Source organism: Bradyrhizobium sp. sGM-13 (assembly GCF_018398875.1).
GTDB lineage: Bacteria > Pseudomonadota > Alphaproteobacteria > Rhizobiales > Xanthobacteraceae > Bradyrhizobium.
Genome location: NZ_JAGWDK010000008.1, coordinates 230687 through 288357 on the forward strand (window position 1 = coordinate 230687; position 57671 = coordinate 288357).

44 protein-coding genes (2 of these 44 running past the window's edge) are annotated in these 57671 nt (G+C 60.1%); 22 read left to right on the forward strand and 22 right to left on the reverse strand.

Features of this window, described 5'->3' with window-relative positions; all coding sequences use genetic code 11:
- Both KJQ96_RS14780 and KJQ96_RS14785 read right to left on the reverse strand, forming a co-directional pair.
- On the reverse strand, positions 1-5213 hold the 5' portion of the coding sequence (locus KJQ96_RS14780; RefSeq protein WP_213287304.1) for a choice-of-anchor I family protein. Its footprint begins 4246 nt before the window's first position; the window shows 5213 of its 9459 coding nt (coding positions 1-5213); it begins with the start codon at positions 5211-5213; its stop codon lies off the left edge, out of view.
- A gap of 332 nt (positions 5214-5545) precedes the next feature.
- Positions 5546-6085 carry a CHAT domain-containing protein gene (locus tag KJQ96_RS14785; protein WP_309142418.1) on the reverse strand — a complete coding sequence of 180 codons (540 nt, stop codon included), beginning with the start codon at positions 6083-6085 and terminating at the stop codon, positions 5546-5548.
- Between the two features lie 332 nt (positions 6086-6417).
- Between KJQ96_RS14785 and KJQ96_RS14790 the strand changes: the two genes are divergently transcribed.
- Positions 6418-6915: an MATE family efflux transporter gene (locus KJQ96_RS14790; RefSeq protein WP_213287306.1), complete on the forward strand. Its 498-nt coding sequence runs from the start codon at positions 6418-6420 to the stop codon at positions 6913-6915.
- A 285-nt stretch (positions 6916-7200) separates the two neighbouring features.
- The gene (locus tag KJQ96_RS14795; RefSeq protein ID WP_213287307.1) at positions 7201-8622 is read left to right on the forward strand and encodes an integrase arm-type DNA-binding domain-containing protein; all 1422 of its coding nucleotides are present in this window, start codon (positions 7201-7203) and stop codon (positions 8620-8622) included.
- Positions 8623-9257: 635 nt separating this feature from the next.
- Here KJQ96_RS14795 and KJQ96_RS14800 read toward each other — a convergent pair.
- The 3 genes from KJQ96_RS14800 to KJQ96_RS14810 all read right to left on the reverse strand — a co-directional run bounded on the left by KJQ96_RS14800 (position 9258) and on the right by KJQ96_RS14810 (position 14038).
- Positions 9258-9704 carry a hypothetical protein gene (locus KJQ96_RS14800; RefSeq protein WP_249734064.1) on the reverse strand — a complete coding sequence of 149 codons (447 nt, stop codon included), beginning with the start codon at positions 9702-9704 and terminating at the stop codon, positions 9258-9260.
- Between the two features lie 168 nt (positions 9705-9872).
- The gene (locus KJQ96_RS14805) at positions 9873-12950 is read right to left on the reverse strand and encodes an efflux RND transporter permease subunit (protein WP_213287308.1); all 3078 of its coding nucleotides are present in this window, start codon (positions 12948-12950) and stop codon (positions 9873-9875) included.
- Positions 12947-14038, reverse strand: a complete 1092-nt coding sequence (locus KJQ96_RS14810) for an efflux RND transporter periplasmic adaptor subunit (RefSeq protein WP_213287309.1) — start codon at positions 14036-14038, stop codon at positions 12947-12949. Before KJQ96_RS14810 ends, KJQ96_RS14805 begins: the two co-directional genes overlap by 4 nt.
- 255 nt (positions 14039-14293) lie before the next feature.
- On the opposite strand from KJQ96_RS14810, the gene KJQ96_RS14815 reads away from it, so the two are divergent.
- Together KJQ96_RS14815 and KJQ96_RS14820 are read left to right on the forward strand one after the other, a co-directional pair.
- The gene (locus KJQ96_RS14815) at positions 14294-15022 is read left to right on the forward strand and encodes a response regulator (protein ID WP_213287310.1); all 729 of its coding nucleotides are present in this window, start codon (positions 14294-14296) and stop codon (positions 15020-15022) included.
- Positions 15019-16269 carry an ATP-binding protein gene (locus tag KJQ96_RS14820; protein ID WP_309142412.1) on the forward strand — a complete coding sequence of 417 codons (1251 nt, stop codon included), beginning with the start codon at positions 15019-15021 and terminating at the stop codon, positions 16267-16269. The genes KJQ96_RS14815 and KJQ96_RS14820 overlap by 4 nt, the downstream gene beginning before the upstream one ends.
- Before the next feature lie 71 nt (positions 16270-16340).
- On the opposite strand, the gene KJQ96_RS14825 is transcribed toward KJQ96_RS14820, so the two are convergent.
- Both KJQ96_RS14825 and KJQ96_RS14830 read right to left on the reverse strand, forming a co-directional pair.
- Entirely contained in the window at positions 16341-17528 is a 1188-nt protein-coding gene (locus tag KJQ96_RS14825) for a patatin-like phospholipase family protein (RefSeq protein WP_249734066.1), read from the reverse strand.
- 289 nt (positions 17529-17817) lie between these two features.
- Positions 17818-18993, reverse strand: coding sequence for a DUF3313 domain-containing protein (locus KJQ96_RS14830; protein ID WP_309142413.1), 1176 nt, complete (start codon positions 18991-18993; stop codon positions 17818-17820).
- Positions 18994-19180: 187 nt separating this feature from the next.
- Here KJQ96_RS14830 and KJQ96_RS14835 point away from each other — a divergent pair, with 187 nt between their 5' ends.
- Positions 19181-19903: a response regulator gene (locus KJQ96_RS14835; RefSeq protein ID WP_213287313.1), complete on the forward strand. Its 723-nt coding sequence runs from the start codon at positions 19181-19183 to the stop codon at positions 19901-19903.
- Between the two features lie 972 nt (positions 19904-20875).
- On the opposite strand, the gene KJQ96_RS14840 is transcribed toward KJQ96_RS14835, so the two are convergent.
- From KJQ96_RS14840 to KJQ96_RS14880, 9 genes are all read right to left on the reverse strand, one after another.
- Entirely contained in the window at positions 20876-22852 is a 1977-nt protein-coding gene (locus KJQ96_RS14840) for an ATP-binding cassette domain-containing protein (RefSeq protein ID WP_213287314.1), read from the reverse strand.
- The gene (locus KJQ96_RS14845; protein WP_249734069.1) at positions 22849-24531 is read right to left on the reverse strand and encodes a peptidoglycan-binding protein; all 1683 of its coding nucleotides are present in this window, start codon (positions 24529-24531) and stop codon (positions 22849-22851) included. Before KJQ96_RS14845 ends, KJQ96_RS14840 begins: the two co-directional genes overlap by 4 nt.
- 215 nt (positions 24532-24746) lie before the next feature.
- On the reverse strand, positions 24747-25517 hold the full coding sequence (locus KJQ96_RS14850) for a hypothetical protein (RefSeq protein ID WP_249734070.1): 771 nt from the start codon (positions 25515-25517) through the stop codon (positions 24747-24749).
- Positions 25518-25678: 161 nt separating this feature from the next.
- Positions 25679-25975 carry a PepSY domain-containing protein gene (locus tag KJQ96_RS14855; protein ID WP_249734072.1) on the reverse strand — a complete coding sequence of 99 codons (297 nt, stop codon included), beginning with the start codon at positions 25973-25975 and terminating at the stop codon, positions 25679-25681.
- 280 nt (positions 25976-26255) lie between these two features.
- Positions 26256-27389 (reverse strand): PepSY domain-containing protein, encoded by a 1134-nt coding sequence (locus KJQ96_RS14860; protein WP_249734073.1) that lies wholly within the window; start codon positions 27387-27389, stop codon positions 26256-26258.
- A 107-nt stretch (positions 27390-27496) separates the two neighbouring features.
- On the reverse strand, positions 27497-28195 hold the full coding sequence (locus KJQ96_RS14865; RefSeq protein WP_213287318.1) for a hypothetical protein: 699 nt from the start codon (positions 28193-28195) through the stop codon (positions 27497-27499).
- A 1-nt stretch (position 28196) separates the two neighbouring features.
- A complete protein-coding gene (locus KJQ96_RS14870) occupies positions 28197-31352 on the reverse strand; it encodes an efflux RND transporter permease subunit (RefSeq protein ID WP_213287319.1) in 3156 nt (1051 codons plus the stop codon).
- Positions 31353-31412: 60 nt separating this feature from the next.
- Positions 31413-31847: a hypothetical protein gene (locus KJQ96_RS14875; protein WP_213287320.1), complete on the reverse strand. Its 435-nt coding sequence runs from the start codon at positions 31845-31847 to the stop codon at positions 31413-31415.
- 47 nt (positions 31848-31894) lie between these two features.
- On the reverse strand, positions 31895-35020 hold the full coding sequence (locus KJQ96_RS14880; protein WP_213287321.1) for an efflux RND transporter permease subunit: 3126 nt from the start codon (positions 35018-35020) through the stop codon (positions 31895-31897).
- 867 nt (positions 35021-35887) lie between these two features.
- On the opposite strand from KJQ96_RS14880, the gene KJQ96_RS14885 reads away from it, so the two are divergent.
- The 3 genes from KJQ96_RS14885 (at position 35888) to KJQ96_RS14895 (ending at position 38645) form a co-directional block, all read left to right on the forward strand.
- Positions 35888-37579 carry a hypothetical protein gene (locus tag KJQ96_RS14885; RefSeq protein ID WP_213287322.1) on the forward strand — a complete coding sequence of 564 codons (1692 nt, stop codon included), beginning with the start codon at positions 35888-35890 and terminating at the stop codon, positions 37577-37579.
- A gap of 226 nt (positions 37580-37805) precedes the next feature.
- Positions 37806-38099, forward strand: a complete 294-nt coding sequence (locus KJQ96_RS14890) for a hypothetical protein (RefSeq protein ID WP_213287323.1) — start codon at positions 37806-37808, stop codon at positions 38097-38099.
- A gap of 390 nt (positions 38100-38489) precedes the next feature.
- Positions 38490-38645 (forward strand): hypothetical protein, encoded by a 156-nt coding sequence (locus KJQ96_RS14895; protein WP_213287324.1) that lies wholly within the window; start codon positions 38490-38492, stop codon positions 38643-38645.
- A 206-nt stretch (positions 38646-38851) separates the two neighbouring features.
- Here KJQ96_RS14895 and KJQ96_RS14900 read toward each other — a convergent pair whose 3' ends face one another.
- Positions 38852-39715 carry an AraC family transcriptional regulator gene (locus tag KJQ96_RS14900; protein ID WP_213287325.1) on the reverse strand — a complete coding sequence of 288 codons (864 nt, stop codon included), beginning with the start codon at positions 39713-39715 and terminating at the stop codon, positions 38852-38854.
- A 71-nt stretch (positions 39716-39786) separates the two neighbouring features.
- Between KJQ96_RS14900 and KJQ96_RS14905 the strand changes: the two genes are divergently transcribed.
- The 7 genes from KJQ96_RS14905 to KJQ96_RS14935 all read left to right on the forward strand — a co-directional run bounded on the left by KJQ96_RS14905 (position 39787) and on the right by KJQ96_RS14935 (position 45961).
- On the forward strand, positions 39787-40998 hold the full coding sequence (locus KJQ96_RS14905) for an ABC transporter substrate-binding protein (protein WP_213287326.1): 1212 nt from the start codon (positions 39787-39789) through the stop codon (positions 40996-40998).
- 134 nt (positions 40999-41132) lie between these two features.
- Positions 41133-42020, forward strand: a complete 888-nt coding sequence (locus KJQ96_RS14910) for a branched-chain amino acid ABC transporter permease (RefSeq protein ID WP_213287327.1) — start codon at positions 41133-41135, stop codon at positions 42018-42020.
- On the forward strand, positions 42020-43012 hold the full coding sequence (locus KJQ96_RS14915; protein ID WP_213287328.1) for a branched-chain amino acid ABC transporter permease: 993 nt from the start codon (positions 42020-42022) through the stop codon (positions 43010-43012). Before KJQ96_RS14910 ends, KJQ96_RS14915 begins: the two co-directional genes overlap by 1 nt.
- Positions 42999-43865 (forward strand): phosphoenolpyruvate hydrolase family protein, encoded by an 867-nt coding sequence (locus tag KJQ96_RS14920; protein ID WP_213287329.1) that lies wholly within the window; start codon positions 42999-43001, stop codon positions 43863-43865. The genes KJQ96_RS14915 and KJQ96_RS14920 overlap by 14 nt, the downstream gene beginning before the upstream one ends.
- The gene (locus KJQ96_RS14925) at positions 43847-44296 is read left to right on the forward strand and encodes an SRPBCC family protein (RefSeq protein ID WP_213287330.1); all 450 of its coding nucleotides are present in this window, start codon (positions 43847-43849) and stop codon (positions 44294-44296) included. Before KJQ96_RS14920 ends, KJQ96_RS14925 begins: the two co-directional genes overlap by 19 nt.
- Before the next feature lie 9 nt (positions 44297-44305).
- Entirely contained in the window at positions 44306-45511 is a 1206-nt protein-coding gene (locus tag KJQ96_RS14930) for a Tm-1-like ATP-binding domain-containing protein (protein WP_213287331.1), read from the forward strand.
- A 288-nt stretch (positions 45512-45799) separates the two neighbouring features.
- Positions 45800-45961, forward strand: a complete 162-nt coding sequence (locus KJQ96_RS14935) for a hypothetical protein (RefSeq protein WP_213287332.1) — start codon at positions 45800-45802, stop codon at positions 45959-45961.
- A 543-nt stretch (positions 45962-46504) separates the two neighbouring features.
- Here the strand turns inward: KJQ96_RS14935 and KJQ96_RS14940 are convergent.
- The 5 genes from KJQ96_RS14940 to KJQ96_RS14960 all read right to left on the reverse strand — a co-directional run bounded on the left by KJQ96_RS14940 (position 46505) and on the right by KJQ96_RS14960 (position 52982).
- The gene (locus KJQ96_RS14940; protein ID WP_309142414.1) at positions 46505-47296 is read right to left on the reverse strand and encodes a transporter; all 792 of its coding nucleotides are present in this window, start codon (positions 47294-47296) and stop codon (positions 46505-46507) included.
- A 530-nt stretch (positions 47297-47826) separates the two neighbouring features.
- The gene (locus KJQ96_RS14945) at positions 47827-49212 is read right to left on the reverse strand and encodes a DUF1254 domain-containing protein (RefSeq protein ID WP_213287334.1); all 1386 of its coding nucleotides are present in this window, start codon (positions 49210-49212) and stop codon (positions 47827-47829) included.
- A gap of 131 nt (positions 49213-49343) precedes the next feature.
- Positions 49344-50849 carry a DUF1254 domain-containing protein gene (locus KJQ96_RS14950; protein ID WP_213287335.1) on the reverse strand — a complete coding sequence of 502 codons (1506 nt, stop codon included), beginning with the start codon at positions 50847-50849 and terminating at the stop codon, positions 49344-49346.
- A gap of 82 nt (positions 50850-50931) precedes the next feature.
- Entirely contained in the window at positions 50932-52386 is a 1455-nt protein-coding gene (locus KJQ96_RS14955) for a DUF1254 domain-containing protein (protein ID WP_213287336.1), read from the reverse strand.
- 380 nt (positions 52387-52766) lie between these two features.
- The gene (locus KJQ96_RS14960; protein WP_213287337.1) at positions 52767-52982 is read right to left on the reverse strand and encodes a hypothetical protein; all 216 of its coding nucleotides are present in this window, start codon (positions 52980-52982) and stop codon (positions 52767-52769) included.
- Between KJQ96_RS14960 and KJQ96_RS14965 the strand changes: the two genes are divergently transcribed.
- The 7 genes from KJQ96_RS14965 to KJQ96_RS14990 all read left to right on the forward strand — a co-directional run.
- Positions 52917-54353: a sigma 54-interacting transcriptional regulator gene (locus KJQ96_RS14965; protein WP_375293171.1), complete on the forward strand. Its 1437-nt coding sequence runs from the start codon at positions 52917-52919 to the stop codon at positions 54351-54353. The genes KJQ96_RS14960 and KJQ96_RS14965 overlap by 66 nt on opposite strands.
- Positions 54354-54557: 204 nt before the next feature.
- Entirely contained in the window at positions 54558-54899 is a 342-nt protein-coding gene (locus KJQ96_RS14970) for an antibiotic biosynthesis monooxygenase family protein (RefSeq protein ID WP_213287339.1), read from the forward strand.
- Between the two features lie 251 nt (positions 54900-55150).
- Entirely contained in the window at positions 55151-55408 is a 258-nt protein-coding gene (locus tag KJQ96_RS40210; protein ID WP_249734074.1) for a hypothetical protein, read from the forward strand.
- A 64-nt stretch (positions 55409-55472) separates the two neighbouring features.
- Positions 55473-56288 carry a DUF2092 domain-containing protein gene (locus KJQ96_RS14975; protein WP_249734075.1) on the forward strand — a complete coding sequence of 272 codons (816 nt, stop codon included), beginning with the start codon at positions 55473-55475 and terminating at the stop codon, positions 56286-56288.
- Positions 56285-56593, forward strand: coding sequence for a hypothetical protein (locus KJQ96_RS14980; RefSeq protein ID WP_213287341.1), 309 nt, complete (start codon positions 56285-56287; stop codon positions 56591-56593). The genes KJQ96_RS14975 and KJQ96_RS14980 overlap by 4 nt, the downstream gene beginning before the upstream one ends.
- 171 nt (positions 56594-56764) lie before the next feature.
- Positions 56765-57376 carry an ABC transporter substrate-binding protein gene (locus tag KJQ96_RS14985; RefSeq protein ID WP_213287343.1) on the forward strand — a complete coding sequence of 204 codons (612 nt, stop codon included), beginning with the start codon at positions 56765-56767 and terminating at the stop codon, positions 57374-57376.
- Positions 57373-57671: the 5' portion of a TAXI family TRAP transporter solute-binding subunit gene (locus KJQ96_RS14990; protein WP_213287344.1), read on the forward strand. 391 nt of this gene lie beyond the right edge of the window; 299 of the gene's 690 nt are visible here — the first part of the coding sequence; the start codon lies at positions 57373-57375; its stop codon lies off the right edge, out of view. Before KJQ96_RS14985 ends, KJQ96_RS14990 begins: the two co-directional genes overlap by 4 nt.

Sequence of the window (57671 nt, forward strand, 5' to 3'; positions counted from 1 at the left end):
TCGCCGGCGACGCCGCTGGTGCCGCCATCGATGACGTCATTGCCCGCACCACCGGCAATGCGGTCATCGCCGCCGAGGCCGTTGATCGTGTCATCACCGGCGAGACTGCCTCGCGCACCAAACTTCGCGGTGTAAGCGGCCTGGTCGAATACGTCGTTGCCTGCGGTGGCGATCGCGGCCGAACGGGACATCACGAGCGACGATACCGATGGATCGTGATCGGAGAGCTGGTCAATAAACTCCGAATTCATGTGCACGATATCGAACTGCGCGCTGTCGAACAGGTTGTTCGAAACCAGGATGTGATCCAACGCCTGTGCGTTGCCGTCGAAGTTGTAGGAATAACGTTCGTTCTCGGGAAGCTTGCTGATCAGCTCCGCAAGCACCGGATTTCCGGCCGCGAAAATGCTGGCGGTCCCATCCGGGTTGGCGGTGGTGCGGGTCAAGTGGCCGGTGATGATATCAACGACCGGGAAGAACTGAAAATCGTTCAGATCGCCCAACACGACAATACGGTCGTCGGTCGCCGACCCGTTGGCCAGCAGGCCGTCGACAAACGCATTGATCGTTTCGGCCTGCCCCTCACGCTCGTTCGACGTGCCGGTTTGTTGCGAAGACCCGTTGATCGGATCGGCATAGAGCGGCAAGTCCAGCAAGGTGGTGTAAAGCGGAGCTGAACCGCCCTTTGAGGAGAGATGGTTGTTGACCGTCCAGAACGTGCCGCCCTGCTCGTCGGTATAGCCCACGGGCGACCATTCCATCGGCAGCGACTTGCGCGTGGCGGCAAAGTCGGTATTGCCCTGTCCGATCTGGTTGGCGCTCGCGAACTGCTGCACCTTCACCCCATCAGCGTCGCTGACAATGTCGGTCAGGCCATTGCGCGCGGTCGGCGAAACCGCCTCCGGGTTGTACAGATAAGCAACCCGCTGATTTCCGTTCGGGATACCGCCAATGTTGTCGATCGGCGGCGAGTCGATAGCCACGTAGCGCGGTCCACCGGCCGCAACAATCGCGTCGATGAGCTGCGACAGGGTCAGCGAAGCGCTCGTGACGCTCGAGCTGTTAGCCCCATCATTGTCCAGCACCTCCTGGAGCGCAATGATCTCGGGTGCTTTGAGATTGTTGACAACGGCGTCCGCGAGGCCGGCGAACTTGCTTACCGGCGTCGGCACGCCATCTACCGGTTGGCCAATCGGCGCCAGGTTCTCGACGTTGAAGGTCGCAACGCGAATCCGGTCCAGATTCTCCACGATGGTTGTGGTTTCCTTTTGCAGGTTCGCGGCCGTAACCGGGCCATAGGCCTCGGTCGTGTTCACCTCATACTGACCATTCGCGTAATTGACGACGCCGGTCACATCGCCCAGGCGATCTCCGGTCTGAAGATTGGTCGGTAGCGCGACGCCGGCCTCGTCATCCAACTGAATCCGCTCCGGATTGAAGTCGAACACCTTGTCAGCAGGCTGAATGGTTCCGGGCGTCGTGTCGCTGATCGTCAGGCCGCCACGGGAATTCTCCGAAGGATTAACGCCGACGTTCGGCGTCACGAACTGCTCGTCAAAATTCGAGTGGAAGGGACTGGTAACGCGCACATCTTCGAGTGTGACGCGCATGCCTTCCAGCGATTCCCAGAAATCCGATCCCTGATTTACCGGATCGTAGGTGCCGGCCGGGGGAGCGGTATCGACATCATCGTCGCCGAGCGACACCATGGCCGGCTTGCGCTCAAGACCGGTCGCGAGGTTGTCGACATCGCCGATCCGCACAGCCGTCGGCAGAGCATTGCCGGTGGACAGCACGCTCGTGGTTCCTGCCACTGGATTGAGCTGCGTGACCGACAGTTGGTTCGTGCTGGCGAACTCGTTGACGGTTGCCGTCAATTGCACTTCCGCGCCGACGACGATGCCGCTTGGGATCGTGACGTTGGCCCCAGTGCCTAAGAAAACGAAGACGGCATCCGAGGTCCGGTAGTCGCCATCGCCAACCGCGTCCTGAATGTAATAGCCGACCGGGTTGTTGCCGCCGTTCTCGGTGCCGGACGCGTCAATAGCGGTGACGATGCCGCGCACGGTCACCTGCTGGCCGACATGCTCCGAGCGATGCCCCGCGCCCTGAACTTCGTAAATATGCATCGCATCGTCGTTCTGGATCGTGCCGGTCGCAACCGCTTGCGTGGTGCTGACCGCAGCGGTGACGCCCTGCTGCGCCGTCGTCGCATTGGTGATGGTCGCCGTGAAGCTCTCGTTGGCTTCAAACGCGGAATCGCCAGCTACGTTAATCGTCACGGTAGCCGACGTCTGGCCGGCCGGAATGGTGACCGTGACGTTGCTCGGCAGGTTCATGACACCCGCGAAGTCCTGCGCGTTGGCGCCGTTGCTCGCACCCGCCGCCAATTGCAGCGTCACATCGACCGAACCGATAGTGCCATTGGTGCGCTCGATGGTAAAGGTGAACGCGGTGGTGCCGGTGTCTCCTTCCGCGTGCGACACGCTGGTCGAGGACGACGCGATCCGAATTTCCTGGGTGTAGTTCTGCGGCAAGGCCGCGTAGACGGTCAGCCCCGCGCCCGCATATCCGGCGCTTGAGTTGCCTTCGTTGGCGGTAAGCACGAGCGCCGTACCGGTCGGGCTATCCGCGGCGCTGATGAACTTCGTCAGTTCGGGCGCATTGCCCTCGCCGGCGAGCGGTGGTTGGTAGCCGACATACGAGGCGTTGGCCGGATCGGTGATGTCATAGACCATGACGCCGCCGACACGCTCGAGGCCGACGAAGGCGTAGGTACGCCCATTGATGACGCCGACATCGACGCCTTCCGGCTCGGGACCTTTGTTGTCGGAACGATTGTCGGTGGCTCCACTTCCACCACCTTCGGCCGTATCGACGTTGAAGCGTGTGGCAAAGTCGCGCGCAATGATCGCCTCGAACTCGCCGCCAGTTTCGCGGACCTTTGTGATCGTACCGTCGGCATTCTGCTTGAAGATCGAAATGCCACGGCCGCCATAAGCGTACACCTGATCGATGTCGCCATCGTCATCAGTATCGCCGAGGTCCGAACGGACCCGAAGCCGGCCAAGGCCGGTGGTGTTGTCCTGGAGTGCCGCCGCATTCGGATAGGCGACGTGATCAAGCGTCACGTTCGCAAGGTTGGACTCGTCGTCGGGTTCTGCTCGCGCATCGCCCTCGTTGGCAGTGACGAAATATGTCACGCCACCGACTTCAAAGGTCGCGATCGCATCCGGCTGAAGCAGACCGATCACATCGGCGTTCTGAAGATTGATTCCACCACGATCGGCGCCGTCAAAGGCGTTGCCGGCCAGGCTGCGATCGACGCCGCCAAGCGGCAGGATCGCAAGCGGTTTGGATGCGGCGGCATCAGTGAGATCAATCACCGCGACCGCGTTGACTTCCTGCAACGTCACATAGGCGCGGCTTCCGTCCGGCGAAACCGAGATGTATTCCGGCTCGATGTCGGCGGATGCCGGTTGGCCGTTGAAGAGCGCGACACCTGCCTGCTTGAGGACCGCCTCGAAACCGTCGAGGCCCTCGAACGATATCGTGTTGGCTACCGCTGCGTTGGCGGCGCCGCCCGAAAGGCTGATGATGGAAACGCCGCCCTCCGGGTTTACCACCTGCGAGCTGCCATCGGGGAGCGATATCGAGACCGGCTCGCCTTCGTCCGCAACCAACAGTTTCGAGCCATCCGCGGTAAACACGAGCTGGTCCGGGCCGGCGCCGACTTCGACGGTCTTGATCAGCGTGCCGTTCGGATCGAAAAGGGCGACGAATCCATTGGTGCCGGGCAGGTCACTGGCGTAAGCCACGGCGAGAACGCCGTTCTTGATCGCAACCGAGTTAGCCCCGCCGAAACCATTAAGGGCGGCCAAATCGATCGAGGAAACAAGGCTCACCGTGCCGCTTGCACTGATGGCCACGATGTCAATCGCGTTGCCTACGGTGTTGAGTACATAGGCGCGACCGGTTGACGGATCGAACGAGACAACTTCGGCATTAGTGCCCGCGGCCGGCGCGAAATTATCGAGCCGAACGAGCCGCACTTCATTGGTGGCGTTTGGGGTCGTGGCCGACCCTTCCAATGACTGCGCCTGGTCGAGGACCGTGATGCCGCCGATCACGTTGCCCGCGGGTGCGTCGTCGTTCTGGATCGTTCCAGTAGCGGTGGTCTGCGCGCCAAGCGAGATCGAAACCGCCGCGTTATTGTTGGTCGCAGCCTGCAGCGTCAGCGTGAATGTTTCGTCCGGCTCGACCGTCACGTCGCCGTTGACCTCGACAGTGACGAGCACCGAAGCCTGTCCGGCCGGTATTGTCCCGCTGAAGGCGAAGGGCACTGCAGCAGCGCCATTGAAGTCGGTGGCATCGGCCGCTGCCGAGGTCAGTTGGCCGCTAAAGTTGACGTCACCGGTGGTGCCGCCGGTGCGCTCTACCGTGAAGGTGAAGGTCGTCGTTCCGGCGTTACCTTCAGCGTGGGCGACGGAGACCGAACCGGCGGCGAAAGCCACCGTTTGCGACGGAGTGCCTGGCTGAACAGTGAAAGTCACACCCGAGATTGGAGACTGCGGAGCCGTGAGGAATGGCGCGTCAGGCGCGACGCCATCAGCGCTCTGATCGCCGCTGCCGCTTTGCGCGACAGAATTGGCAGTCGTATTGAAAGCCGCGAGGGCAGCGGCACGTGACGCGAAAGATGCTCCGCCGAGTGTCGGATCGTAAACTGCGACATCGGCGCCGTCAGTCCGGGGCAGCACCAGGGCCGTCGAGCCTGCGACGAGCCCTGTACCGCCGAGCGAGCCACTGGCAGTGGAATTAAAGCCGCCGTTTGCGTTCGTTACCGCGCTCAGGAATGTGGTCGGGGCGCTCTCGGAGGTCCCGACAAAAGCATAGATCGACTCATCGGAATTACCGAGCGCGATCGTTCCACCGGAGATTGTACCAATGTTGGCGCTGCGGGTAGCGGCGGAGGAGGTATTGAGAAGTTCGACAATCGTCCCTGCGGCCAGATCGCTATCGCCATTGGTCCAGGTCAGACCACCCTCGCCCGCATTGAAGGCGCCGCCAGATTCGATTGCCAAACCATTCCACTCGTTGTCGCTGAAACGGATGACTGATCCGGCAACGATCGGATCGATCACAATAAAGGCGAGGCCGTCATTTCCGTCCGCATTGAAACCAACGAAAGCAATCGAACCGGGACCAAGAGCCATTGACAATCTCCAAAAAGGCAAAAGCCGACCGCGGCCGCACGAGGCGGCTCGTGCAGCACTGAAAGAGGGGCTGTGTGACAGCGGCGGGAATATAGGCTGGCGTTAATTACAGCGCGGTGACGGTTTATTAACCATTCTTCATTGTCCCACTCAGAACTCTGCGGCGTGTCGGCCGGAAGCGCGTCGTTGCCGCTTTATCCTGGTAGCAGCGATGTTAAAGAATGCCGTTCCCCACGAGCACAAAGGGCGCCCAGATGGCGGGTTGCGCATTCTCGCCGCCCCTAGCGATCAAGGCCGACATCGAGCGGCGAAGCGCCTCGGCGCGGCCAACATCAGAACGCCCCTTCATGGCATCGATGGCGCCGGTGGTGATGGCAACCGAGCGTCTTTATCTTCGTCTCGGTGGCGTTATTGCCGAGATAGACCTCGCCTTTCACAGGCGCGAAACTGTCTGCCACCGCGCACAATTCGAGCGCGGTTTCCGGCAATGGCATCTGGCGCTTGAGCTGCTCGATATCGGCGGTGCCGCCGGACAGCGCGGCGACCGTGCGCAAGCCTCTTTGCGCGATCTGGCTTGTTTGCGTCGCAATGGCTCCGCAATTCTGCATTTGGCGCGCCAGCCTGGCGCACGCGACCGCAACATCGCTGCGGCCATCTCCGTCGAGCAAGGGATTGCCGAAGCCGAGGAACGGCTTCGATGCAGCACTCTTCCGCGCGATCTGGCGCAGCGCCTCGAGGCTGGAGACCGAGGGCAAGACGGTCGTCGCAAATCGCTTGACCAGCCACGGCGCTTTCGAAAGGTCCGCTTTCGCGCGGTCATTGCCCGCATCCGGTGCAGGCTTGTGTTCGTGGCGACGGCCTTGTGCATTGATATCAGCCTGCTACTGACGCCGGCCCTGATTGAAGGGTGGTCCGGGCTGCCGAAGCTTGCGGTGACGAGCGCCCCGTGGGCCAATCTCGTAGCCTGCGCGATATCGCTTCCGGCACTCATGGCCTACCTTACGGTCCGGCGACATCCTATGGCGTTCGACCGGGAGCTGTTGCGCCGAGTTCGGATCGACCCGGCGATCGCCCGGTCGTTCTTGGCCATCGGCGTTCCCGCTGGTGTCCAGATGGCGATGGCCTCGCTGTCCGAAGTGGCCGTGGCCTTTCTCGTTAACGGTTTCGGATCGAGCGCGACGGCGGCTTACGGGCCGTCAACCAGGTGGTCGGATATCTGCTTGCGCCGATGCAGGGTGTCGCGCTTGCCGCCACGGCGTTTGCGGCGCAGGCGATCGGTGCGCGACGAGGCGATCGGCGCGGAGCGATCACGCGGATTGCGACGGTGCTGAACGTTCTGATTGGAGCGCCGGTGCTCTGCGTCATCTGCCTGTTCCCGCAGATTGTCCTTTCGTGGCTCGTAACCGACCCCGATACGCTGTCGATCGCCAGCCGCGCCCTGCTGATCGCGCTCTGGAGCTACCTGTTGTTCGGAATCGGCAACGTGCTCGCGGGCGTCATGCGGTCGACCGGCGTGGTGGTGTGGCCGGCCGGCATTCCGATTGCCGCGATCTGGCTGGTCCAACTGCCCATCGCGTATCTGGCCTCTCGCTGGCTCGGGCTGGACGGCATCTGGATCGGCTACCCGGCCGGCTTCATTGCCGCGTTGCTTGCTCTAGTGATCTACTATGGCTTGATTTGGCGGCATCGGCCCCACCAATGAGCGCACATCTGCAGGGTCTTGAATGGCTGTCGCGAGAGATCCCTAGGCCTCTGAAAGGCTTGGTGGGCGCACCAGGGCTCGAACCTGGGACCCGCTGTTCAAGAGTTCCAGATTGGCCCTTCGCCAGACTTTCCAACTGGGCGCTAGGCTGCGACGCAATCAAAGAAGACCTTTGTTTATCGGCACTTGTCGCATAGCGTCGCAGTCCCGCGAACGCAAACCTGCCAACTTCCCAGTTCGCCAAAACCGTTTGAAAAACCGTTTGAGTTGCCTTGTACGCTGCTGATGCCCGATATCCGAATTCCTCTCACTGACAAAGCGATCGCCCAGTTACCGACCCCCGAGGATGGATGGTACCTAGCTCGCGACACCGATCTGAAGGGCTTCTTTGTAGTCGTGGGTAGGCGGAAGCGGACTTTTGCAGTCCAAGGCGATCTGAGAAAGGCAGGTAAGCGCGCCTCCTCTATCCGGGTATCGATCGGCGACACCCGTGACGTGTCCACACGGGTGGCCCGCGCTAGTGCCAAGGAGTATCTAGCGCAAATCAGTCGAGGGCTGCATCCGAAGGCGGCGCGGCAACACGGAGTGAATGACGCGAGCGATAGCGCCGAGGGTACGGCAGCTATCTCGGCAGACATCACACTCAGGCTGGCCTGGCAACGGTATTTGGCCGCTCATCTATTGCGAAAAGCCCGGAGCGAGAGCACTATCCGTAGCTATCGCGATCATGTGGAACGCATCTTTGCGGAATGGCTGGACACACCTTTGCATGATCTCGCGACCGACCCAGCTCGCGTGGCGAAAAAGCATGACGACATTACCAGGGAAAATGGACCCTATATCGCTAATGGAAGCATGCGAACCTTGCGTGCGGTCTACAAACATGCGCGAAAGACAAACAAGAAGCTGCCGTCCGACAATCCCGCAGATGCGGTCGATTGGAACGAGGAGAAGCGCCGCGACACCGGCATGGGTGCGGGTGACTTGAAAGGTTGGTTCCTGCAGCTAGCTGCCTTGGAAAATCCTATACGTCGTGAATTTCATCTGTTGATGTTGCTATCTGGTTCTCGACCAACCGCCTTGCAGGAGATCAAGCCCGGCCACGTAGATTTTCGGAAGCGCACATTGCACGTTCCTAAACCGAAGGGCGGCAGCAAGCGTGCATTTGACATCCCGCTATCGCGAGAGATGATTCGCTGCCTTGTACGCGCAATTCGCTTCGGTAGAGAGATGTATCCATCGCAGGCGACGGGCTGGATATTCCCGGCGGATAGCGCCTCTGGGCATCTCGCTGAAACCAAGGAAGATCGAGATGAGCTCTCAAAATGGGGCAATGATCTTCGGCAAACGTTCCGGACGATCGCGACCGTCGCCGGTGTTTCCGAGATTGATGCCAAGCTCCTAATGAACCACTCCATTCCAGGTGTAAATGCCGGCTACATCACTCGGCACAAGCTTCTGCAAGACCACCTGCGCCGGCAGCAGCAAGCAATCAGCAGCACAGTATTTGCGGCCCTGGGACGCTCGCTTATGGAAGATCAGGCTCTGCGAGGCTGGCTCGGTCCTGGTGTAACCCGGCGAGCTGCGCTAGGCTGCAAGATTGTGCGAGCCGATCACGAGACGGAAAGAGCAACAAACACAGCGCGGTTTCAGGCGCAACGTAAACAGCGTCCCGAACGCAGTGATGCTGCGGCTATGCAGCGGTGAGCTGCTTGTCAGTGTCGGGGGTTCGAGTAGTGGATGGCTACCGCCTTTCACCACACCGGCCAAACCTACGATATCTCATTCAATCGTTCGTATGACGCAATTTATCGCGCGCCGCTCCCGCTATCATTTCGTCAGTGGAGTGAACTCCTGACCTTCGCAACGGTCAACAATGACGGACAGTCGGGCCATTACATAATCATTGCCCTCATAGAAGACTGCATAGGGGCGCCTCTTTGAGAGCTCCGTGGCACTGCTCCGGAGACATATTATCCATGGGACGGAAGATATTGGATGGGCCCGGATGGGCGGCGAAATCTCATGGGGCTCCTCAAGCTTGGCTTCGGCGGCAACCTTCTTGAGTGACTCGATGATCCGCGAAGGGTCATGATCGTAGCAGAAGGCAGATGTGCCGGGTTCGTAGTACACGACATCGAGAGGACACACAGGGGCACCCACGAAAATCGTACCCAAGCCTTCTGTCGATGGCTAGTTTTGCGGGCCGGCTCAATTTGGATGCATCGGTCCAATGGCGCTACTGCTCGCTGAACGCTCAGGCCATGGGGAAGCCGGCAGACGATCGCGGCCCGCAAGACACTTCACCGCCCGAGCTAGCCATTCCCTACTCTCCGGGCGATTCATGGAGTATCTCGAAGAAGATCAATCGAGACTTGTGAAACCCACGCTCCCGGCGATTCCATGGTGAACGATTGGCGGTTTCCTTTTGTGCGAACGGCCAGCAACGCTGTGATCGTGTCGCTCTCGATCTTCGCATCGATGAGATCACCAACATTTTGACCCGAAATCTTGCCTCCCTGGCGGTACTCGCTTTCAAACCAGTTACCCGAAAGCTCCGATCCCCTTTGGTCAATGTTGGCACTCAGCTCCATCTTGTAGGCATCGCTTGCGCAGCGGACATTCATCTTCACGGACTGTCCCTCGTTCTTAACGACGTAGTCGACCTTGCAGCGGACGCGTTCGCGTGGCCCGTCCTTGGGCTTCATCGACCCCACACCCGACCATGAGCCGGCCAGATTATCGAAGCTCTGCTGCGCGCGAGACGGTGTGATGGTTACGATTGCCATCAAGAGCAGCCATCCCGGAGTCCGCAAGATGAGCATCCCTTGCCTAAACATGATCTTGATCCTTTCCTCGTTGCATCGAGATCAGAGAAGCCTTTGTCCCTTTCCGGCAGGCACTGAACGCGAATTGCGCAAGCCCGTTCTCGAAGATTGGCGGGGACGAGACTTGCATCAAGCCATTTGCGTGCTGCTCCTCCCAAGGCGTTTGGTGATCCAGCTCTGTAGATCGTCCATGACCGAAAAAAAGGCAGGGACGTACACCAGACTGAGGACTGTTGAACTGAACAGCCCTCCGATTACGGCAATTGCCATGGGTGCGCGCCTTTCGGCGTCCGCTCCCATGCCGAGTGCAATCGGCAGCATGCCCGCGCTCATCGCGATCGTCGTCATCACGATCGGCCGAGCTCGCTTGCGGGCTGCATCCAGAAGGGCGTCCACACGATTCAGCCCCCTATCGCGCCCGGCGACGATCGCGTATTCGACCAGGAGGATCGAATTCTTTGCTGCGATCCCCATCAGCATCAGAACGCCGATCAGCACCGGCATCGAAATCGACGTTCGTGTCAGAAGGAGCAGACCCAGCGCACCACCAATGGACAGAGGGAGCGCGGTCAGGATGGTGACGGGTTGAACGAATCCGTTGAACAGGAGGGCAAGAACGACGAAGAGCAGAACGATGGCCGAACCCATGGCAAGCTTGAAGCCATCGAACAACTCCTGCATGCGTTCGGAGTCGCCCGCCGGTTTGTAGACTACCCCTCTCGGCAATCGCCTGATCGACGGCTCCACCAGACGTTCGGCCTCCCCCACCGTCAGCCCGCTCAATTCCGCTTCTACGGTCTCGCTTCGGGTGCGATCCGTCCGTTCGATCTGGACGGGTCCCGAACCGAAGTTGATCTCGGCAACCGACGATAACGGCACCGACTTCTCGAAGGCCGGAACTTGAAGGATGGACAGGCGAGAAAGATCGGCGCGCGCATCTTCGTTCAACAACACACGGACCGGTATCTGTCTGGCGCCGAGGCTGAACTTGGAGAGGTTCTGCTCGATATCGCCTGTGGTGGCGATGTTCACGGTTTTCGCGAGCGTTGTTGTGGAGACGCCAAGGAGGGCCGCTTTATCCATTTTGGGAACGATCCGCAGCTCGGGTCTTGCGAAGCTGCTTGTCACTCTCGCGCGATGAAAGCCGGGCAGTCTGCGCATGTCCTGTGCCAGTTCCCGCGCGGCGTCGGCAAGCGCCACCGGGTCGTCGCTCAATAACGATACCTGTATCTTCGCGCCGGAGGATCCATCCTCCCCGAGACGTATCCGAACGCCGGGAATCGTCGTTAACTGCCGTCCGATCGAAGCCTCGAACGCTTGCTGCGAAAGATCTCGCTCGGTCCTTGGGACCAGGTTGACCGTGACCGTCGCTCTTCTGACCTCGCCGGCCGACGTCAAGAGCTCGCCCGGTCCGGACATCGTCGACGTCTCTGTTCCGAGTGCCGAATAGACGGACGCCACTTCAGGCCGCGTACCTAGCAAGAAGATAACCTTTTGTGTCGCAAGATCCGTATCTTGCAACGTCGCCCCCGACTCCAATTCGACCGTGAGTATCGTGCGGCCGCGGTCGGCCGCGGGCATGAAATCGGTGGAAAGAGTTGGAACGAGCGACAGCGAGGCTATGAAGAACACCACGCCCGCGAAGATCGTGATCCATCGATGGCGCAGGGTCCAGCCCAACGTTCCGGTATAGTACCGCACCCATGCCGGCTCGCGGTGCTCGTTGCCGGTTGCCTTCAGAAGGTATGCTGCCATCAAAGGCGTCAAAAGACGCGCGACGACGAGGGAAAAGAACACTGAACTGCAGACGGCGATCGAGAAGGCCTTGAAGAACTGGCCCGGAATGCCCGGCATCAGTCCGACGGGCGCGAAGACCACGATGATCGCGAATGTCGTCGCAACGACAGCCGGGCCGATTTCGTCCGCCGCATCGATCGCGGCATCATAGACGGTTTTTCCGGACTGCCGGATATGCCGGACGATATTCTCGATTTCCACGATAGCGTCGTCGACGAGGATGCCGACGACCAGAGCGATCGCGAGCAAAGTGATATTGTTCAGAGATTGGTTCAGCGCGTACATGACGGCAAATGTCGGGATCAGCGACAGAGGCAGCGCCGCGCTGGAAATCAATGTTGCGCGGACATCCCGCAGGAACAGCCAGACGACCAGAACGGCCAGCAGCGCACCCAACGCAAGCGCTTCGACAGCTGCGTCATATCCCTCGACGACGGCGTCAGTCGATGAGGTTACTTCGAAAATGTGCGCACCGGGGCGGGCGGCGGCAAATTCCGCGATCCGCTTCCGGACATCGCGAGTTACCGCAAACTCGCCGGTGCCGACCGCCCGATAGACACTGAAACCGACCACCTCTCGCTCGTTCAGCCGCGCCCTTTGACGCGGCTCCGCCCAGGAACGCTCGACCTTCCCGAGCTCGGAAAGTTTGACGCTTCGTCCGTCACTGAAGGCGATGCGCGTTTCCTTCAGGCGAGCAACGTCCACGACACTCCCGACAGTGCGGATGGCTTGTTCGGCTCCGCCGAGCGTCACACGGCCACCCGGCTGGTTGATGTTCTGGTTCCTGATCAGATCGGAAACCTCAACGGCCGTGAGGCCGAGCGCCATCAGCCGGTCAGGGTCGAGCTTGATCGTAATCTCGGCATCGACGCCGCCGGATCTTGAAATCCTGGATACGCCCGGCACCGCAAGCACCGCCTTGGCTATGTCGTTGTCGATGAACCAGCTCAGATCGTCGGGGGCCATCGTCGGCGCATCGACGACGAATGTGAGGATGGCCTGCCCCGTCGCCTCGACACGCCGAATCGTCGGATCGAGGGCGCCTTGAGGCAGTTTTGAACGTATCGATACGACAGCATCCCGAACGTCGTTCGTTGCTCGATCGATATCTGTTCCGAGCGCGAATTCGACCGTGGTCATGGAGAGACCCTCGTTCACGATCGAACGTGTCCGATTGACGGCCCCCAGTCCGGCGACGCTGTTCTCGATAAAGCGTGAAATCTGGGTTTCGATCTCGGTCGGCGCAGCTCCCGCCCAGGCAACACTGACAGTCACCGTCGGGAAGTCCATATCGGGCATGTTGTTGAGCCGAAGCTTCGAGAACGCGACCAAGCCAGACAGCGTCAGCAACAGGAACAGGATCGTGATCGGCACGGGGTTGCGGATTGCCCAACTGGAAATCCTGTTCATCGTACGGCGTCACTTCTCACGGACGCTGTTTTGACGTTCACTGCGTCGCCGTCGTTGAGAAGGCCGGCGCCTTGGGTCACGATGCGATCGCCTGCATCCAGGCCCCGTATGACTTCCACGTTGTCGGCTTCCCCTGAGCCGATCCCCACTTCGGTAAGTGACACCAGATTGTCGCGTCCGACCTTGAACACGTGCGCCCTCGCGTCACGCCAGACCAACGCCTTGAGCGGAACGGTCAATGCGAGCTTGTTCTCGACCGCGATCTCCACGCGCGCGAACATGCCGGGCTTCAGTTGCGTGTCGCCGGGCAGTGCGATGCGGACCGTACCCAAGCGGGTCTTGGGATCGACGATTGGCGCAACGATTCGAACAGCCCCCTGCTCAGGCATGCCGGTAGGCCCGATAATGGTTGCGGGTTGCGTGGTCCTGGCGGCGAGCAGATCCGACTCGAGCACGCGGGCATCGACCTCGACGCGATTGTCCTGAATGAGACGGAACATCTCGATTCCCGCTTGGACCACCTGGCCTATCGCCACTGATCGGGATGCGATCATGCCTGCAGCGGGAGCGACGATGACGGTCTGCCGGTCCCGCGCTTCGGAGTCCTCGAGCTGCGCCTGTGCTGCCTTCAGCTTTGCTTCCGTCGTCTTGACGAGCGTCTCGCGCTGCTCGATCACCTGCGCACTGATCACTCCTGATGAGACGGAATGCGCCCGCGTTGCGTCCGACCTGGCGATTGCAAGGCTCGCCTGCAGTTCGTCTACTGCCGCCTTGTGCTTCGATAGTGCCGCGACCGTAAGATCCCGAGTGAGGCGTGCCAATACCTGCCCCTTCACGACGAAGTCACCCTCATCGACCGCGATCTCGGTCACGGTCAGGCCGCCGACCTCCGAGCTGACCGATATCTCGCGCCAGGCGACGACGTTTCCAGTGGCGGTAATACTCCTGGTGACTTCAGATCTCTCTACCGATGCGGCGATGACCGTCATTGCCGCGGAGGTATCCTGTCCATGGGCAGCGGAATGGAGAAACAGGAAGGCTGCAACGGTAGCGATCCTCATGCGCCTGCGTTCGGTAATGGCAATCATTCTGCACCTTCCTCTGCGTTCTTCGGTCAGCCGAACGTCTTGTTTCTCGCGTCGGCGATCGGCTGACAGATATCGGGTTAGAACGAGAGCTTTGCTCGCGTAGAACAATTCGTGTCGGATTGTCTCAGCGGGCGCTGATTTGTGTCGAAATGTTGCTGGGTTGGGCGGGAGCCGTCATTTGTTACGAATCCCGGCTTCCTTCGACCGTACTTCGCGATAGAAAGTACTTCCGAGCCAATCCACGAACGACGGCCCATGATTGATCAAACGCCTCAAATTCTTGTGGTTGACGACGACCCCGAGATTCGAAAACTGCTCGCCCGCTATGTCGAGGAACAGGCATTTCGTGTTCTGCTGGCATCGAGCTGCAGCGAATTCCGCGAGCGCCTAGCAAGCGATCGGATCGATCTTGTCGTTCTGGACGTGATGCTGCCGGACGGGTCGGGTCTCGATGCATGCAGAGACCTGCGGGCGAAACGGAACACCACGCCAGTCATTCTTCTGACGGCCCTCAAGGAAGATGTCGATCGTATCCTTGGTCTGGAGATGGGAGCCGACGACTACCTTGGTAAGCCATTCAATCCGCGAGAATTGGTGGCGCGGATTCGCGCCGTATTACGGCGCCGCTCGGAGACAGCTTCCCTTCCCCAGGACGCGAGAAAGTATCGGTTCGACGGGCTCGTCGCAGATCCGCAACTGCGCAGCGTGTTTGACGCCCAAGGCAACGCGATCGAACTGACCGGCGCGGAATTCGATCTGTTGCAGGTGTTCCTGGATCGGCCGGGACGCGTGCTTTCAAGGGACCAGCTTCTGGATCTTACGCGTGGCCGTGATGGGGACGTATTCGATCGGTCGATCGACGTCTTGGTCAGCCGCTTGAGGCGCAAGCTAGACAGCTCGGGAACCACACGTCTACTGAAAACAGTTCGCAACGGCGGTTATCAGTTCGCCGTGAAAGTTGAGCTCCGGGACCTTCCATCGTGAATACATTGCGGGCCAAACTGGCCATGCTCATCGCGGTGGTGATCGTTTCCATGGTCAGCATCTTGACAGGGGTCCTGATGTACCTGTTCAACCCGCCGGACGAACGACGAGCGATCGGTCCTATGGCCGAGCAGGTAGAGTTGCTCAAGCAGGCCGTGCACGTCGCGCCAACGTTGGTTACGATTCAGCAGGAACCAGCCGGCGGAGAAATCGCGACGGACCTCACGGCCTGGCTGCGCGATGAGCTGAAGGCTCGAGGACTGTCGCGCAATGTCCTGGTGTCTCGGAAGAACGACTTGCCTCTGTTGTCGATACCCGTGGACCAAGGGTGGATCATCATACAGATACCCGACCTGCCTCCGCCAGGGGGACTCTTCAATCTACTTCTTATGTGGCATTCGCTCATCGCGCTTGGTTCGCTGGCAATCGCCCTTTTCTTTGCGAACCGCATGGTCAAGCCCCTCGTTGTGCTTGAGCGTGCGATCGAGTCGGTCGGGCCGGATGCCCTGCTGCCCGAGCTTTCCGTGACCGGCCCAGCAGAGGTCCGCGTCACCGCCAAGGCGCTCAACTCGCTGTCCTCCCGGCTCAAGGTGGCAATGGAAAGCCGGATGCGCCTCGTCGCCGCTGCCGGACACGATTTGCGCACACCAATTACGCGCATGCGTCTGAGGGCGGAGTTCGTCGAAGACGACGATGACCGCGCGATGTGGCTGAAGGACATCGACGAGCTCGATCGAATTGCGGACAGCGCAATCCTGCTCGTGAGGGAAGAATCTGGAAAATCGGCGCCCGAACCTCTCCGAATCGACATGCTGATTTCCGAACTAGTCGAGGAATTGCGGACGCTATCATACGACGTCACCCTGACCCGTTCCACGGCCGGGGTCGTGCGCGCAAACCGGACGGGCCTCAATCGCGCGTTTCGAAACTTGATAATCAATGCTGCTACCCATGGGAAGCGGGCGCGTGTCGCCGTCGACAGCGCGCCGTCTGAGGTGATCGTCGTCATAGCCGATGATGGCCCAGGAATCCCCCCAGATATGATCGGGCAGGTCTTCGAGCCATTCTTCCGCGCCAACCGCGCGCGCACGAAGCATTTCGATGGTGCAGGATTGGGGCTGACGATCGCAAACGAGATCGTGCAACGAGCCGGAGGCAGCATCACGATAGAGAATGGCCCCTTGCGAGGGCTGCTTCAGACCGTGAAGCTGCCGGCCGAGCATATTGAGCCATCGGCGCTCAACTAGCCCATGCACTCCGAGCCGAGGTGCTTGCGTCAGGCGATGTCCGAAATCTGCAATTGTGGAAGCAGAGCCCTTCATTCCGGCAATGACGCGGCCAAAGCGGACGTTTTCCCTTGCGGCTGCGCTGGATGGAGAGCTTTCCTGGCTAATCCCGGAGGGGTTTTCATCCAAAGATAGCCTCGAAAACCGGCTCGATAGCCCTCATCGTAGAGAGCCTGCATGTATCTTAATTCGAACAATTCCTCTCTTGTGACACTGAACTCCGAAGGAATCGCCGCTAGGTTGAAGTCGGTACCGTCGATCTGCGCCTTGGCATAGATACGGTAAAGATCCCCAATACCCTGGTTCTTGATGAGAGTGGAGATGGAACGTTGAGAGATCGAGAAGATTCCCGCCTCGACAGCTTCCCACTCAGCGCTGATTTTTCCATTTCGAATGATGAAGAGGCGTGTTGCAGTTCGCTTCGACCAAGGATCGTCGTCGCCGACTACCCGCGACGGACGTGACACGAAAACCTGCTGGGTCACTCCACCATCCACGTGGAGCTCTTCATAGGTCCGGCCCTCGACCCGAACCGTTATGCGCACGGGAGGAAAAGCACCTGGTATTGACGCAGAGGCCAAAAGAATCTTACGGAAAAGGTTGAGCGCCTGCGGGTGGCCACTCATCGCGATCTTTCCCATGTCCCAAAGGACCGGCCGCTGCGCGTCCAGGTTCGTCGTCCCGATGAGCAATACCCGTCCCTTTCTGCGTTCATTGGCGATGTCGCGGAGGAAGCGATCGTCGACATATTTGGCGATCAGATGCTCGAGCGGGGAGCTGTCGAACAGGCCGGATCCCAATAGCGGCGGCACGATCCCGGGATCGTAGATGTCGCTGCGCTTGTACTTGGTGAATATTTCCCTCAGCTCCGAATCCCGGCTTCGCCCCAGGTAGACGAACGGAGCAGTGAGCGCACCAGCGCTGACGCCGGTGACGAGATCGAAATCGGGTCTAGTCCCGGCATCACCCCAGCCGACCAGGAGGCCGGCCCCGAATGCACCGTTGTCTCCCCCGCCCGAGATAGCGAGGATATTGGCCTCCGGCGATTGCCGCTCCCACCGTCTTCGCGTCTGGACCAACGCGCCGATCCTTAGCTTCTCGGTCCTAGAGAGGACAGCGAGAGATTCGGCGGACGCGTCTCCCCAGACACGAATATTCGGTATGCCGGCAAGTTGGGCCTCGTCTGCAAGCCGCTCCGGTACGATATCGCGCGGAATCATGGTGGCGCATCCTGCGCCCGTCACGGCAAATACAAGCAGGGCTAGAGTACGAAGCACACTCGTCCGCGCTGTCACGATCACTGAGCGTATGTCCGCTCTTTGCAACCTGGCGGAGCCCGTGGGTTCGACGCTTCCCGTTCCCGGTCGTCGCGATCGGCCGGGCTGACCAGCGATGTACATCTAGAGTTTCCGCCTGACGCCGGCTGCAGGATCTGCTTCTACGCGTTTATCGAAACGAGCCGAGCGGAAAGGGCCGCGCGGCAATCGTCCAACCGTCGAATGCTGATCGTTACGGGCTTCGAGCTACTTTCGGACCATCATCGGTCCATTCCGGCGGCAGCCCGAGCTTGCCACCGACCAGACCAGCAATGCCCGGAGCGCGGCCGTAATTCTCACACGCTGCATACTTTGGCGCGAGGCCCATCTTCGAACCGATCTTGTCCCAAGAAGGAATGTCGATGCCGACACCTTCGAAAGGGCTTTGGCCCTTGTTGAGCAGGTTAGCGAAGTCATCGCCGAATGCCCCCGCCAAGTCGTACACGTCACTCGCTTTCGATGCCCTGGGTGTGCTGAAAAAAGCGGTGGCACCTCTACCCCAGACCATGGCCGCCTGCTGTCGGCCCGAGCGGTCGACTGCTTCAGCCTCGATGGAGAGATCTCCCAAGCCGATCGGAATGCGCGGGACTGGGATCGGAACACTGGTATCCACAAAACTTGCGCCTATCGAGGTCGCGGCCGAGATCCCTGCTGCAACCTCGTCTGTCTCTGTTGCATGGGTAACGGCGGCGCGCACGGTGAGGTCCGCTGGAACGTCCGGCGTCACAACTTTGAAGCGATCGCTGAGGCTTACACACAGGGCGCGGTTCACGGCGTTCGCCACCAGCACCCGCTGCTCGTTTGATAACGTCGGTGCGACGCTAGGAGGGAACGCCGTCGGCGCTATGTTGATGGTCTTCGCGGCCGCCAATTGCTCCTTTTTTACGTGAAGGCGCGACTTCGTGACCTTGCCATCGGATGGCTTCAGCCCATCGTAGGACGATAAACCGCCACCTTGCACAAGCGGGGCAGTCGCGCAGCCTGGCAGCAAGCTAACAAGGGCCAACATCGCGGCAAACGTCGAATAATGCGGCCGACGGGCGTCGATTCCATTCCATGGCTGGTAGCTTGATACGGAGTGGCGCCCGATCTCGCAACGCGGCCTCCGCTTCGATGGCGACCTTGAGAACCTAGCGGCGAAAAGGATCTGAATAAGCGCTGCTGCCGAACCTCCACCCGCAAAGGGTGCTAGCCGTGTTGCAGCAACAAACATCAAGGCAGCCGTCACACCCGACAACTGCTGACATGTGCGGGAAAAACTCCGTAGAAGCCGGATCAAGCGCGACATGCGATACCTGACCCGACATGGGCTGCAGAAAGGAAAAGCCTCATAGGACCTGGATCGATTGATTGTGTCGGTGGAGCGCATTCAGACCCCCTGGTGGTTGAACCTTGGGCCCTTGATAACCGGCTCACATGTCTTGGAATCTGGACGCACATGACCGAATGTTGCTGATCCACCGCCCTTTGTGTCGAAAGATGTCCAAGTGAGTTGAGGACAACCTTTGTTACAAAACCCGCCCCAACCTGCCTCGATGTGACTGGACTGAACGCCGATGCACATACCGCAAATTCTCGTTGTCGATGATGACCTTGAAATTCGAAAGCTTCTGGCGCGCTACATGAAGGAGCAAGGATTTCGCGTGCAGCTCGCTTCAAGGTGCGCCGAAGTACGCGAACGGATTGCGACCAACCAGATCGATCTCATCGTCCTCGATGTCATGCTGCCAGATGGATCCGGGCTCGATCTTTGTCGCGATCTGCGCTCGGAGCGGTCGAATGTCCCGATCATTCTGCTCACTGCGCTGAAGGAAGACATAGACCGGATCATCGGTCTCGAGATCGGCGCCGACGACTACCTCGGAAAGCCATTCAATCCGCGTGAGCTTGTGGCGCGCATCCGCGCAGTCCTTCGTCGCGGTCAGGATGACCGTTTCACGCGGAACGGGAGTGTTCGCTATCTTTTTGAAGGTTTCGTTGCCGATCCGTTTGCCCGTTCGGTGGTCGATCCGGGCGGCGGCCATATCGAACTCACAGGCGCCGAGTTCGATCTGCTTCTGACCTTTGTCACTCGTCCCGGCCGCGTGCTCTCACGGGACCAATTGCTCGATCTGACAAGGGGACGCGATGAAGACGTCCTGGACCGCTCGATTGATGTGCTGGTCAGCCGCCTGCGACGCAAACTTGCACTCAGCGGCACAGCTCAAATATTCAAGACTGTTCGTAATGGCGGCTACCAGTTTGCCGCCAAGGTTACTCATTTGGATGAAGAGAGATGAACATTCGTGCCGGCCTTGCCAGCGCATGGAGCGTCAATCATCGCTCCTCTCGCCGATCGCGCATGCGTCAGGCGCAATATCCTGCATTGCCCGTTTGCAATTACGGTCGCCCGGCCGGAGCCCGCGACCGCTGCCATCAGCAGTCCAGGATCGCAGATTGCGTGCAAAATCGTATTTTGGCGTGGAAAATGGGGATTGGTAGCGGGGGTCCGCTACATCGCGAAACCCACTATTTCGGAAGCCCAGTTTTCTTATCGAAGGGCAGCTTAACTCGGGGTCCGGCGTCCGGATAGTCTACCGAAAGCCGCCGTTTGTAGGCGATCGATCGCCGCCTAAGATGGTCTAGATGCAGAGGCTCGAACCCCGGAGGTGCGATGCCGGTAGATCGGCGCACTCCATGACCAGACGCTGCAGGGCTTTCCAAACGCGCCGTAAGGATTTGCGTCTACTGGAGCTTCGTACGCAACAGACTCAACGCTTTAGGTCTCGTTTCTCTCGCAACGAACCACACATCCGAATGGCGGAAATCAAAATCAGTTTGATTGTTCAACGATTTCAAGGCGCATTTTGAAAAAGGGCACGAAACACTGTCCAGCGTTTTCAATAGCTTGGTAGTCTTTTCCAAATAAGGAAGCAGCCCTCGCACAGAAGATCAGCCCAGAAAACCTGATGTAGCGGGGCTGCAGCCGCGTCGACTCCGAAGTAACACTCCAGTACGCAAACTGTTATGGAGCCGTTAATCAAAAGACATTCTGTTCTCCTTCCGCCGACGCGATCTATCTCGCCTCGGACGCGCTCAAAAGCAGCATGAGTCGACAACAATCTTCCAGTCTGGCTGGCGCGTCATGGAAGTCGAGATAACGTGCTAAACGGCAGGATCGCGTTGCATGGTGGACAGAGGAATGCTCGGTCTTGTCGTCCTGCAGTCTGTTTTTGGAAGATGTGATCCCGTGCTCCGCATACGGACGTAGGTCATTCGTGTCGGAACGCTTCGGCTGGCTCGAGCGCGGCGGCGCGCGAGGCGGGGTAGACTCCGGACAGCAGACCGATTACGCCGCCAACAGCTGGCGCAAGCAAGGGAGCGAGCGGGTCTAGCACCGGAGTCCAGACCTGATACGCCGAGACACCCACCACGATCAGCACGCCGACACTGGATCCGAGCAGTCCCCCCACGACACCCATGGACGCACTCTCAATCAGGAACTGTGAAGCGATGTGGCGACGAGTAGCGCCAATGGCACGACGCAGTCCGATCTCCGCCGTTCGCTCCATCACGCCCACCAGGGTGATATTTGCGATCCCAAGCGCGCCGACCACGAGCGATAGGCCGCCCAGCAGCAGGAACATCATGTTGAGATCGGTCTGCACGTCGTCGCGCACGCGCCGCGGCTCCTGCGGCAGTTGCACGCGAAGCGCGCGCGGGTCGTCGGGCCGCAGCGCCGCCCGCGCCTGCATCGCTATCAGGTTGGCCGCGCCGATCTTGGTCTCCACAACCACCATGCCAGGACCGAAGAGACTGAAATGCCGTCGCGCCGTGCCCTCCGGAATGATCACCGAACCAAGCAGTTCAGGCTTTCGTACCACATCGCGGAGGATACCGATCACGAGGTAGAGGTGATCGCCGACATAAATCGCGGGCAGTCGCTCGACTCCGGCGATGCCAAGGCGGCGCGCAGCATCGGGACCAAGGATTGCGACGCGCTCGGCGCGCGCCGAATGCCCGTCGTCGATAAGCCGTCCCGAGGCGAGGTCGGCACGCACGGCGCGAAACAAATCCGGCGAGGCAGCGCGCACCGCCAGTTTGAATGCTGTCTGATTGGACGGATCCACCACCGGAGAGGCGCTGACGAGCATGTCATGGACATTAACGTCGCTGAGCAGGCCCGCAGCCACCACGCCGTTCAACCGGACAAGCCGTTCCGGAGCGTCCCACGGAATGGCACGTGGATCAATCGTGCCGGTCGCCATTCCCGGCCGCGCGGTGATGAAAAGTTCCGTGGCCGCAAGTTGATCGAACTGACTGATGATGCGGTTGCCAGCGGTTCGCGTGAGACCGACAGTGGCCACCAGCGCCGACATGCCGATCACGATGCCAAGCACCGTCAACGCCATGCGCGCCGGCCGCGCAATCGCCCCGGCGATCGCCTCGGAGAGAAGATCGCGCATCGTGATCCCCGAAGCGACAATGCGCGCCCTGGATGGAGGCGGCAACGCCGTCTCGCTTCCACCGAACAGCTCGCCATCCTTCATGTTGACCCGGCGCGAGCCCCGGCATGCAACGTTTTCGTCGTGCGTGACGACGACAATCGTCATGCCATCCTTGTTGAGCTCGGAGAAGAAATCCAGGATCGACTCGGTGTTCTTGGAATCAAGATTCCCGGTCGGCTCGTCGCACAAGAGCAGGCTCGGTGATCCCATCAGAGCGCGGGCGATCGCCACCCGCTGACGTTCGCCGCCGGACAATTTGGAAGGCAGGAAATTTGCGCGATGCTCGAGGCCAACGCGGCGAATTTCCTCCATCGCCCGCTCGCGTCGCCCGCGCCCGGTGTGCCGGCGGTATACTTCCGCCAGCATGACGTTCTCGAGGACAGTGCGATAGGGCAGCAGGTGGAATGACTGAAAGATGAATCCAACGCGGCGGCTGCGCAGCCCGGCCCGCTCATTCTCGCTCAGCTTCGTCGTTTCGATACCATCAAAAACGTACTGTCCGCTGGTTGGCCGGTCGAGGCAACCGAGGATATTCAACAGCGTGGATTTCCCCGAGCCGGACGGACCCGTTATCGACAGCCATTCGCCGCGCCGCAACACGAGGTTGACATCGATCAATGCGTCGACAGCGGGATCGGTCCCGAATTGCTTGCACACTTTACGAAGGTCAAGGACATGGTCGGCTTCGACAGAAGCCGTCTTGATCGGCACCTCTGGCCGGATGTCCTCCATGAGCTTCATTTGACCGCCGCCGGCTCGGCCGTTTTATAGCCCACGACCACGAGTTGACCGGGCGCAAGTTGCCCATCGGGTGTGTTGACCTCGACATAGCCGCCCGTCGAAAGCCCCGGCTGCACGGTGACGTACTCCTGCTTGCCGCCGCGTTCGACCAACACGCGCGATGTTCCGTCGGCGGCAAGCGACACCGCGCTGGTCGGCACCGCGGTGACCGCGCCCTTCGACGTTTCGATCGGGATAGTCAGCCGGACCGAAAACCCCGCCAGCAGCACAGGCGTGGTCTCCACCTTGACCCCGAGATAGAAGTGGTAACCGTCCACGCCGCGCGTGCCGGGTGTGGTCGCCACCGTCTCAACTACGCCGGTCGCCTTGATCCCAAGCGCCTGCTCGTCGATCGCAACTTTCATCCCGGGCTTCACCAACGGCGCGGCTTCAAGTGGCAGTTGCGAGTCGATGCTTAGCTGGTTATCGGTCACGCTCATAACCGGCCCGGAAGCATTGGCCGCGACCGCGGCGGTCACCTCGTGGACGCGAACCGGGAGCGACGGGATGAACACCACTTCGTCCGCTGGCACCTGCACCCCAAGCTTCGCGCGCGCGGCCGTGAACTCGGCGTTCAGCCGCTGTGCTCGTTCGCTCGCGACCTTTACGTCAAATTCAGCGAGTTCTTGCTGTTCCAGCGCTGCGCGCACGCTGCGCTCGCCTTCGAGGCGGGCCGCCTTCACGGCGCCCTCGGCGACCCGGATCCGTTCCTCGGCCAGCGCGGCCTCGCGCGCCGCGGTCTGAATCGCCAAATCGGCTTCCATCTTTGCCTTGCGCTGCGCGGCACGCGCCACTTTCAGCTTGGCCTCGGCCGCAGCACGCGCCGTTTCGGTCTGGCGCGGATCAAGAACGATCAGGGCACGATCGGCCATTTGCGTGGCGACATCGGCGCTGGCCGCGGTCGCCGAATGCGCGGCCCGCGCGCGTTCGGCTTCAAGCGCAAGCGATTTGCCGGCGCGCGCGTCGGCCAACTGGCGGCTATCACCAACACGCGCCGCGCTATCGAGAGAAGCCTGGCGCGTGTTCTGCTCCGCGATGGCCCGTGCAGCGGCGACCGCTTTCACCGCTGTTTCGCGCGTGGCCTCGGCCGCAAGCTGGGCGCGCGCGGCATCCGACCACTCTCGCTCGAGCGCCGCGACGGCAGCGCGCTGCTCGCGGGTCGGTACGTACGGATCCCACCCGGCCCTCTTATACATGCGCTCGACCGCGGCGGATGTCTTCTGATCGTAATTGCCATCGACCGTGCCCGGATCGAAGCCAAGGCGAGCCAGGGCTTCTTCGAGTTGGCGGACGTCACCGCCGCTGGTTCCGGGCGCCATGTCGCGAAAAGCCGGTACCGCGCCGATGAGGACAAAGACCGGACGGCCGGATGCGGATAGAATCACCTCGCCTTCCCCAAAGTTCGTATTGGGTCGGGGTAGCGACGAGATCAGTCCGGCGCCGCCCTTGACCGTGGAAGGCGCGATAGAAATCGGCTGCGGCAGCCCGAAGCGGACGGTGCCGCGGGTGACCACATCGGAACTCAATATCCGCGACTCCACGGGCACGAGAATCGCGGATGGCTCGGGGGCCGCCGTGCGCGCCGCGACCTCTGCCGGCGACTGGATCCTGGAGCCCATGTACCAGGCGCCAATCGCCATGCCGCCGACCACGCCCAGAATGGCCCAGAGAACGTTTACGCGCTTTGCGACCATGCCGTAGTCCCTCCCGCCATCGGACAGCGTCGGGCCATCTTCGCAGGAAGCGTTGCGTCCGCCTTCGTCATGCGAAGCGCTGCCAGGAACGGAGATTACTCATAGCCGCCGATCGGGGAAAGTACGGAGGTGTACATCCTAAAGTGTACATCCTAACTGGTCTATTGCACCTTCCTGGAGAACAGCTCCTCCTGGATGCGCTCCTCGACCGGAGCCAACACCTCCTCCTGCATTTTGAAACTCTTGACCGAGACCAGGCGCTCGTAGTCCTGCAGTTTCCGCAGAGCGGCCTTCTGGTCCGGCGACATCTTGGAAACCAACAGCTTGCCGCCCTCGGTCAGCGCGCTGAGCCGGTTCCGAAGGTCGGGTTCGATCTCATCCGGGTGGCCATATTCGAAGCCGGCCTTCTTCATCTCGCGCTGCCAATATCCAAGCGCGGCCTTCATCCGGGGGTCCTTGTTGATCAGCGCGTCCTGAGGATTGTAATGGGTGGCCTTCAACTGATCAGGTTTGAATGTTTCAGTGAGAGCCTGGCGCGTGCAACCACCAGTCCGCGACAAATCCTCGATCTCCAAAGCGACCGCGAGGGAGCTGCTCACGTCGTCTCCCAGCAACGCGCGATTGTAAGCGACCTGATCCGCCGGGGCGAGCTTGCGGAAAATTTGCACATTGCGTTCTCCGAGGCCAACGCGGGCGGGACTGTAGCCGGTGGCAAGCTGAGGCGGCAAACCGGTATAGAAGGTAGTTACGCCAAAGCCATAACGATTGACGAACTCCTCCTCACTGAGGCCTGGAAGGCGTTTGTCCGCCGCCATACCCGCTCGCACCGTGTTGTGGTCGGCCGCAATGTATTGGAAGCCTTGTTCGCGCATGCAACGCGCGATCAGTTCCTCGGTTTTTTCGATCGCCTGGACCAGCTCGCGTGGCGACATGCCGAATTCCTCGGTGCCGAGGCCCTTCGGTGCCTGCGCCTGCGCCGCGGCGATCGCTGGCGCGAGCAGGACGGCGAATACGCCCATGTAAATTGCCCTCTTCATGGCGCTATCCTTTCCAATAGCGAACCTCGCATGCGGCCGGTACACCCCGGTACATGTCAGTCCGTCCCGACAATCTTTCCGGTCTCGATGTCGACGAAGACGTCCTTCTCGCCCTGTTCCGGTGATTGGATCTCGATCACGTAGACATTCTTGCCGCGCTTCTTCTCGATCACTACGTCCGTGACTTCGCCGGGGATGCGTTCAAGCGCAATCTTCTTCGCTTGTTCTTCCGTGATTTTTGCCGCAGGCTGCGCACGCTCTTTCGAAGGACCTGGCTGCTGCGCCTGCGCGACGGTCATGGCTGGCGCAAGAAGAAGGCTGGCGAGCAGGCCCCAGTGGATCGTCCTCTTCATGGCGGCATCCTTTCCGATCAAGAACCCCATGGAAACTCGTGTTCTGCTTTCCGTTATCAGAATGTCCACGAACGCGGATCTTTCTCGCCGTATTCGCTGGACATTGCCTCCAACGCAATAGACCCCGGCGCCGCTTGCGCTCCATTTCCATCTGTTGGCCGTTCGCCGAAGGCGGCTGCAACGCGGTGGAGCTGGTCCCGCGCCGGTCAATCACCCGGCGACGAGGAGCGCAGCTTTCGTATGCTCAGCACATCACGGCCGTGGACGACGCGAACAACGGTTACTTATCCGTGCCCACCACCTTTCCTGATTCGATATCAACGAAGACATCGGTTTCCACTCCGTCTTTTGTGGCAATGATCTCTACGGCGTAGACATTGTGTTTGCCGTATCTCTCGATCTTCATCGACGTGATCTTGCCCGGGACTTCCTTGAGTGCGGTTTCCTTCGCTACCGCCGAGCTGACTTTCGCAACCGGTGGCACCGTCTGCTTCCGAGGCTCCCGATGGTGTTTTCCAAAGCTCCCCATGTCCGTGCCGGGCAATGCGTCGGACGCAACCAGCTCACCATCCGAGGTGTCCTTGACGAGTCCCACGCCAGGGCACCACCACTTGTCCGTGATATCGGATGGATTGGTGAGGCTATACTCGCGTGTTCTCACACAATCACTAAAGGTCCCGGCTGGAACGGTCATTGTGATCCCGCGTTCCATGTTTTCTGTGAAGCCATACGCCTCGGCCTCGTGCCCGTCGAAGATGTACTTGTCACCGACGGTGAAGGTCCCAGGCATCAGCAAGCCGGGCTCGGCGATACCGTTGCCATCGGGGTCGCCGACACGCCAGGTCCCGGCAAAGACCTTGCGTCCTACTTGGTCTATCTCCCAGCTCACTTCGCCGAACGTGTACAGGGCGTTGGTCGTCTTATCCATGCAGAACCAGTTTTCCGCCCGCTGGTCCAATACGCCGTCGTAGAACTCCTCTTCCTGGACGACGCCACATTCGAACTTGCCAATACCCGGAACATCAAATGGTTCGGTCTTGTCGAGAACCTGGACTTCTATCCGTAGGAGTCCATGTGGATGGTTTCGATTCTCCATGATGTATCGAAAGCCTGGCTTGAGTGGAAAATAGAGCGGGTTGTGTCCACTTGGGACTATGTTTTCCGCCTTCAAGTTCCAGTCTTTGAGTGACGAAAAATCGACTCGGGCGCCGCTCTGGGTGCGCCCTGGCAGATCCTTGTATTCCCGCCCCATAGCGCTGTCGCCATGCAGACCGAGCCAAGTGCCGCCGACCAGCATGAACCCGGCCGCGGTCAAGACGGTGCCCACCCTGAGTGCAGCACGCCACCTGGCCAGCCGGCTGGATTGCCCCCTAGCCGTCTTCATCTGTCGCTCCAGTCCCTGCTTGTCGAACATCTCAATGCCCTCCAGTCGCGGGCGGCGGTCCGGCCACGTGTCGCCCTAGGTTGCGGAAGTGTTCAGCCGTATGTGGCCGATGGGCTGATCTGACATTTCTCGCGGGTTCATCTCCCCCTCGCCGTGGTGAAGCCTGCTTCGATGAATGACCGATTGCCGTCCTTCGCCACGGTTCCGATTGCGAATTTGTAGGCCTTGCCCGAGCGCAAGAACCCTTCAGGTATCGTGAAGGATCTTGCCGAACCGGGCAGAACTGCCCGGATTTCGTAGGACGAGCCGGTTTGCTCGATAACGACGGCGCAGGCCTCGATTCCCTCCGGCACAGACCAGCGTAGGGTCATCGCGGTGGCGGGTACGTCTTTCTGATCAGGCCGTGGATATTCGAACGCGGCGGGTTTTGGGAACAGGTGACTCAACCGCGCCTCACCGCGCAGGCTCGCACCCTTGGTCGTCGTTCCCTCAAAACGATATGCACCCGCCGGAAAATCTGCCCGCACAATCCCGTCGTCGGCAGGCTCGGGCGATTCGAGCGCAAGGCTGCGAATTCCCAGCTTCGAGTCCGGCGTTCTGAGATCGATCACCGTGCGCTCACTGGGCGCCAATACCTTCAGCGCAGCCAGCCCATCCTCCGCGCCGGTTATCTCGAACCGGATCTCGGCATCGTGATCCTGTACATTGCGTTCGAGGTAAACGGAGAGCCTTTGAAATCGACCATCCTCGGCCCCGGCTGCCACCGGATGCGCAAGAGCGGTTAATGTTGCAGCGGCGGCGACAACCCAACTGTTGTGGCGACGCATGGATTTCATGTCATGCGCTCCCAGATGCTTGCACCGCAGCCGAAGCAGTCGGTCGATCCGTCGACGGGCTCGTACCGCGACCGAAACGCAGATAAAATGCGGGCAAGATAAAGAGGTTGAGCAGCGTCGATGTCACGAGGCCGCCCAGAATGACTACCGCCATCGGATATTCGACCTCGTGGCCCGGCAGGTCGCCGAAAATGATCAGCGGCAGGATCGCGAGCCCGGCGGCTCCGGTCGTCATCAGGATCGGCCGTAACCGCTCGCTCGCACCACGAAGCACGAGCCCCATGCCGAACGTCTCTCCTTCATGACGTTCCAGATGCTGGAAGCGGTTGATCATGATGATCCCGTTGCGAGCGGCGATGCCGAGCACCGTCAGGAAACCGATCAACGAGCCAAGGGAAATCACGCCGCCAGCGAGCCACGCCGCCAGGACACCGCCCACGAGCGCCGAAGGAAGGGTCAGAAAACTGAGCGTTGCCAGACGCCAGCTACCAAAAGACTGTTGCAGAAGTACGAATATGACGGCGAGCGCCAGCACGGCCAACAGTTGGAGGCGGTTGCGGGCGGCGCTCAGTTCCTGATACTCGCCTTGCAGCACCGCGTAATAGCCGAGTGGAAACGTCAACTTCTGCAAACGCGACTGCACGTCGCGAGCGACCGCGCCGAGATCGCGGCCCCGGACATTCGCCTGCACGTCGATCCGGCGGGAGCTCGCCTCACGCTTGATGACATTTGGCGTCGGTCCAATATCGACGTCTGCCACTTCCGCCAACTGGACGCGGTGCCCGGTCGGAGTGTCGATCAGCATCTCGCGAACCGAGTCCACGCTTCGGCGGAACTCCTCCGCGGTCCACACCTGCACGTCGTAGGTGCGTCCTTCGATGAAGATGTCGCCGACCTCGGTTCCGGCCATCAGCGACGCGGAGGCACGCCGAACGTCGCCCGGCTTCAGACCATAGCGTTGCGCCTCGTCCAACTTCACCGTCACCTGAATGTGCGGCACTTCGACCATCAGCTCCTTGTGCAGGTTGACGAGGTCGGGAACATCAGCGAGTGCCGCGCGGACCTCGTCCGCCTTGTCCCGCAGGACGTCAAGATCCGGGCCGAAAATGCGCACGACGATCGCCTCGCCAGCGCCGGTCAGCACCTCGCGGATGCGCTCCTTCAGATAGGTCTGCACATCGCGGTAGAGGCCGGGATAGCCATCCACCATTTCCTCGATCTTGGCATACGTCTTGTCGTAGTCGGCCTCCTTGCTGATGCTGATCCAGTTCTCGCCGAAATTGACGCCGACGACCTCATCGGCAGCAAACGCCTGGCCAATATGCGCACCGAAATTGCGCACGCCCGGAATGGCGCGCAACTCCTTGCTCGCGCGGGTCGTGATACGCAGCATCTCGGGAAGTGACGCGTCGGGCGTGGTTACCCAGTGCATCAGGAAGTCGCGCTCCTTGAACGAAGGCAGCAGCGAGTGGCCGAGGAGCGGCCAAACACTGATCCCCGAGAGCGTCACGACCGCGATAGCGACGTAGGCCATGCGCGGTGTCCGGGTGACACGTTCCAGCAAGGGCGCATAGTGGCGCAGCAGCCAGACGACGACAGGTGATTCACGCCCTTCGAGTTGCGCGTTACGCAACAGAATCAGGCAGAGCGCCGGCGTTACCGTCATCGCCAGGACGAGCGAGGCTGCAATCGCCAGCACATAGGCAGCAATCAGCGGCTTGAAGAAGGATCCGGCCAGGCCTTCCATGAACAGGACAGGGACCACGGCAGCGACCACGATGAGGGTCGCAGAGATGATCGGCGCCCGCACCTCGAGCGAAGCATCCAAAATGATGCGCGCCGTGCTTCGCGTATCGCCTGCCCGCCGCGCCAGACGCAGGCGGCGCATGATGTTCTCGACGTCGATGATCGCGTCGTCGACGACGATCCCCAACGCAATTACGAAGCCCGCCAGGGTCATTGTGTTGACCGACGCGCCGGACATGGACAGGACCAGCCCGGCTGCGAGTAGCGACAGCGGAATGGCGACGATACAGACGATCGCGGTGCGCCATTCGTAAAGGAAGATGAGTATGATTCCGGCGACCAGCACGCAGCTCAGCAACAGCGCCCATGACAGGTTGCTAATCGAATCCTCGACGAAAGTTGCCGGCCGGAAGATCGTCGTATCGATCTCAATTCCCGGAAGGCCGGGCTTCATCCTCTCCAGCGCCTCCTCCACCCCGCGGGTAACGGCGAGCGTGTTGCCCCAGGGGAACTTTTCGACGATGAGCATGAGGCCTGGACCGTCATTGATAACGGCATCGCCGATCATGCCCTGCGGCGCATAGACAAGATCGGCTACATCGCTCAGCAATAGTAGCGGCTTGCCGCCCTGTGCGCTCAGCGGCACCCTGGCGAGCGTTTCGGGTGTAACGCCGGCGGCGGCGAAGCGGAGTTGAAAGCGCTGATTGGGTGTTTCGACGAAGCCGCCGGTACCGATGTGTGCGCCGCGGGCATAGCGCAACAGGCCAACATCGAGGGCATCGGAAACCGCCTCCTGAACCTGGTCAAGGGTAACGTTCGCGGCCGCCAACCGCTTCGGATCAACCATAACCTGAAGCATCTTGAGCTGCTCCCCCCAGATCGCGATATTCGCAACGCCGGGAACGCCAAGCAGCCGCTGCCGGATGGTCCAATAGGCCAGCATCGACAGGTCCATCACTGACTTGTCCTGGGACGTAATGCCAATTTTCATGATCCGGCTGGTCGAAGACAGCGGCGGCATCATGAAAGGCGGCGAGGCCCACGTCGGCAACGTCTTGCTCGCGAGTACCATTCGCTCGCTGACCAGTTGCCGTGCGCGAATTTCGTCGGCCCCGGACTTGAAGATCAGGAGGATCGACGACAATTGCGGCACCGACTTCGAACGCATCACCTCGATGTTCGGGACACCGTTCAGCGCGTTTTCCAGCGGTACGGTGACGAGTTGTTCAACTTCGGCAGGTGAAAGTCCAAGACAGATGGTCTGAATCTCGACCCGCGGCGGCGCGAATTCCGGGAAGACGTCCACGGGCACATCCTGCAGGCGTGCGACGCCAAACCAGGTCAGCACCACGCCAAGGGCGAGCACGAGATAACGAAAGCGCAGACTAGAAGCAACAATCAGCCTCATCATCGAGAAGGCATCCTCCCACTCGGGCCGAAGCCGTTATGGAAAAGCGATTTCGGCGGGAAGCTAGTGACCTACCTTCACCTCACTCCCGAAAACTTCCGGCACTCCAGCGGCAAGCACCTTCGTGCCGGCAGGCGGCCCGTCACTCAGGTAAACATTGTCGCCCTTGATGGTGTCGACCGACACCGCTCCGCGGAAGAAGGTCAGCGGATCGGCGCTGATATAAACCCAGGTTTTTCCGGTCAGGTCGTAGAGGACAGATGAGTATGGCACGATCCGTCGACCCGATGGATCCACGCGCACCTCGTCGATCTGGATGCCGAGCCGCTCGGCCGCCTTCGGCGTGAGCGTCACCTTCTTGATCTTCGCATCAAGCGTGGCCTCGACTCGAGCCGGCGTGCTCTTTTTGACCGTCGACTCCGCGGCCAGTGCCGAGAGACAGAACGCTGCGAGGCACGCGGCAGACGCCCCGACCATCAATGCGTTGAAGCGAACCATGAGACGTTTCTCCCTTTTGACGGCCTTCGAAGCGGCACAAGCGGCGGTCATGACGCGTTCTCCATTTCAAGATCGAGCCGGTCGGCCGTCCAGCCACTGCCGAAGCGCAGGTAAAGCGCCGGCAGCACGAGCAACGTTCCGAGCGTCATGGTAATGACGCCACCCACGACCGCCAGCGCGAGCGGATGTGCGATCTCTAGTCCGGCGACATCACCCATGACCGCGAACGGAAGCACCAGAGCGAGCGTCGTTGCCGATGACGCGATGATGCTTGGGAACTGCTCCAGCACGCCGCGACGCACCAGCTTTTCGCCGAACAGCTCACCCTCGTTCAATTGCAGATGCTGGAAATGGGCGACCAGACCGACGCCCTGCCGCACCATCAGTGCGAGCACCGCTGCCAGACCCAACAGAGAACCAAGCGAGAAGTGACCATCATTGATTGCAGCCGCAGCGAGGCCGCCGAGTGCAGCGACCGGTATGCCGAGCAGCGACAGGGCACTGAGTGTCCAGCTGCGAAGCACCGCTTGCGTCAGAAGGAACATCAACACCGCCGCCGCCACCATGTAGCCGTATATCGATCGCAGAGCAGCTCGCTGCTCCTTGTATTCGCCGAGCACCTCGGCACGGTGTTCGAACGGAAATGCGACCTGTTTGACATTCCTGGCGACATCATCCGCCACATCACCGAGCGCCCGCTCGTCCACTTTCGCGGAAACATCGATACGACGTGAGGACCCCTGTCGCTGGATAATGCTGCTGGCTGGCGCGATGCTGACGTCTGCAACCTCGGCCAGGCGAACCTGGGACCCGCTCTCGCTGTTGATCATCAGATTCCGAACGTCATCGATGTTGTCGCGCAACTCGGGTCGCCCCCAGACAACCACGTCGAAAACCTTCTGGTCCTCAAAAAGCGCACCGACGGTGATGCCGCCGACCATCGCGGAGGTCGCCCTGCGGACGTCGCCAGGCTTCAGGCCGTAAGCGGCCGCGCGATCGACATCCACCTTGACCTCGATCGAGGGTTCTTCGACCTGTAGTTCGACCCGGGGATTTTCGATGCCGCGGATCTTCGCCATCAATGCGCGGATCTCCTCCGCCTTGGCGCGAATAATCTCAAGGCTGTTGCCATAGACGCGGACGGTGAGGCTATCCGGATCACCGGTGAGCGCCTCGCGCAGCTTCGTGGACAGGTATGTCCCAAGCTTGCCGTGCATCCCGGGATAGGTGGTGATGGCAGCTTCGACGGCATCCACCGTTTTCTCACGATCGGCCTTCGGATCGATGTTGACCCATACATGCCCCAAATTGACGTCCGTCGCGCGTTCGCAGTTGCAAAGCACGGCCCGTCCGAGATTGGCGAAAGCGTTCTGCACTCCGGGAATCTGCCGCAGATCGCGGATCAGGTTCTCGGTCGATCGGGTCATTGCCTGCAGCGACGTTCCGGGCGGCCCCTGCCACTCGATCACCAGATCCGTCTCTCTGAAGCTGGGCACCATATTGCGTTCGAGCGGGCTCCAGAGCGCGAAGCAGGCGATCGCCGCCACGACGCAGGCGCCGATGCAGGCGAGCGGCGCGTGGATGACGCGGCCGACGATCCGATCGAAAGGCCTGGCCAATCTATCGATGACCCAACCGGCCGTCGGCGTCAGTGGCGCATTGGCGAGCAGCACCGCGGCCAGCGCGGGGGTCACGATCAACACCACCAGCATCGAGATGGAAACGGCGGCGATATAGGCCCAGGCCATCGGCGTAAAGAACGCGGCGGACCGGCTGTACATGAAAAGAACGGGCAGCACTGCGAGCACGACGATCAGCGACGCGTACAGCATCGGCCGACGCGTTTCCAGCATCGCGTGGACGACGACCAAGAAGCCGGACCGACCATCGCGTTGCTGCGCACGTAGGCGATGCAACACATTTTCGACGTCGATGATGCTGTCATGGACGATGACGCCGGACGCCATCAGCAGGCCGGCGACGACTATCATGCTGAGCGGAATTCCGGCAGCCTTCAACAGCAGTTCAGCGCAGACGAACGACAACGAGATCGCGACCACGGCGACAACCGCGGCCCTCCAACTGCCCATCAGAAGTCCAAGCACGACGGCGGCAAGGATAATCGAAACGAGCATGGCCTTGCCCAGATTGCTGGTCGCGCGTTCGATGAAGCTCGCGGGGTGGTAGATGGTCGTATTGATCTCGATACCGGGCAGCCCGGGTTTCAGCTCGTTGAGCGCGCGTTCAATGCCGCGCGTCACGTCCACTGTGTTGAAGCCGGGAAACTTCTCGATAGCCACCATCAGGCCGGGGTCTTCGCCGACGATGGCGTCTCCGATCAGCGCCTGATGACCCTCCACGAGATAAGCGACATCGCCGACACTCACGGTCGTACCGCTCAGCGGCACCTTGGCGAAGGTACCCACGGTGGAGATCGGCAGTTGGTGACGGATGTTGAGCCGTTGGTTCGGCGTCTCGATGAAGCCGCCGGTGCCAGGCGTGGACGAGCTTAGGTAGGTGAGCGGCGAGGACCACACCGCCTCTCCGGTCGTCTTGATCACTTGCTCGAGCTTGACGCCCCTTTTGTTCAGGTTCCGGGCATCGACAAGCACCTGTACCTGCCGGTCGCGCTGACCCCATATCGACACATTTGCTACGCCCGGAACTCCAGCGAGGCGCGGCGCGATGTTCCAGCGCGCCTGAATGGACATGTCGATCAGCGAAACGGATTTCGAGCTCAGGCCGATGTTCATCACTCGGCTGGCCGAGGAAACTGGCTGAAGCATAGTCGGGGGACTGGAGACGTTCGGCAGCGCATGCGCCTGCGTCAGCCGTTCCTGCACCATCTGGCGCGCCTTCATCAGATCGGTGCCGGGCGCGAAGATCATCTCGATCGTCGAAAGACCCGCCATCGATTCGGACTGGATGACCTGAAGCCATGGGACGCCATTAAGCAGGTCCGCTTCCAGCGGCACGGTAATCAGCGATTCGACCTCGGCGCTGGAGAGGCCAAGCGATTCCGTCTTTACAGTAAGCGAGGGGAGCGCCAGTTCTGGGATGACGTCGAGGGGCCTGTTCCTGACATCGACGGCGCCGAGGATCAGCAGGCCCGCGGCGACAACAACAACGAGGGTGCGTAAATGCACGCTAGAGGAAATGAGCCACGCCAACATATCGACGCCCCCTTCCTTTGACCTCTAGTTGTATTTGACCACTAGTTGAAATCGAACTCCGTTTGAGAGTACCCGTTGAATGCGGGATTTTCTGACCGCTGTGTCGCACATGGGGGCAACACAATTGTTCCCTCACTATTCCCCGCGAGTCCGAAATTTCTTGTCGGCCTTGCGCCGGCTTTTATTTCGGTCGTGCTACCGCGCTGGTGAGGCTTCGCCGTAATCCAAACTCCGCAAGACTGCCTTTCCTGAAAGCAGACTGAGAAACAGATCAAGCTGAGAAACAGATCAAGGCTAGTGAGAATCCTAAGTTGATGTTCTTATCGGCACAATCCACCCATTTGGATTACATATTGGCTCCAATTGGGTCACGCGTGTTTACGCACTTTGCGAGCTTAGGTAGCAAAAACCCTACCGCTACTTGAAGTTGGCTGACAAGACGACAAGGCTGTTCGCGGCTTCTTCTGCACTCTAGGATACGTCACTTTAGATATATCACTTCGTGGCACTTGCGTAATTCGTCATCCGCGTCACTCTTATCCCAACATTGCTGGGGGCCTCCGGCAATTATTTGCTCCGCGTTGTTGAGCGGGCTCTTGTCTGCAGTCGGCCTGAGGGATGAAGCGCTGGCTGAGACAATCTGATCACCAGTGCGGAATTGCTATGAACGAGTTAGTTCGACCACGTGAGTGACGTCGAACTGCGGTAGTGATGGGGCCGCGCATGATCAGGGGTAAGCGGAATGAGCGCGTCGCCGGATCCGGGCGACGGTGGCACGCTGCAGAAACTGGCATCGTAAAGTCAACTGCGCACAGTTGGCGCTGCGACTACTCCCGGTACCCGCTGGCCTTTGGCGCTGTACCGGCATTGTTCAGCCTCATGCTGTTTGTCCCTTCTTATGCCGCCGCCGCGGAGAGCGAGGACGTGGCAGATCTCCGGCGCATGCTCGGGGAGCTAAAGGCGGAGAACCGCAAACTTTCCGAACGTCTCGGTGCCCTGGAGGGCGCGTCGGCGACGCGGCGTGTCAAGCCCGCTCCGGCGCAGCAACGTCCGGCACCTGCCGCGACTACGGCGGCAGCCGCGCCCACGGTTGTTGTGGCGCCGCCCGTCGCTCCGCCCGCTCTGCCCGAGCCGGATTTGTCCGAAGCCGCAGCGAAGAGGCCGCTTAACGCGCGTATAAGAGATCTGGAGATCGGATGGGCGGCGAACGAGAACGCGACGCGCCAGATCATCCGGGACTCGCTCTCGAAGACCGGACCGAAGATCAATAACTTCCTCACGCTGAGCGGCGTGGTTGAAGGCCTGGCCTCGCGGACCGGCTCATTCACCGGCCCTACCCAGGAAAACCTGTCGCTGGGTACGGCAGAGCTCGATTTCGATATCAAGCTGAGCGACTGGTTGACCGGCGCTCTGGTTCTCCACTTCGACAGCGGCACTGGCGCGATATTCCCGACCGGGAATCAACCAGTGGTGCCGGCCAACATCGCTGGCGTAGGCGTGGATCGCTTCACGCTTGATCGGACTCACGTTACAGTTGGCGATCTGATGCAATTCCCGATCGCGGCCCGCTTCGGCGTGGAGGTTTTGCATTTCGGTACGTCCACGGGCGTGGCGCGCCTGGATACGCTATCGATCGGCACTCCGCTGACAACCGAGGTGTTTGAAAACCGTCAGACGGCGGGAGGCCTGGAATTCGCATGGCCAACTCCACCGCGGCAGCCGCCGCCCGCACCCGTCGTTGTTCCACGCGTAAGTCCGTTGGTCGTCGCACCGGCGGTGAGACAGCTCATGGGTTGGCTCGGCTACACCCCGCTGCCTGAGCGTCCGTTCCGGCCTACGCCAGTCACATTCCCCTTTGACCCGGCGCCCTTCTACGGCTCAGTCATGACCTACAAAGGCAGCGACAGCATCATACCCGGCCGAACGAAAATCGACGATTACAACGTCAGCCTCGGTTACCGGACAAGGGGCCATTGCGGCGTGCCCTATGACCAGTTGAAGGACTCGCTGATTTGTCCGTGGACCCTTGACTTCCATGTCGACTATAGCAGCTCCGTTTTCGAAAGCAGATTTCTGCATTCGTCTTATCTCCCGTTCCTGAGCCAGATCGGGCAGATTCCCGGAATGGCCGCGAGCCTCAAAACCAGTTTCGGCCCGTTCGCGTTCGTGGGCGAGGTAAATGCTGCAATTCAGGACGCCAAGTTTGTCGATGGGCTCGGCACTGCGCGGAACATGATGCCGATGACCTGGCAGGCCTCGATTGCCTACCAGTTCGACTGGAATCCGTGGGTACAGGAGATCGGCGCGCAAGGTGATTACATCTCGGTGGGATACTCCGGCAGCAAAGACATGGCCGGTGTGTCGATCTTGCAAAACGGCGTGCCAACCCGGATCGGATTCGTCCCGCAACACCGGCTCTTCCTTACCGGAGGCGAGTGGGTGATGGACGGGCTGAAGGTGGCCGTGGAATATTCAGCCAATTGGGACTATCCGGTGAGCGCCGGCGGGACAGGCAAAGTCGCGCATGGCTGGTTCGGATTGCTCCAGCTTAATTTCTGATCCGTCTTCGCCCAGCACTATAAGGGCGTGCGTGCCGAAATCCTGGAAGCGATTGAGAATATCCCCGGGGGGACGAGCAAGCCGCGTTAGTAGCAACGCGGCTGGCAGAGTTTAACGGGCCCGCGCGCGGGCAACACCGATCCCATCGCCCGGATGTTCGAGGCCAAGGGAATCCCGGTACGCCGCGTCAGAGATCGATTGACTCGCCCAACCGAAGGAGAACTCCATGAAGGCCATTGCACTGGGCGCATTCGGTGCCGCGCTGCTCGCGTCCGCCGCTTCCGCAACGCCCCTCAACGCGACGACGATCGGCTCCGCCGAAATCTCCAACGTCGATCAGGTCGGTCTGGTCTGCAACGAGTATTATGGACGCTGCTGGCGGACCCGAGGACCGCGCTATGTCCTGCGCTATTTCTACGACCCCAGCTACTTCCCCGGCCGGGGCTATAACTACTACGCTGGCCCCGGCTACTACGATCGCCGCTACGGCGGACCAAGGTTCATCATTCGCGGCTGGTAGCCAGCAAGCAAAGGACCACTCTCCGGTGCGGCCCCTTCTTACGGACAGTCGCTTCCAGACCTCCGGTAGAACGAGATAGCAAGGATCGCCCACACCGCGGTCGAGTTGCCGCCGATGCAGAGGGCGGATGCCTTCAGGCTCGGCAAATGTTCACTTATGATTTCGTTGAGGAGAGCAACCCTGTTCGCGTGATCGAGGTGTTTGTCGATGCTCTCGACTGGCTGAGATGCGCTTTGAGGGGTGGAGCCGGTGGCGACTGGATGATCCTCGTACCACCCCTCCCTATCTTCGCCCAGACTGCGTCACTTGCATCGGCGACGAATAGGTGGCGAGCGAAATTGCGACATCTCTCTTCAAGAGGCAGCGGAATGCGCCTTTCCAAATGAAGCAATGGAGAAGGCGATTTTGCTGAGCAATATCGACTGGCTGACCTCACAGGGATCGAACCTCCACATTCCCGAATGCAAAAAGCCCTTTGAAATGTCGGATGAATTTCCTGCGTTTTGCCGGAATTTCGGGCTGGAGACTTTTGCACCTACTGGCTGATTTAGTTGAGGTAAGCACCCGTCTCCCGCGAATCTAGCCATTCCTCGGATCGGGCCTACTTCCGTGGCGATCACCAATTCGCCGGCTAAAATTGCACTGGATGTCCGGGTGCCAGTGATGACTACCTATCATTCTAACGTCGTTATTTTTCGGCAGCGGACGCGGCTCAGGGGCGGCCGATATCTACTTCCTGTCCGAATCGAGAGCTATAGCATGTCGGCCGTTTTTCGGGCGCCCATGCGTGTTTGGAATTGGGACGGGCGGAATCCGGTCATCCGCTTGAATGTGTTCGAGAACGCAAATGGGTTCTGGTAACCGACCTGCTGCGCGATATCCTCGATCTTCTCACCGGTCATCGCCAGTCGGTGCGCCGCAAATTGCACACGCAAGTACGTCAGTTGCTGCATCGGGCTGCGGCCCAGGCTTTGCTGGCAGAGGCGCCGCAAATGTTCTCCGCTGATCTTTGCTTCCGCGGCGAGCTTCTCGATGGTCCATGGATGAGCAAGGTCGGTTTGGACTGCCTCCCAGACTGCACGCAGACGATCTTCACGCTGCAAGGGCTCGGCAAAGCGCGAAATGTAATGCTCGATTAGATCGATCCAGAGCATTGCCGAACTCGTATTGCTGCCCGCGTGGAACTCGCGCATGAACCCCAGGATCGCATGATTGAGCGGCTGGGGATCGAACTGGGCCATCACAGGCGCCATGAAGCGGATGGAGGAGCGGGGCGAGGTCGGCAGGTAGCGCACCCAGCAATATTGCCAACGCTTGGAAGGAATTGCGTGGAAGGCGTGGAGCACGTGGGCCGGTGCCAGCGAAACCATTCCCGCTTGGTGCGGGCGCCAGCGGCCATCGAGCAGGATGCGACCCTCGCCGCCGAGACTGGCATGCACGTAGGTTCCGCTCAGGTGCGTCCGCACAACCTTATAAGGCACTGCGGCATCGCCAACGCCCACATGGGCAATTTGCCGTTGCGCCAGCGCCAGGCACTCTTCCGCACGCACCATGGACTGGTTCGTGTGGTCACCCACTATGTGGGTTTCAGATAGGCTTTCGTGTGAACCGGCCATGGATGAAGTCCCCCACAAGTTGATAATGTGGAAAACAATAATAATCAACATAGTCCTGCAGGGAGGTATCCATGGTGAAGAGTCTGCATATTTCGCTTGCCGCATCCGCGGCTCTGGCTTTCAGCGCATTGCCATCCATCGCCCAGGTTTCCGATGACGTCGTTCGGATCGGTGTCCTCGGGGACTTGTCCGGCATTTACAGCGATCTTTCCGGTAAAGGTGCGATCGAGGCGGTCAAGATGGCCGCCGAGGATTTCGGCGGCACGGTGCTTGGCAAGAAGATCGACGTAGTCTCTGCGGACCATCTGAACAAACCGGACGTTGGCGCCGCCAAGGCGCGCGAGTGGTTCGATACCGGCGGCGTCGACCTGATCAACGACCTCGCCAACTCCGGCGTTGCGCGCGCAGTAGCCGGCGTCGCGAAGGAAAAGAAGCGCCACGTCATCGTGAATGGCGCGTCGAACATGGGCATTACGAACGAACTGTGCTCGCCCTATGCGATCCACTACGCCTACGATGCCTATTCGCTTGCGCACGGCACCGGCAAGGCCGTCGTCGAGCAGGGCGGCAAGACCTGGTTCTTCCTGACCGTCGATTTCGCGTTCGGCATTGGCCTTGAGCAGCAGGTCTCCAACGTCGTGCGCGCCAACAAGGGCCGCGTCGTCGGCGCCGCGCGCCATCCGCTCGCCACCACGGACTTCTCGTCCTACATCCTGCAGGCGCAGGCGTCGAAGGCCGAGATCATCGGCGTAGCCTCAACGGGCGCCGACGCGGTGAACGCGATCAAGGCGGCGGTAGAATTCGGCGCCACCAAGAATCAGAAGCTCGCCGCACTTCTGCTCTGGATCGAGGACGTGCACTCGCTCGGTCTGCCGGCCGCACAGGGCCTGCTCCTAACCAACGCCTGGTACTGGGACATGAATGAGGATACGCGCAAGTTCGCGAAGCGCTTCTTCGACCGTGTCGGCAAGATGCCGAACATGGCGCAAGCGGCGGACTACTCGTCGACCATGTTCTACCTGAACGCGGTGAAGGCCGCGGGCACGGACGACGCGGACAAGGTCTCGGCGAAGATGCGCGAGACGAAGGTCCACGACATGTTCACGAAAGACGGCCATGTCCGCGCTGACGGCCGCTTCGTGCATGACATGTATCTCTGGCAAGTGAAGACCCCGGCGGAATCGAAGGCTCCGTGGGACTACCTGAAGCCAGTAGCCACCATCCCTGCCGAGCAGGCGTTCCAGCCGCTGTCGGAGAGCACCTGCCCTCTCGTGAAGAAGTAAGCCTTGCTGTCCTGGGCGAGCCTTCTTGCTCGCCCAGGAGTTTGCCTTTTGGCCGGCGTGACACGTTCGAGCGTTGCCGCCGGCGAAAGCAGGAACAGCCAAGCGCTCCCCGTTAGTTTGAGACGACACCGGCCATGGAAATTTTTGGCGTCCCGCTGCAGGCGTTCCTCGGACAGATCATACTCGGTCTGGTGAACGGGGCGTTCTATGCGGTGCTAAGCCTCGGCCTTGCGATCATCTTCGGGCTGCTCCGGATCGTCAATTTCGCGCATGGCGCCTTCTTCATGACCGGCGCGTTCGTGGCCTTTATCCTCGGACGCCACTTGAATCTCGGTTACTGGTCCTCGCTTCTGGCTGTCCCAGTTGTGGTGGGCTTGTTCGGCGTACTGTTTGAGCGCCTGTTTCTGCGCCGCATCTATGGCCTAGATCCGATTTACGGCCTCCTGCTGACCTTCGGCCTAGTGCTCGTGATCGAGGGCGGCTTCCGCGTCGCCTTCGGTTCGTCCGGCCATCCGTTTCCCACGCCTCCGGAGCTGCGCGGCGTCTGGGATCTCGGCTTCATGATTCTTCCGGTCTACCGCGCATTCGTGATCGGCGTTGCGGTCGTCGTCTGCCTGGCAACCTGGTTCATCATTGAGAAAACGCGAGTCGGCGCCTATCTCCGCGCCGCAACCGAACGGCCCGATCTCACGCGGGCGTTCGGAATTAATGTGCCGCTGCTGCTTACGCTCACCTATGGCTCGGGCGTTGGGCTCGCCGCCTTTGCTGGTGTACTGGCGGCACCCATCCAGCATGTATACCCTTCGATGGGGTCCGACCTTGTCATCATCGTATTTGCAATTGTGGTGATCGGCGGGCTCGGCTCGATCATGGGTTCCGCCGTTACCGGTCTGGGACTTGGCGTGATCGAGGGCCTTACGAAGGTCTATTACTCACAGGCATCGGCCACTGTCGTGTTCCTGGTGATGGCGCTGGTGCTGCTGCTCCGGCCCGCAGGGCTGTTCGGTCGGGAGGAGACGTGATGCTTGTGCTGCTGAAAAGCAGCTTGATGATCGCGGTGGTCGCCGCGCTCCTGGCTGTGCCGTTCGTGCCGCATCTCATCTATCCGGTATTTGTGATGAAGGTAATGTGCTTTGCGTTATTTGCCTGCGCGTACAACCTTCTGCTCGGGCACACCGGCATCGTTTCTTTCGGTCACGCCGCCTTCTTCGGCACCGCCGCCTACGTCACGGGCTACGCGATGCGCGATCTTGGGCTGCCGCCGGAAATCGGTATTGCCGCTGGGATAATCTGCTCGGCCGCCCTTGGCGCTGCGATTGGCACCCTCGCCATCCGCCGCCAAGGCATCTATCTGGCTATGATCACGCTCGCGCTGGCCCAATTGGTCTATTTCGTCTTCCTGCAGGCGGAATTCACCGGCGCCGAAGACGGCATGCAGGAGATTCCACGCGGCGTGCTGTTCGGTCTGATCAACCTGCGCAGTGACATCAATCTGTTCTATGTGGTCATGGCCTTCATCGGCGCGGGCCTGTGGCTGGTCTACCGCATCGTGAATTCGCCGTTCGGAGAAGTGCTGCGCGCGATCCGCGAGCATGAGCCGCGCGCCCGCTCGCTTGGGTATGCGATCGAAAAGTACAAGATTCTCGCCTTCGCGCTCTCGGCCGGTCTTTCCGGCCTTGCCGGTTCGCTGAAATGCATCGTATTTCAGCTTGCCGCGCTCACCGACGTGCATTGGCACATGTCCGGCGAAGTCATCCTGATGACCCTGCTCGGAGGCATGTCGACCGTATTTGGACCCGCCATCGGCGCGATCCTCGTCTCCGCGTTGCATCACTATTTCGATGCGCTGGGCGCCTGGGTCACCATTGTCATCGGCCTCATCTTTATTCTATGCGTGCTCGTCTTCCGCCGCGGCGTCGTGGGCCAGCTTCACCACATGCTTCAAGAGCAGCGTCCAACTGCACTTCACGCCGGACGACTGGATTTAAAGGAGGGCCAACATGCCCAGGTTTGAACGCAAGGCCATCGTCGAACGCTTCCGCGAAATGATCCGGCGCGGGGAACCGATCATCGGGGGCGGTGCCGGCACCGGCATATCCGCGAAATGCGAGGAGGCCGGCGGCATCGACCTCATCATCGTCTACAACTCCGGCCGATACCGCATGGCCGGTCGCGCTTCCTCGGCTGGCCTGCTTGCCTATGGAAATGCAAATGCGATCGTAAAAGACATGGCCGGCGAGATCCTGCCGGTCTGCAAGAAGACGCCGGTGATCGCAGGTGTGAACGGCACCGATCCCTTCATCATCATGCCGGTGTTCCTGCGCGAGCTGAAGGATCTCGGATTTTCCGGCGTGCAGAACTTTCCGACCGTCGGTATCATCGACGGCACCTTCCGGGTCAGCCTGGAGGAGACGGGAATCAATTTCTCCGGTGAAATCGACATGATCCGGCAGGCGCATGAGATCGACATGCTGACCACACCATATGTGTTCAGCGCCGATGAAGCGATTGAAATGACCAAGGCGGGCGCGGACCTGATCGTGCCGCATATGGGCGTGACCACTGGCGGGACGATCGGCGCCTCCACTTCCAAAAGCCTTGAGCAGAGCGTGAAGCTGGTCGACGAATGGGCCGAAGCGGCACGGCGCGTGCGCAAGGACGTTATCGTGATCGCCCATGGCGGCCCGATCTCGTCACCCGCCGACGTCGATTACGTTCTGAAGCACAGCGTACATTGCAATGGCTTCTACGGGGCAAGCAGCGTCGAGCGACTTCCCGTGGAAGAGGCTATGGTCAAGCACATCCAGACGTTCAAAAATCTGAAATTGCACAATCAAGGAGAGAACAAATGGCGCGCGTCTATGTGAGCGCAGTAATGGATGTTCCGATCGAGGAAGCGTGGGGCGTCCTGCGCGACTTCAACGCGCTGCCGGTTTATCACCGCTTCTTTACCAAGAGCGACATTGAGGATGGCAAGCCTTCAGACCAGATCGGTTGCGTGCGCAGTTTCTATAACCACGAAGGCGGCCATATCCGCGAGGAACTGCTGGCGCTTTCGGATCGTGAACACACTTGCTGCTATCGCATCCTGTCGGTGAGCTCGCTGGCGGTGCAGAATTACGTCGCGGAGATGCGTCTGAAGCCGATCACCGAGGGCAACAAGACTTTCGGCGAGTGGTGGGCCGAATATGACGTTGCCGACAAGGACGCCGCTTCCGTGCATCAGCTCGTGAGCGACACGTTCCGCTTCGCCTTCGAAGGCGCGGAGGAGGTCGCGAAACAAAAGCGGATGAAATAGGACCGCGCGATGCCAGGCACCGCTTACGTCATCGGCACGTTTGACACCAAGGCGGAGGAGCTGCGTTACGTCGCGGACCTCCTGCGCGACGCGGGCGTGAGGGCTGTTACCATCGACGTCAGCACGAAAACGCCGGCGGACGATGCGGATTTTTCCGCGGAAGCCGTCGCCGCGTTTCACCCGCAGGGGGCGGATGCCGTGCTGAAGGCGGGCGACCGCGGTGTCGCGGTCACCGCCATGTCTGCAGCGCTCACAAATTTCATTGCCTCGCGAAACGATCTCGGCGGCACTATAGGGCTCGGAGGCTCCGGCGGTACGGCGATTATCGCGCCCGCCATGCGCGCGCTGCCGATCGGCGTGCCGAAGCTGATGGTTTCCACGCTCGCGGCCGGAGATGTCGGCCCTTACGTCGGCATCCATGACATCGCGATGATGTTCCCGGTGACGGACATCGCCGGCCTGAATCGCCTCTCGCGTACGATCCTGGCCAATGCCGCGCATGCGCTTGCCGGCATGATGCTGCGCCAGCCGCCGGTGGTGAAGGATACAAAGCCCGCGCTCGGCATCAGCATGTTCGGCGTCACGACGCCCTGCGTGCAGCAGCTCACGGCAAAGCTGGGCAAGGATTACGAATGCCAGGTGTTTCACGCCAACGGACCCGGCGGCCGCGCGCTGGAAGCGCTGGCGCTAGCCGGCATGCTGCAAGGCATGGTCGATCTCACAACGACCGAAGCCGCCGATCATCTTCTCGGCGGGGTCTGCACCGCGGGACCGGAACGTTTCGATGCGGTGGCAAAGGCCGGCATTCCGTGGGTCGGCTCCTGCGGCGCGCTCGACATGGTGAACTTCTGGGCGCCGGACACGATCCCGGCGAAATACAAGGCCCGCCTGTTCCACATTCACAATGCCAATGTTACGCTGATGCGCACGACGGCGGAAGAGCTGGAGCAGATAGCGGCATGGATCTCGGCGAAGCTGAATGCTTCGAAAGGGCCGATCCGGCTGTTGCTGCCGGAGAAAGGCGTATCGGCTCTCGACGCGGCCGGTCAGAAATTCCACGATCCGTCTGCCAACGCTGCGCTGTTCAAGGCTTTTGAAAGGCATTTCGCAAAGAGCGCAGCACACCAATTGGTCCGCGTTCCGCATCACATCAACGATGCGCCCTTCGTCGAAGCGGTCGAGAAGCACGTGCGCGAGATCGTACCTATTCCCTGATTCCAGCACCTTTGCGACCGCCGCAATTATGCATCCGTCTCGAAATCGTGGACGATCTGGCCATTTCGAGCGGATCAGCGTGCTTAAATGCGTAAACTGTTCGCGCCGTCGCATGTAAGACAGCAGTCCAGCGGAGGCCGGCACTGGCAACCCTACCACGCAGTGGGTTCATTCTATGGTCTCCAATGCGAGTCTCCAGAAAACGGGAGTTTTCTTGGATTCGGCTGGAGACTTTTGGGAATTCTCGGCTTGAGAGGTTCGAACGTTAGTCTCTGGAGACTAGTGCCGATGAAAAAAGCCACGTTTGGCGGGCCTTTTTCATCAGAGAAAGAAAATTCTCTGAAAAGAAGAATGCGTGGCTGGGGCGGGAGGGATCGAACCTCCGAATGGCGGAATCAAAATCAGCTTGATTATTCAACAATTTCAAGCCGCATTTGGAAAAAAGCCTGAAAAAGCCCTTTAACGATTTCAATAACTTGATGGCGGTTTCCAAATGAAGAGTAGCGGTCGCGGATGATCAGCTTGGGACTCGGCGACATCCTGGCTACGAGGTTCGCTGAGGAATTGCGAGGTTCGCTGGGGTAGCGAGCTCTCCAGGATTGCTGGCTCGCGAGGACAGCAAATTAGCTACTATGTCCCATGGCGTGGTGAGCTGTCGGGAGTCGAGTCACTGGAGCGCTACCGCCTTTCCCCGCACCCGACCAACTTACGCTACCTTCTTCAATCATCCGCTTGATATCGTCACGACAGAACGGGCAATCAGCAGGTCATTCCGGTGTGGTCACCAGATTTGGCCAGGAATACCCAAACTCGTGGGGCCCTCGGGCTCAAGGATCGCGTCTATCAAGCCGGCTGGCTCTCGCGACACTGCCTCCAGGTACTCCATTGTGTAGCCGGTCAGTGGCAACATCTCTAGTCCCCGGGATGCGCCCTTTCTGCACTGCCAAATCTCGGTGGCGCTAATTCCAAGCCATGGGTTAAGGGAAGCAGTCATCACTTGCGAACCACCCTCGCCTGCGGCGGAGGTGGGATCGGCGCCGCGGGCGAAACCGAAAAGACAATCCATGCATTCCAACCTTCCGGCCGGTTCTCCGCCGCGAATTCCTTGTAGCCTTTGAAGTTGAGATATCCCTGCATATCACCGACCGGGAAAATAAAACCGATTTGCGGTCCGCCGCCGAGCACGCGCGACTTGAAATCACCAAGGATCGGCGACTGGCCGCTGTCGGCCGTGAGTTGCTGATAGACGTAACCGACCAGCCCGACGTGGACTCGCTTGGAGAGAAACTGTGAGGCGCCCCAGTCGATATGGAAATCGATGCCGCTTTGGTATTGCGTGTCAGGGTTCTTGAAATTGTAGGTAAGACCCGCGACCGCGGAAAATTCGTGCCCCGTCGCCGGGTTGAAATAGGTGTAGCCGCCGCCGCCGTCGATCGCGGCATGGCCGATGCCGATGTTGGAAAGGCGAGCGGGATCGTAGGCGCCAACCGGAATATCCCCGGTCACATAGGTCATGAAATTGTGTACGCCGGCATTCCACTTCAGGGTCGCCTGCGGATACATATCTCCGACGGATGTGAGTGAATCCGAAATGCTTCCCGTGCGGGTTGTCACGATCGGACCAAACGCTGCCGTGAGCGTACCGTCGATGCTGGTGCTGGTTCGGCCGAGTATGCCGGTAACACCTAAGGCTAGTTGTCCGCCCAGCACCGGTGTTGCGAACGTGTAGGTCGGGTTGAGCAGCAGGAGGTCCGCGTGCGCATTCAGATTTGCATTGAAGCTCACGTTAACTGATGCAGGGATCCTGCCGATCTGAATCTGTCTTGCCGCAGCAACGGCGCCTGATGCTTCAACGCTGGTGTGATAGTAAACCGCGGCCCCGGACCAGCCCGGCACCTGGGGAGTAGCTGCAAGGCTGCCGAACCGACCCGGGGGCCAGTACGAAATGCCGCTCTCGTCCGCTAGGCTGCGCCGGTGAAAGACCCGAACAGCGCCAGAGCCACGCTCATGCCAGAGTGCAGGTGCAGGAGCCGACAACCAGACTTTCGTTCAAATATCACGCGCCTCATCTGTTTGCCCCAATGCTCGAGACCGCGATGTATCGACATCATATTCAATGCCCGAGATCACGATGCATCAATCTCTTTGTTCAAATGTCCCGCTGTTTATCGCCGGTGTGCGAAATCGGCCACAACGTCCGGTTTTACCGGAATGCCACGACCCGACCGTCCGCGTTCGGGAGAATGCGGCTGACCACGGCGTTCGCCCGGTTGGACGCAAGGCGGCGTCGATCGCCGCCTTGCACTTTACGTCTGTCAATTCGCGGTTTCGAGTGGCGGCACTTTCCACGCACCGGTCAGGACTTCTTTTTTCGGATAGTAGAGGCGCATAACAGCGAAGAAGGGACTCTTGGGCGCAGGCAACCAGTTCGATTCCTTATCCCGGCCAGGATTCTCGGCCTGAATATAAATCGTCAGCCCGCCATCCGGGTCGAGCTTCAGCTTGGGAAGCATCGGCGAATTGATGAGATAGCGATTGATCGGATTCGCCACGAGCAGTTGAGCCGGCAGGTCATACATGGTCATCGACCAGAAGGCGTTGACCGGCGGGAACGCGCCCGGCGCAAAATGCAGGGTGTAGTTCTTTTTCGAAGCATCGTACGGCTGGCCGGCGGCTTCCTTTTGATATGCGACGTAGTAGGCCTCTTCTTTTGAATTCCCGTAGATTCCCATCTGAGCGCCAACCGCCCGCCTGACCCAGTCGCCATTGAAAAGCGTGCGAGCGCCGAGAACGTCGCCGGCGGCCGCCGTCACGGCGCGGACCGCGTTGATCTCCTTCTGGCCGTCTTCCATGCCGCCTACGAGCGCCGCGCGCATATCGGGCGACAGCGCGGCAATGTTGATCGTCTTGCCAGGCTCTACGCCGACCTTGGCGAAGCTTGCGCGAAGATCGGCATCGGCAGGATTGACGGGGCAGAACTGCAGGACGAAGGCAAGCAGGTTGAAGAACTCCGGCGAAGTGCGCTGATCCTGAGCGGTCAACGGTTTCGGCCAATTGACCTCGGGCGCCGTCGCTGGAGCCTTGGTCTTGAGGTAGGCTGAGAGTGGCTCGATCTTGTAGCCGGCCTGGATTTTCTTGACGTTTTCGATGTCATCCGGACCGAAGAGCTGGGTCCGGTAGACCGGGAAAATAAACTCCGTCTCCGGCCGGATCACCTTAGCGATTCCAGTCGGGGTCTCACCGGTCCAACCCGGTCCGGCGATCAGGTAATTGCCGCCGCCGTTACCCTCAGCCCGCGTCCCGAGGTAGGCGAAATTATGCGTGTAGAGGTCGAGGAGCTGCACCGAGTAGTAACGGTCCTTCGAGATGGCCGGAACTGTCAGCACGATCGGCTCCGCCCGCAGGTCAAGAAAGGCATAAGAGTAAGGCGTGTCGGAGTTAGGTGTCTGGACCGCCTTGTCCTCGGGCGTGTAGACGTTTGCAGCGCTCGCGATCTGGTTTGGCGGCTTCTTGTATTCCGGGCTCTGAGGGTCGAGGAAGTAGGCATGCACAACCCTGTAGTTGTCGACCATCGGGAAGCCAAAAATATAGGCGTCCTTGGCGATGGCCCGCGCCTGCGCCGGTGTGACATCCGCAGCACCGGCTTGCGTCAACGTCGCGGCGATCAAAGCAGCAGCCGTTAACATACTTGCGATCTTCATTGTCTTCTCCTTGATGTTCGTTGGACGAAGCTCGTTGCTGGCGCGCAGCCAGCAACGATCAGCATCGGTTCTCCCCACGTAGCGGCCCTTGCCTGCAGCGCGGGGTTTCCCGCGCTGCGCCGAAAGCGAACTCAGTTCACCAGTTCCAAATCGCCGGGCTTCCAGGTCTTGTCGAACCAAGGGTCGAGCGGACCGTAGAGGCGCAGGATCGTGCTCCAGCTTTTGTCCGGCATGGTCTGAACCCAGTTGCTCGCCTTCCCGGCCGGCGCTTTCGGACCGAAATACAGATCGACTGAGCCATCCGCGTTTACCTTGAGATCTTGCTTCTGGCTGCCGATGCTCGGAAACTGCATATCGGTCTGTAGTTCGGAGCGGGTCTGTCCGTCGTAAAGAACGAGCGACCAGAAATTCTTCACCGGCGGGTTCGGCGGGATACGGAGAGAGTAGTTCTTTCCGCCATCAAGGTAGTCGCCTTTCGAATCGCGGAACGTGACGGCGTATTGCGAGCCGGCGCCCACCATCTTCGCGGCCATCGCCGGAGTGATGCCGGTGGCGTAATACATAAAGCGCGTGCGGGCATCGAGGTAACGCGCTCCATTCTTGAGAAATTCGTGACTGCCGCCAAGAAAGCCGGTTTCCCAATAACTGTTCGGATACAGATAAAAATCCTTGTCGCGATTGGCGAACAGGATGGAACGGGCGGTGGCGTTGCCGACAGCTGCTGCGTCGGTGAGGATTGCCTTCATCCGCGCGTCCGGGGCGAATGGCTTGCCCTTTTCGATCCCGATGGCGGCAAGTAACCCCAGCGTCTCCGGGTCGATCGCCTCCTTCGGCTCCTCCTGCACGAGGTGAGCGATTTCTTCATAATATCTGAAATTGTTGGCGTGGATTGTGTTGAACGCCTTGCCGGATACGTTGACGAACTTCGTCTCCGGCGGGTTGGCCGCCTTCGGCAGCGGATACTGACGCCACGATTTCTTGAAGCTCTCGACTGCGGGCTTTGGATCACCGTTGACGAGGAATCCTCGCGCGAAGAGCCAATTGCCGAATGTCGTCGAACGAGCCACGAAATAACCTTCGGGCACCGGACCGGCGTAACCCGGCGGCAGGAACAGGAATTTGCCGCCTTTGCCTTTATCAGGACCGGCGTTACCCATGTCGGTCACGTGCCGGAACCAGAAATCGTCTACGAACGCCAGAATATTTGGCGGTGTCTCGACAACGATCGGGCCATCCTTGAGATCGATCCAGCCGAAGAGATAAACCGTCTCGGTATTGGGCGTGAGGAACAGCGATTTGGAATCCGCCAGCGTTTCGAACACGGCAACGGTCTGGTTATCGACCCCGACGCCACGCAATCCTTCCCGCATGGCGTAGAGCGACGCGCCCGGCATCGAGTTGAGAAACACCTCGACACCGCGCAGGAAATCGAGGTTGTCATAGGTCTTGGCAACGGTTTCCTTGTCCGGCATGCCGTCGAAGAACTTCAGCGTGCCGATCCTGGTTTCGACCTTGTCGGGCGTGGTGATCTCGGGCGGAATATCGGTCGCCATTTTCGGCTTTGGCGAAGCCGCATTGGCCGCAAAGGCGCAGGCCAACGTAGCTGAGAGCGCAACAGCGCAAGTGAGGTTTCGCATGTCTATAATCCTTGCCGGTCGGGTGCCGTATGCCGAAAGTTGTGTGCTTGCCGTCCGGGTCGCGGGTGCCACGGATGTATCCTCAATTCATCTGTTCGATGTCCGGCAACTGCCATGTCTTGTCGAAATAGGCCTGAGTGGGACCGTAGAAGCGGAAGTAGGTGAACCAGCCTTTCTGCGGCAGTGTCTTGATCCAATTGCCTTGCGGCTTGCCTGAAGGTGGCTGCGGCCCAAAATAGAGGTCGACCGAACCGTCGGGGTTGGTCACGATGTTATCGCGGGACGACCGGTCTGGATGGCTCCCGGTGTCAATGAGCGCGCGGGTCTCGTTGTCGTAGATGGTTAGCGACCAGAACTGCGCGACCGGCGCATTTTTGGGAACGTGAAGCGTGTAATTTTTGCCGCCATCCAGCCAAGCGCCGTTCTTGTCCTTCTGCGCCTCGAGGTAGGCTTGGCCGAACCCGACGGTTTTGCCCATCATGCCGGCAGTCACGCCAACGGCTTCGTAGAAGTATGAGCTGCGCTCGTCGAGTTGGGTGTAGTTCGCCTCCTCCTGATTGACGCCCTTCAAAAACAGCAAGTACTCCCATTTCTTGTCTGGATAGGCGAGCGCGCCGGGGAATCGCTTGTGATAGGCGTTGGCGCGGGCCATCAATTCGCCCACTGCCACGGCATCCAGCAGAATTTTCCTCTGTCGTTCATCCGGAGCAAATGGCTTGCCCTTCTCGATACCGAGCGGCACCAACATGGCCAGCATCATGCGATCTCGCTCGATCGCCGGCTCTTGATTGATAAGGCGCGCCAGCTCCTGCCAATAAGCGAGGCCACGCGGCTGCCAGGCGCCCCACGGCTTGCCGCCGGTCCCGAGATGCTTGCTGTCCGGCCGCTTGTCGCGGTCCGCGTAAGGATAGATCTTCAGCTGGGCGACCAGCGCTTTGGCTTTTTCGACATTCGGATCGAGGCCGCGCTGTCCGGACCAGACATTGTTGGTCTCCGAGCGGAGAACAAAGTAGCCCTCCGGCTTGATGTCAGGATGCCCCGGTCCAAGCACCAGGAACTTACCGCCCTTGCCCTTGTCAGGCCCGGTCTGACCGGTGTCGCTGAGGGGCCGCTGCCAGAAATCCAGAATGCCACCGGCGATCGGGCCCGGCGGTATCTCGAACACGAGCGGGCCGGTCTTGGCGAGGTCGGGAAACGCCATCGTATAGGGCGTCGTCGCATTTGCCGTCAGGATACCGAGCTTGTCCTTGAAATCCAGATAATCAACATAGTCGAGTTCGCCGGCGCCGAAGATCTCGCGCTGCTGGCGCTGCCACTCCGCCATTGCGACATACGGAAGGGCCCAGATGTAAGCCTGCGTGGCGCGCTGAAAGTCCATGCTGTCGAAAAGCTTGGTCACCGTCGCATCGGATGGAAAGCCGTTGACGATTTCCAGTTTGCCGATCGGTGAATCGATCACGCCGTTGGTCGGCAAGCCCTGCGCCAGCGCCGATGACGAGAGAAGCGTACTCAGAGCAAGTGCGGTCAGAGTCCTCATGATCGGCTCCCCTTTTTGGGTGACCACGCTTTTTGCAAGGCGTGTTTCTGTTCAGTTCGTTACCCGCTTGGTTCGCGACCTCGTTCGAGGTCGCCCGGCTCTCACCATGCTCATTGGCAGTTATCATGCCAAACACGGGACGCAGGTTGTGCCCGCCAAAGAAGCCAGCAAAACTAACAACTTAAGATTGGGCGCAGCCAAAACTTCATAATGCAGACACAATCGAGGACGCTCACGACTCCGATATTTCGGAGAGCGTCTCCAACATTTCGGAGGCGAAAACGCGAATTATTTGCTAAACGTATCCTTCAGAAAGACGAGGCTTCACTCGCCACGTATTTTTGCGTCAAAGGCATCACATGACGCTAACAGAACACAAGCTAATGGAGGAATCGTTTGCTGTTGCGGCGGCCGACGCCTCTCATGACGAGCGTCTCGCATTTGAACGGCTTTTGACCGATCTCTCCGCGCGATTTGCAAACGTTCCCAGCAAAGACGTTTTCTTCGAAATCGAAGCTGCGCTGATCAGAATCCGCGAATTTCTTGGGTTCGATCGCTGCAATTTTGGCGAATTTCAAGAAGACGGCACGCTCCACATTTTATGCACGAGCACAGTTGATGGCGTTGACCCGCTGCCGCTCGGTCCATTTCCTGCACAGCTCACCTGGTACCTCGGAAAAATGCGTGCCGGGGAAGTTGTGGCATACCAATCCCTGCCGGAGAGCCTTCCGCCCGAGGCATTCGCCGAGGCAGATTATTGCCGGGCTACCGGCATGCGCGCCAACATAAGCATTCCACTTCGCATCGGCGGTGACGTTCTCGGAGATTTTGGCCTCGATGCCTTTCGTGAAACCCGCGCCTGGCCGGAGGATTTCATATCCCGGCTCAAACTGATTGGCGAGGTGTTCGCACAGTCACTGGCCCGAAAGCGGTCGGACGAGAAACTGCTGGCCGCCATGGCGGAAATCAAGGCGCTCAAGGACCGCCTCCAGCAGGAGAATACATATCTCCGGCAGGTCGCGCAGAGCAGACTGCCGCGGGGTCTCTCCAGCCGGTCGCCACGCTTCAAGGCTGTCATCGAGGAGCTCGAGCAGGTTGCGCGCACCGGATCCACCGTGTTGCTGCTCGGCGAAACCGGCAGCGGGAAGGAAGTTCTGGCACAAGCAATCCACGATGCCAGCGCCAGACGGGACCGTCCGATGGTCAAGATCAATTGCGCGGCACTGCCGGCGACCCTGATCGAATCCGAGCTGTTTGGCCGGGAAAAAGGCGCCTTTACCGGAGCATTGGCGCGGCAGCCGGGCCGTTTCGAGATTGCCGACGGCTCGACCATATTTCTCGACGAAGTCGGCGAACTGCCGCTCGAACTGCAGCCGAAGCTGCTGCGCGTGCTGCAAGAAGGCGAGTTCGAACGGGTCGGCAGCGCGCGGACCATCAAGGTCGATGCACGCATCATCGCGGCGACCAACCGGCAGCTTGCACGAGCGGTTAGCGAGGGGAAATTCCGCGAGGATCTCTACTATCGGCTCGAGGTATTTCCGATCGAAGTTCCGCCGCTGCGTGAGCGGCGCGAAGACATTCCGTTGCTGGCCTGGACTTTTGTCAAAGAGTTCAGCAATTCGATGGGCAAACCGATCGAGGACATCGCAGAAGATTCGATGGCCGCACTGCGGGATTATCCGTGGCCCGGCAATATCCGCGAGCTCCGAAACGTGATCGAGCGCGCGATGATCCTGGCGCGCGGCCCGACGCTGCATATCAAGCTCGGCCACACGACCCTTCGACCGCAAGCTGCCGGTTCGACGACGGGCACGCTGGAAGCCGCTGAGCGCACTCACATCCTGCAGGTGCTCGAGCAATGCGGCTGGCGCATTCGCGGCTCCAACGGAGCGGCTGAGCTACTGGATGTCAAGCCCACGACGCTTGAATCCCGCATGAAGAAGCTGGGAATCGTGCAGCACATCTAGCCTCCGAGATTTCGGAGGCGCTCCGATATTTCGGAGCGTTTGGCTGCAGCGACTGCTTATCGGCGATTTCAGAACGCACGGATATCCTGCTGATCTCCCGCAAGTTTTCCTTGTCTGCAATCCGCTTTGCCGTGTTGGCCCGCTTCTTGCGAAGTGGCGAGAGAACTTCGCTCGAGCCGTTGCAGGCGGCGACAGAAAGCAACCGTGATCGTTTTCTCGATGCAGATTGTGCCACCCGATGAAATGCGAACAGCCCTGTTGCGCAGTCTTGGTTCGATGCTCGGACCGACCCGGGTGGCGCCGGGCTGTCTCGATGCCCGCCTCTACGCCGATCTGGATAAACGCAGGGCCATTCTGCTCGTCGAAGAATGGGAGTCGCGCGAATATTTCAAGCTCAATCTCGATGCCGCAAAGCTTAATGCAATTGTCGCGGCCATCGAACTCTCCAGCGAAGCGCCGGTGGTTCGCATTGATGTCGTCGAACGTGAGGAAGGTGTCGAAGCGCTGGCCTTTGATGGAGCCCGCCCCGCCGGGTCGGTTCGATGACCATTCACGCCCATGGCAATCTTGCGGAGAGCAATCCGCTGCCATGAGAATTCAACCAGGGAGGAAGGCGCAGGACTACGATCGAAAGAATAGCCGCAGCCAAGTTGGGCGGCTACCGCCAACGCAGCGCTGATCATTGTCGAAATGTATGCGGCGTCGTCCGGACGGGCGCGTGCAGTGTCGAAATTTGCGGATGCAAAAATGGAGATCACCCTATGAGACGGACCACGAAGAGCCTGAAAGGACGCCAAATGAAATTTTCGATTGCGTTATCGGCGGTGCTGATAAGCGGGTTCTTGGCCGCAGGCACTGAGCAGGCCAGTGCCGTCGTATACTGCCAATATGTTGCATACCCTGTCGGCTGTGTTGCAAGACCCGGCGTCGTACTGCGGCCGCGGCCGGTTGCCCGAGCCGTCGTGACGCCTGGCCTCGGTGCTTCGGGTGTTGGAGTGCGGCCTGGAACCCCGATGAATCGCGGTGGTCCAGTCAATCGCGTTGGCAGGCGCTGATAAGCCAAGCGACATCCGCGGTGGTGTCCCGCTACTTGCTAGAATTCAACCAGGAGGAAGCCCCATGATGCAGGACCATGGTCGAAACAGAAGCCGCAGCCAGATCGGGCGGTTGTGCGTTGCCGCCACCGTGGCGCTGACCATGACGGTGCCACTGGCGCAGAACGCGACGGCAGAACCGGGCGACGACGCCAAACAGATCCTGCACAAGATGTCCGACTATGTCGCCGGCCAGAAAACTATATCGATAAAATACGATTCGGATATCGAGGTGATCACCTCGGAGCTGCAGAAGATTCAATTCACTAACTCCGGTCAGTTGCAGTTGAGCCGGCCGGACAAGCTGCGCGTGACGCGGATCGGCGGCTATGCCGATACTGAACTGGTATTTGACGGCAAGATCCTGACCGCCTTCACCAAGGACGATAACTTATTCGCGCAGATCGAAGCCGGTGGCTCGGTCGATCAGCTGGTCGAGCGGTTGAGGGGCGAGCAAGGCGTCGTGGCGCCGGGCGCTGATCTGCTGCTCTCGAATGTCTTCGATCACCTTATGGCCGACGTCATCGACGCCAGGCATATCGGGCGCGGCGTGATCGACGGCGTCGAATGCGAGCATCTCGCCTTCCGCAACATGGACTCGGACTGGCAGCTTTGGATCGGAATCGAAGCTAATCCAATCCCGCTCAAATATGTAATTACGAGCAAGGCGGTGGCAGGAGCGCCACAATACACGCTCCGGATCAAGGAATGGAAGACCGATGCCCCAGGGGCGGATGCCTTCGCATTCACGGCTCCGCAAGGCGCAAAGAAGGTGGCGCTCGAAGGGCTCGCAAACTTCGACGAAGTCCCGCAGGGAATTGTAGCAGGAGGAAAAAAATGACAACTACTACAACTACTCTTCGAATCTCGGTCGCGGCCCTTGTGGGCGCACTCGGCCTTTGCTGGAACGGCGAAATGCCACGGGATGCCGGCTCAGCACTGGTATCGTCAGCGGAAGCCAGAATCGGCCGCCCGCTGACCCCGATGAGCTACGCCGGCGTTGCGCGGCGTACGACGCGGCGCGCGGTCGCCGTGGGCGCCGTCGCTGCCGGCGCTGCCGTTGCCGCACCTGTCGTGGTCGCGCCCGCCCGGGTCTGCACGCAAGGTGTGAATGCTTACGGACAGATCGTCACCGTCTGCCGGTGAAGCTGCCTTTCTGCAAATGCAGACATGTTGGAACCATGCCTGACCGGAGCGCAGTATTTTTGCCGCGCGCCGGTTAGCAGCCTCGCAGTTCGGGAAAATCGCAGCGGGCGAAATTTGAGTCTGTGTCGTTCCTGGAGAGCCCGAATGATTGCCCCCCGCTTGTCGCGATGGATGCGCGTTGCGCTTGTAGCGAGCCTGATCGCTTTCGTCGCGGGCGCCGCGCTGCTGGTGTATCGCTACGTGATGAGCCCGCTAACGTTGAGCGTGGCGGTTGGCTCGATTGATGGCGAGTCGGCGCGGTTGATGACGACGGTCGCGAGCCGCCTCGCCTCCACCCACTCGCGTACTCGACTTAAAATCGAAAACACCGGCACCGCGCTCGGCGCCGCGCAGGCGTTTTCGTCAGGTCGTGCCGATCTCGCAGTCGTTCGGCCCGACGTCGGTGAGCTCTCGGCGGCGCGAACCGTACTGCTCCTCACCCACGGCGTCGCCATGATCGTTGTCCCGCCCGGCTCCGCCATCGAAAGCATCGACGATCTCGACAGCAAAACGGTGGGTGTGGTTGGTGGAGAGGTCAATCACGCGTTGGTTGAGGCCCTGTCCAAAGTTTACGATTTGACCCGTGCCAAAGTGAGATTCAGGGATCTCGCCCTTTCCGATGTCCAGCAAGCGCTTCAATCGAAACAGGTGAATGCGTTGCTCGTGGTGATTCCGCTGACCGAACAGTATCTTTCCATCGTCCGAAACTTCTTTGAGCGAAGCCCGAAGCGCAACCAGCATTGATCCCGATCGAATCGGCGGAGGCAATTGCCAACCTTGGGCACGTCTACGAAAGTTTCGACCTTCCGAAAGGCACCTTGCAAGGCTCACCTCCCATTCCGGAAGACGACATGACGACCCTGCGTGTGGCCTATTACCTTGTAGCCAACAAGAAACTCAAAGATGGCGTGGTTTCCGAATTGGCCAAAGTCGTCATGGAGACCCGCCGAGACCTGCTCGGCGAGTTTCCGGTCCTCGCGCAGATCGGGACTCCGAGTACTGACAAAGATGCCTTCCTCCCGATTCATCCGGGAGCCGC

Coding starts and splice junctions, on each gene's coding strand:
- KJQ96_RS14795 (WP_213287307.1), top strand. CDS start 7,201: ATGCCCGATATCCGAATTCCTCTCACTGACAAAGCGATCGCCCAGTTA.
- KJQ96_RS14800 (WP_249734064.1), bottom strand. CDS start 9,704: ATGGCAATCGTAACCATCACACCGTCTCGCGCGCAGCAGAGCTTCGAT.
- KJQ96_RS14805 (WP_213287308.1), bottom strand. CDS start 12,950: ATGAACAGGATTTCCAGTTGGGCAATCCGCAACCCCGTGCCGATCACG.
- KJQ96_RS14810 (WP_213287309.1), bottom strand. CDS start 14,038: ATGATTGCCATTACCGAACGCAGGCGCATGAGGATCGCTACCGTTGCA.
- KJQ96_RS14815 (WP_213287310.1), top strand. CDS start 14,294: ATGATTGATCAAACGCCTCAAATTCTTGTGGTTGACGACGACCCCGAG.
- KJQ96_RS14825 (WP_249734066.1), bottom strand. CDS start 17,528: ATGATTCCGCGCGATATCGTACCGGAGCGGCTTGCAGACGAGGCCCAA.
- KJQ96_RS14830 (WP_309142413.1), bottom strand. CDS start 18,993: ATGCGCTCCACCGACACAATCAATCGATCCAGGTCCTATGAGGCTTTT.
- KJQ96_RS14835 (WP_213287313.1), top strand. CDS start 19,181: ATGCACATACCGCAAATTCTCGTTGTCGATGATGACCTTGAAATTCGA.
- KJQ96_RS14840 (WP_213287314.1), bottom strand. CDS start 22,852: ATGAAGCTCATGGAGGACATCCGGCCAGAGGTGCCGATCAAGACGGCT.
- KJQ96_RS14845 (WP_249734069.1), bottom strand. CDS start 24,531: ATGGCGATTGGCGCCTGGTACATGGGCTCCAGGATCCAGTCGCCGGCA.
- KJQ96_RS14850 (WP_249734070.1), bottom strand. CDS start 25,517: ATGTCGCCACGCGAGCTGGTCCAGGCGATCGAAAAAACCGAGGAACTG.
- KJQ96_RS14855 (WP_249734072.1), bottom strand. CDS start 25,975: ATGAAGAGGACGATCCACTGGGGCCTGCTCGCCAGCCTTCTTCTTGCG.
- KJQ96_RS14860 (WP_249734073.1), bottom strand. CDS start 27,389: ATGTTCGACAAGCAGGGACTGGAGCGACAGATGAAGACGGCTAGGGGG.
- KJQ96_RS14865 (WP_213287318.1), bottom strand. CDS start 28,195: ATGAAATCCATGCGTCGCCACAACAGTTGGGTTGTCGCCGCCGCTGCA.
- KJQ96_RS14870 (WP_213287319.1), bottom strand. CDS start 31,352: ATGATGAGGCTGATTGTTGCTTCTAGTCTGCGCTTTCGTTATCTCGTG.
- KJQ96_RS14875 (WP_213287320.1), bottom strand. CDS start 31,847: ATGGTTCGCTTCAACGCATTGATGGTCGGGGCGTCTGCCGCGTGCCTC.
- KJQ96_RS14880 (WP_213287321.1), bottom strand. CDS start 35,020: ATGTTGGCGTGGCTCATTTCCTCTAGCGTGCATTTACGCACCCTCGTT.
- KJQ96_RS14890 (WP_213287323.1), top strand. CDS start 37,806: ATGAAGGCCATTGCACTGGGCGCATTCGGTGCCGCGCTGCTCGCGTCC.
- KJQ96_RS14895 (WP_213287324.1), top strand. CDS start 38,490: ATGGAGAAGGCGATTTTGCTGAGCAATATCGACTGGCTGACCTCACAG.
- KJQ96_RS14900 (WP_213287325.1), bottom strand. CDS start 39,715: ATGGCCGGTTCACACGAAAGCCTATCTGAAACCCACATAGTGGGTGAC.
- KJQ96_RS14905 (WP_213287326.1), top strand. CDS start 39,787: ATGGTGAAGAGTCTGCATATTTCGCTTGCCGCATCCGCGGCTCTGGCT.
- KJQ96_RS14910 (WP_213287327.1), top strand. CDS start 41,133: ATGGAAATTTTTGGCGTCCCGCTGCAGGCGTTCCTCGGACAGATCATA.
- KJQ96_RS14915 (WP_213287328.1), top strand. CDS start 42,020: ATGCTTGTGCTGCTGAAAAGCAGCTTGATGATCGCGGTGGTCGCCGCG.
- KJQ96_RS14920 (WP_213287329.1), top strand. CDS start 42,999: ATGCCCAGGTTTGAACGCAAGGCCATCGTCGAACGCTTCCGCGAAATG.
- KJQ96_RS14925 (WP_213287330.1), top strand. CDS start 43,847: ATGGCGCGCGTCTATGTGAGCGCAGTAATGGATGTTCCGATCGAGGAA.
- KJQ96_RS14930 (WP_213287331.1), top strand. CDS start 44,306: ATGCCAGGCACCGCTTACGTCATCGGCACGTTTGACACCAAGGCGGAG.
- KJQ96_RS14935 (WP_213287332.1), top strand. CDS start 45,800: ATGAAAAAAGCCACGTTTGGCGGGCCTTTTTCATCAGAGAAAGAAAAT.
- KJQ96_RS14945 (WP_213287334.1), bottom strand. CDS start 49,212: ATGAAGATCGCAAGTATGTTAACGGCTGCTGCTTTGATCGCCGCGACG.
- KJQ96_RS14950 (WP_213287335.1), bottom strand. CDS start 50,849: ATGCGAAACCTCACTTGCGCTGTTGCGCTCTCAGCTACGTTGGCCTGC.
- KJQ96_RS14955 (WP_213287336.1), bottom strand. CDS start 52,386: ATGAGGACTCTGACCGCACTTGCTCTGAGTACGCTTCTCTCGTCATCG.
- KJQ96_RS40210 (WP_249734074.1), top strand. CDS start 55,151: ATGAAATTTTCGATTGCGTTATCGGCGGTGCTGATAAGCGGGTTCTTG.
- KJQ96_RS14975 (WP_249734075.1), top strand. CDS start 55,473: ATGATGCAGGACCATGGTCGAAACAGAAGCCGCAGCCAGATCGGGCGG.
- KJQ96_RS14980 (WP_213287341.1), top strand. CDS start 56,285: ATGACAACTACTACAACTACTCTTCGAATCTCGGTCGCGGCCCTTGTG.
- KJQ96_RS14985 (WP_213287343.1), top strand. CDS start 56,765: ATGCGCGTTGCGCTTGTAGCGAGCCTGATCGCTTTCGTCGCGGGCGCC.